Annotated in this window: 45 protein-coding genes and 4 pseudogenes (1 of these 49 cut by a window edge); 28 read left to right on the plus strand and 21 right to left on the minus strand. The window is 69.7% G+C overall.

The window, feature by feature from the left end; translation table 11 throughout:
* A protein-coding gene (locus ACWDRW_RS24755; protein WP_451726220.1) for a helix-turn-helix transcriptional regulator crosses the window boundary here: on the plus strand, window positions 1-78 show its final stretch. The gene continues 270 nt to the left of window position 1, outside the view; the window shows 78 of its 348 coding nt (coding positions 271-348); its start codon lies off the left edge, out of view; the stop codon is at window positions 76-78.
* A gap of 96 nt (window positions 79-174) precedes the next feature.
* Here ACWDRW_RS24755 and ACWDRW_RS24760 read toward each other — a convergent pair whose 3' ends face one another.
* From ACWDRW_RS24760 to ACWDRW_RS24775, 4 genes are all read right to left on the minus strand, one after another.
* Window positions 175-696 carry a universal stress protein gene (locus ACWDRW_RS24760; RefSeq protein WP_451726221.1) on the minus strand — a complete coding sequence of 174 codons (522 nt, stop codon included), beginning with the start codon at window positions 694-696 and terminating at the stop codon, window positions 175-177.
* A gap of 602 nt (window positions 697-1,298) precedes the next feature.
* Window positions 1,299-1,757, minus strand: coding sequence for an MOSC domain-containing protein (locus tag ACWDRW_RS24765; RefSeq protein WP_451726222.1), 459 nt, complete (start codon window positions 1,755-1,757; stop codon window positions 1,299-1,301).
* Between the two features lie 296 nt (window positions 1,758-2,053).
* Window positions 2,054-2,692 (minus strand): response regulator, encoded by a 639-nt coding sequence (locus tag ACWDRW_RS24770; protein WP_451726223.1) that lies wholly within the window; start codon window positions 2,690-2,692, stop codon window positions 2,054-2,056.
* A complete protein-coding gene (locus ACWDRW_RS24775) occupies window positions 2,689-3,909 on the minus strand; it encodes a sensor histidine kinase (protein ID WP_451726224.1) in 1,221 nt (406 codons plus the stop codon). Before ACWDRW_RS24775 ends, ACWDRW_RS24770 begins: the two co-directional genes overlap by 4 nt.
* A gap of 170 nt (window positions 3,910-4,079) precedes the next feature.
* On the opposite strand from ACWDRW_RS24775, the gene ACWDRW_RS24780 reads away from it, so the two are divergent.
* From ACWDRW_RS24780 to ACWDRW_RS24790, 3 genes and pseudogenes are all read left to right on the plus strand, one after another.
* A complete protein-coding gene (locus ACWDRW_RS24780; protein WP_451726225.1) occupies window positions 4,080-5,168 on the plus strand; it encodes an ABC transporter permease in 1,089 nt (362 codons plus the stop codon).
* Entirely contained in the window at window positions 5,165-5,863 is a 699-nt protein-coding gene (locus tag ACWDRW_RS24785; protein WP_451726226.1) for an ABC transporter ATP-binding protein, read from the plus strand. Before ACWDRW_RS24780 ends, ACWDRW_RS24785 begins: the two co-directional genes overlap by 4 nt.
* Window positions 5,864-6,288: 425 nt before the next feature.
* Window positions 6,289-6,387, plus strand: a pseudogene (locus tag ACWDRW_RS24790) (hypothetical protein); the annotation flags it as partial.
* A 356-nt stretch (window positions 6,388-6,743) separates the two neighbouring features.
* Here ACWDRW_RS24790 and ACWDRW_RS24795 read toward each other — a convergent pair.
* Together ACWDRW_RS24795 and ACWDRW_RS24800 are read right to left on the minus strand one after the other, a co-directional pair.
* Window positions 6,744-6,974 (minus strand): tautomerase family protein, encoded by a 231-nt coding sequence (locus ACWDRW_RS24795; RefSeq protein ID WP_451726227.1) that lies wholly within the window; start codon window positions 6,972-6,974, stop codon window positions 6,744-6,746.
* A 211-nt stretch (window positions 6,975-7,185) separates the two neighbouring features.
* Window positions 7,186-7,557, minus strand: coding sequence for an SDR family NAD(P)-dependent oxidoreductase (locus ACWDRW_RS24800; RefSeq protein ID WP_451726228.1), 372 nt, complete (start codon window positions 7,555-7,557; stop codon window positions 7,186-7,188).
* A 542-nt stretch (window positions 7,558-8,099) separates the two neighbouring features.
* On the opposite strand from ACWDRW_RS24800, the gene ACWDRW_RS24805 reads away from it, so the two are divergent.
* The 5 genes from ACWDRW_RS24805 to ACWDRW_RS24825 all read left to right on the plus strand — a co-directional run bounded on the left by ACWDRW_RS24805 (window position 8,100) and on the right by ACWDRW_RS24825 (window position 13,206).
* Window positions 8,100-8,987, plus strand: coding sequence for a helix-turn-helix transcriptional regulator (locus tag ACWDRW_RS24805; protein ID WP_451726229.1), 888 nt, complete (start codon window positions 8,100-8,102; stop codon window positions 8,985-8,987).
* A gap of 586 nt (window positions 8,988-9,573) precedes the next feature.
* Window positions 9,574-11,082 carry an APC family permease gene (locus ACWDRW_RS24810; protein ID WP_451726230.1) on the plus strand — a complete coding sequence of 503 codons (1,509 nt, stop codon included), beginning with the start codon at window positions 9,574-9,576 and terminating at the stop codon, window positions 11,080-11,082.
* A gap of 5 nt (window positions 11,083-11,087) precedes the next feature.
* Window positions 11,088-11,522 (plus strand): universal stress protein, encoded by a 435-nt coding sequence (locus tag ACWDRW_RS24815; protein ID WP_451726231.1) that lies wholly within the window; start codon window positions 11,088-11,090, stop codon window positions 11,520-11,522.
* A 419-nt stretch (window positions 11,523-11,941) separates the two neighbouring features.
* Window positions 11,942-12,133, plus strand: coding sequence for a hypothetical protein (locus ACWDRW_RS24820; protein WP_451726232.1), 192 nt, complete (start codon window positions 11,942-11,944; stop codon window positions 12,131-12,133).
* Window positions 12,134-12,264: 131 nt separating this feature from the next.
* Window positions 12,265-13,206: a diacylglycerol/lipid kinase family protein gene (locus ACWDRW_RS24825; protein WP_451726233.1), complete on the plus strand. Its 942-nt coding sequence runs from the start codon at window positions 12,265-12,267 to the stop codon at window positions 13,204-13,206.
* A 142-nt stretch (window positions 13,207-13,348) separates the two neighbouring features.
* Here ACWDRW_RS24825 and ACWDRW_RS24830 read toward each other — a convergent pair whose 3' ends face one another.
* From ACWDRW_RS24830 to ACWDRW_RS24840, 3 genes and pseudogenes are all read right to left on the minus strand, one after another.
* Window positions 13,349-14,584, minus strand: a complete 1,236-nt coding sequence (locus tag ACWDRW_RS24830; RefSeq protein WP_451726234.1) for a PP2C family protein-serine/threonine phosphatase — start codon at window positions 14,582-14,584, stop codon at window positions 13,349-13,351.
* Between the two features lie 718 nt (window positions 14,585-15,302).
* Window positions 15,303-15,617: pseudogene (locus ACWDRW_RS24835) on the minus strand (transposase); the annotation flags it as partial.
* Between the two features lie 110 nt (window positions 15,618-15,727).
* On the minus strand, window positions 15,728-16,198 hold the full coding sequence (locus ACWDRW_RS24840) for an ATP-binding protein (RefSeq protein WP_451726235.1): 471 nt from the start codon (window positions 16,196-16,198) through the stop codon (window positions 15,728-15,730).
* Between the two features lie 142 nt (window positions 16,199-16,340).
* On the opposite strand from ACWDRW_RS24840, the gene ACWDRW_RS24845 reads away from it, so the two are divergent.
* The 3 genes and pseudogenes from ACWDRW_RS24845 to ACWDRW_RS24855 all read left to right on the plus strand — a co-directional run.
* Complete coding sequence (locus ACWDRW_RS24845) at window positions 16,341-17,108, plus strand: IclR family transcriptional regulator (protein WP_451726236.1); 768 nt, start codon at window positions 16,341-16,343, stop codon at window positions 17,106-17,108.
* 41 nt (window positions 17,109-17,149) lie between these two features.
* Complete coding sequence (glpK, locus tag ACWDRW_RS24850) at window positions 17,150-18,664, plus strand: glycerol kinase GlpK (RefSeq protein WP_451726237.1); 1,515 nt, start codon at window positions 17,150-17,152, stop codon at window positions 18,662-18,664.
* 118 nt (window positions 18,665-18,782) lie between these two features.
* Window positions 18,783-19,040: pseudogene (locus tag ACWDRW_RS24855) on the plus strand (IS5/IS1182 family transposase); the annotation flags it as partial.
* A gap of 174 nt (window positions 19,041-19,214) precedes the next feature.
* Here ACWDRW_RS24855 and ACWDRW_RS24860 read toward each other — a convergent pair.
* The 3 genes from ACWDRW_RS24860 to ACWDRW_RS24870 all read right to left on the minus strand — a co-directional run bounded on the left by ACWDRW_RS24860 (window position 19,215) and on the right by ACWDRW_RS24870 (window position 22,172).
* Window positions 19,215-19,796 carry a TetR/AcrR family transcriptional regulator gene (locus ACWDRW_RS24860; protein WP_451726238.1) on the minus strand — a complete coding sequence of 194 codons (582 nt, stop codon included), beginning with the start codon at window positions 19,794-19,796 and terminating at the stop codon, window positions 19,215-19,217.
* 77 nt (window positions 19,797-19,873) lie between these two features.
* The gene (locus ACWDRW_RS24865) at window positions 19,874-20,764 is read right to left on the minus strand and encodes an SDR family NAD(P)-dependent oxidoreductase (RefSeq protein ID WP_451726239.1); all 891 of its coding nucleotides are present in this window, start codon (window positions 20,762-20,764) and stop codon (window positions 19,874-19,876) included.
* An 814-nt stretch (window positions 20,765-21,578) separates the two neighbouring features.
* A complete protein-coding gene (locus ACWDRW_RS24870; RefSeq protein WP_451726240.1) occupies window positions 21,579-22,172 on the minus strand; it encodes a TetR/AcrR family transcriptional regulator in 594 nt (197 codons plus the stop codon).
* A gap of 58 nt (window positions 22,173-22,230) precedes the next feature.
* Here ACWDRW_RS24870 and ACWDRW_RS24875 point away from each other — a divergent pair, with 58 nt between their 5' ends.
* Entirely contained in the window at window positions 22,231-23,181 is a 951-nt protein-coding gene (locus tag ACWDRW_RS24875; RefSeq protein ID WP_451726241.1) for a patatin-like phospholipase family protein, read from the plus strand.
* Entirely contained in the window at window positions 23,178-24,638 is a 1,461-nt protein-coding gene (locus ACWDRW_RS24880) for a flavin-containing monooxygenase (RefSeq protein WP_451726242.1), read from the plus strand. Before ACWDRW_RS24875 ends, ACWDRW_RS24880 begins: the two co-directional genes overlap by 4 nt.
* A gap of 541 nt (window positions 24,639-25,179) precedes the next feature.
* Here the strand turns inward: ACWDRW_RS24880 and ACWDRW_RS24885 are convergent.
* From ACWDRW_RS24885 to ACWDRW_RS24895, 3 genes are all read right to left on the minus strand, one after another.
* Window positions 25,180-25,941, minus strand: coding sequence for a hypothetical protein (locus ACWDRW_RS24885; protein WP_451726243.1), 762 nt, complete (start codon window positions 25,939-25,941; stop codon window positions 25,180-25,182).
* Window positions 25,942-26,411: 470 nt separating this feature from the next.
* Entirely contained in the window at window positions 26,412-26,822 is a 411-nt protein-coding gene (locus ACWDRW_RS24890) for a hypothetical protein (RefSeq protein ID WP_451726244.1), read from the minus strand.
* Window positions 26,823-27,018: 196 nt separating this feature from the next.
* On the minus strand, window positions 27,019-28,020 hold the full coding sequence (locus ACWDRW_RS24895) for an ArsR/SmtB family transcription factor (RefSeq protein WP_451726245.1): 1,002 nt from the start codon (window positions 28,018-28,020) through the stop codon (window positions 27,019-27,021).
* A gap of 579 nt (window positions 28,021-28,599) precedes the next feature.
* Here ACWDRW_RS24895 and ACWDRW_RS24900 point away from each other — a divergent pair.
* Window positions 28,600-29,442 (plus strand): hypothetical protein, encoded by an 843-nt coding sequence (locus ACWDRW_RS24900; protein ID WP_451726246.1) that lies wholly within the window; start codon window positions 28,600-28,602, stop codon window positions 29,440-29,442.
* Here the strand turns inward: ACWDRW_RS24900 and ACWDRW_RS24905 are convergent.
* The gene (locus ACWDRW_RS24905) at window positions 29,432-30,223 is read right to left on the minus strand and encodes an MBL fold metallo-hydrolase (RefSeq protein WP_451726247.1); all 792 of its coding nucleotides are present in this window, start codon (window positions 30,221-30,223) and stop codon (window positions 29,432-29,434) included. The two genes, ACWDRW_RS24900 and ACWDRW_RS24905, sit on opposite strands and share 11 nt — an antisense overlap.
* A gap of 311 nt (window positions 30,224-30,534) precedes the next feature.
* Between ACWDRW_RS24905 and ACWDRW_RS24910 the strand changes: the two genes are divergently transcribed.
* A complete protein-coding gene (locus ACWDRW_RS24910; RefSeq protein WP_451726265.1) occupies window positions 30,535-31,596 on the plus strand; it encodes a transposase in 1,062 nt (353 codons plus the stop codon).
* Between the two features lie 36 nt (window positions 31,597-31,632).
* Here ACWDRW_RS24910 and ACWDRW_RS24915 read toward each other — a convergent pair whose 3' ends face one another.
* The 3 genes from ACWDRW_RS24915 to ACWDRW_RS24925 are packed head-to-tail and all read right to left on the minus strand — an operon-like array spanning window position 31,633 to window position 34,163.
* Window positions 31,633-32,427 carry an alpha/beta hydrolase gene (locus ACWDRW_RS24915; RefSeq protein WP_451726248.1) on the minus strand — a complete coding sequence of 265 codons (795 nt, stop codon included), beginning with the start codon at window positions 32,425-32,427 and terminating at the stop codon, window positions 31,633-31,635.
* Window positions 32,428-32,438: 11 nt separating this feature from the next.
* Window positions 32,439-33,278 carry an alpha/beta fold hydrolase gene (locus tag ACWDRW_RS24920; RefSeq protein WP_451726249.1) on the minus strand — a complete coding sequence of 280 codons (840 nt, stop codon included), beginning with the start codon at window positions 33,276-33,278 and terminating at the stop codon, window positions 32,439-32,441.
* A 60-nt stretch (window positions 33,279-33,338) separates the two neighbouring features.
* On the minus strand, window positions 33,339-34,163 hold the full coding sequence (locus tag ACWDRW_RS24925; RefSeq protein WP_451726250.1) for an alpha/beta fold hydrolase: 825 nt from the start codon (window positions 34,161-34,163) through the stop codon (window positions 33,339-33,341).
* Between the two features lie 231 nt (window positions 34,164-34,394).
* On the opposite strand from ACWDRW_RS24925, the gene ACWDRW_RS24930 reads away from it, so the two are divergent.
* Complete coding sequence (locus ACWDRW_RS24930) at window positions 34,395-35,450, plus strand: helix-turn-helix domain-containing protein (RefSeq protein WP_451726251.1); 1,056 nt, start codon at window positions 34,395-34,397, stop codon at window positions 35,448-35,450.
* A 252-nt stretch (window positions 35,451-35,702) separates the two neighbouring features.
* Here the strand turns inward: ACWDRW_RS24930 and ACWDRW_RS24935 are convergent.
* Window positions 35,703-36,008 (minus strand): annotated as a pseudogene (locus tag ACWDRW_RS24935) (IS701 family transposase); the annotation flags it as partial.
* On the opposite strand from ACWDRW_RS24935, the gene ACWDRW_RS24940 reads away from it, so the two are divergent.
* The 9 genes from ACWDRW_RS24940 to ACWDRW_RS24980 all read left to right on the plus strand — a co-directional run bounded on the left by ACWDRW_RS24940 (window position 35,929) and on the right by ACWDRW_RS24980 (window position 48,059).
* A complete protein-coding gene (locus ACWDRW_RS24940) occupies window positions 35,929-36,174 on the plus strand; it encodes a hypothetical protein (RefSeq protein ID WP_451726266.1) in 246 nt (81 codons plus the stop codon). The pseudogene ACWDRW_RS24935 and the gene ACWDRW_RS24940 overlap by 80 nt on opposite strands.
* Before the next feature lie 87 nt (window positions 36,175-36,261).
* On the plus strand, window positions 36,262-37,176 hold the full coding sequence (locus ACWDRW_RS24945; protein ID WP_451726252.1) for an alpha/beta hydrolase family protein: 915 nt from the start codon (window positions 36,262-36,264) through the stop codon (window positions 37,174-37,176).
* A gap of 1,418 nt (window positions 37,177-38,594) precedes the next feature.
* A complete protein-coding gene (locus ACWDRW_RS24950) occupies window positions 38,595-39,953 on the plus strand; it encodes an ABC transporter substrate-binding protein (protein WP_451726253.1) in 1,359 nt (452 codons plus the stop codon).
* 63 nt (window positions 39,954-40,016) lie between these two features.
* Window positions 40,017-40,928, plus strand: coding sequence for a carbohydrate ABC transporter permease (locus ACWDRW_RS24955; RefSeq protein ID WP_451726254.1), 912 nt, complete (start codon window positions 40,017-40,019; stop codon window positions 40,926-40,928).
* Window positions 40,925-41,824: a carbohydrate ABC transporter permease gene (locus tag ACWDRW_RS24960; RefSeq protein WP_451726255.1), complete on the plus strand. Its 900-nt coding sequence runs from the start codon at window positions 40,925-40,927 to the stop codon at window positions 41,822-41,824. Before ACWDRW_RS24955 ends, ACWDRW_RS24960 begins: the two co-directional genes overlap by 4 nt.
* On the plus strand, window positions 41,821-43,854 hold the full coding sequence (locus ACWDRW_RS24965) for a beta-galactosidase (RefSeq protein WP_451726256.1): 2,034 nt from the start codon (window positions 41,821-41,823) through the stop codon (window positions 43,852-43,854). Before ACWDRW_RS24960 ends, ACWDRW_RS24965 begins: the two co-directional genes overlap by 4 nt.
* Before the next feature lie 41 nt (window positions 43,855-43,895).
* Entirely contained in the window at window positions 43,896-46,058 is a 2,163-nt protein-coding gene (locus ACWDRW_RS24970) for an alpha-galactosidase (RefSeq protein ID WP_451726257.1), read from the plus strand.
* Between the two features lie 102 nt (window positions 46,059-46,160).
* Window positions 46,161-47,153 carry a LacI family DNA-binding transcriptional regulator gene (locus tag ACWDRW_RS24975; protein ID WP_451726258.1) on the plus strand — a complete coding sequence of 331 codons (993 nt, stop codon included), beginning with the start codon at window positions 46,161-46,163 and terminating at the stop codon, window positions 47,151-47,153.
* A gap of 603 nt (window positions 47,154-47,756) precedes the next feature.
* The gene (locus tag ACWDRW_RS24980) at window positions 47,757-48,059 is read left to right on the plus strand and encodes a hypothetical protein (protein ID WP_451726259.1); all 303 of its coding nucleotides are present in this window, start codon (window positions 47,757-47,759) and stop codon (window positions 48,057-48,059) included.
* 416 nt (window positions 48,060-48,475) lie between these two features.
* Here the strand turns inward: ACWDRW_RS24980 and ACWDRW_RS24985 are convergent, their stop codons facing one another.
* Entirely contained in the window at window positions 48,476-48,943 is a 468-nt protein-coding gene (locus ACWDRW_RS24985; RefSeq protein ID WP_451726260.1) for a hypothetical protein, read from the minus strand.
* 1,179 nt (window positions 48,944-50,122) lie between these two features.
* On the opposite strand from ACWDRW_RS24985, the gene ACWDRW_RS24990 reads away from it, so the two are divergent.
* Both ACWDRW_RS24990 and ACWDRW_RS24995 read left to right on the plus strand, forming a co-directional pair.
* Window positions 50,123-50,314, plus strand: a complete 192-nt coding sequence (locus ACWDRW_RS24990; RefSeq protein WP_451726261.1) for a hypothetical protein — start codon at window positions 50,123-50,125, stop codon at window positions 50,312-50,314.
* Window positions 50,307-51,185, plus strand: a complete 879-nt coding sequence (locus ACWDRW_RS24995; RefSeq protein ID WP_451726262.1) for a sigma-70 family RNA polymerase sigma factor — start codon at window positions 50,307-50,309, stop codon at window positions 51,183-51,185. Before ACWDRW_RS24990 ends, ACWDRW_RS24995 begins: the two co-directional genes overlap by 8 nt.
* Window positions 51,186-51,333 lie beyond the last annotated feature (148 nt).

Here is a 51,333-nt window from a genome sequence, read left to right on the forward strand (position 1 = left end):
GACCTTCTGGGCACCTTCCTGCACCGCGAGGACATTCCCGCCGCCGCCGGCACGGGAGCCGAGCATGCCGCCTCGTAAAGCCATCCGCCCGGAAGTGCGGCCCGGAGCTGGGGTGTACGCACATCCTCTCCCCGTCGGGCGATCCGGGACCGACGTCTGACCGGCCGCTGGGCGTCAGGCGGGAGGGCAGGGCGCGGCCAGCGGCACCCAGGGCACTGGTGAGGCCGCGTGCACCAACGGTCCGCCGCGGATCGCGGCCGCCTGCATCACCGTGCACGCATCCAGCCCAGACGGCCCGCTGCGCGAGACAACCAGCACCGAACAGCCGTGGGCGACGGCCACGTCCAGCAGGCCCTTCGCCTCACCCAGGCGCCCGCCCCGGCTCGTCGGGCGGTGGTAGACGGCCGGCTCATAGGTGAGACCGGCGCGGGCCAGGCGCGACAGCGCCCGCCCCAGCACCGCACGGGCCGCCATGCCGTCCGGGCGAGGCGCCAACCGCGGCGGCAGTGGGGGCAGTACGGCGATCAGCAGCAACGGTGCACCCCGGGCGGCGGCGAGCCGCACTGCGACGTCGACCACGGCGGTGTCGTCCAGGCGGTCGGTCAGCGCCGCAGCCACCGGGAACCGCGGGCGCGGGCGGGGGGACGGGGCTGTGTCATCTGCGGCCGGCGCGAGGGGTGGGCGCAGAGCCTTCATGGCGGTCGCTCCTTCCGGGAGCGAGGAGAAGGGGCACCTCCAGCGTCGCTTTCGCCCTCAATGTACGTCAATACTTACGCGAAAGATTTTTCGCGTAAGTGGCATCGCATATCTCGATCGGCGGTGCTCGGCCCAGGCGCTTTTGGCGTCGGCGTCGGTGAAGAATCCGCTCGATCCTGGTCGTTCAATGACGCCCGTGAAGAGGCGAGGATCAGCGGCGGGGCAGCCGTGCAAGTCGCCCGGCCGTTGGTCACCCGGCCCGCGCGCTGCTGCTCGCCGAAGAGCCCACGGGGCGCGCCCGACACCGCCGCGGGCCAGAACGTCAGCGAACTGCAGATGGATCTGCACCGCGCCGGACACACCGTCGTGCTGGCGACACATGACCTGACGCTGGCGGAGGCGCGCGAACCGCACTGTGCACCCGGTCGACCGCCGCGGCGCCTTCGACTCCAACGCGCCCGCCGTCCGATGAGCATGTGCGGTACCGGCACGCTGGGCCGGTGTGCGCTATGAAACGCATAGCGAGCGGGAGTTCGGCCTGTACCTTGGCAGATCGCCGTCCCCGTCGGTCCGTACCCATTGACCAGCCACTCCCCGGGCGGTCAAACAAGAGCGACAGCGTCGCCGACACTCACCGGGCCGGGCACGACCACTGACGCCAGGGCGTCCAGCCGGGCGTCGTGCCCCTTCGCGATCGCTAGCAGCACCAGCGGTGAATGAGGCAGACCCGGCTGGGCCTGATTGGTCATGACACACCGTTCGCTGGAGCGCACGAACTCCACGCGCAGGGCATGCCCGAACCATGCCTTGCGTCCGAACCACTCGTCCTCGACGAAGGGGCGCGTACCGGGAGGCGTTCGCACCAGGAGATTCGGGCGGAAGCGCCGCTCGTCGACCGGAACACCGGCCACGGCCGCGCGCACCCAGTCGAGGGTGGCCGTAGTCAGGACGCTGAGGGGGAGCTGGTCGAAGTGGGAGACAGCTTGCTCGCGGGCCAGTTCGACGTCGTCCAGGCTGAGGTATCGACGTAGGTGGGCCGTCGGGGTATCCGGCGGAATCAACGGGTGTTCTTCCCCGAGCCGAAATTCCCTCGCCGTCGCGCACCGCGAACAGGCGGTCCCCGACGAGACCGCGAGGCTCGACGTCCGCTTGCCGCAGCTGTTCGCCCCCCTGTCGACTTGATCGGGTACCGCCATATGCGCTCGACTGTGCCCATCCCGTTCGTCATTGAGCAGACATGGCAGGAGCTTCCCTGCCCGATTCCGGGCGCAGAATGGGGTATTGGCACTCCGAGGCAATGCGATCGGGGCGTGATCACATCCCGGCCTGATGCTGAGCCGATCTTGGGGGTAGGGGGTCAGCGGCGGATGAGGCCGAGGTCGATGGCTGTGGCGACGGCCGCGGTGCGGGAGTCGACGCCGAGTTTGCCGTAGATGCGCGTGAGGTGGGACTTGACGGTGCCTTCGGTCAGGTGGAGGCGCGCGCCGATGGCTTGGTTGGACAGGCCGTCAGCGACCAGGGCGAGGACTTCGCTCTCGCGGCGGGTCAGGGCGGCACCGGGGGCGCGGAGGCGGTTCATCAACCGGTCCGCGACGGCGGGCGCGAGTGTGGTGCGTCCGGCGGCGGCGGTGCGTACGGCGGCGGCCAGATCCTCGGGCGGGGCGTCTTTGAGGAGGTAGCCGGTGGCGCCGGCTTCGATGGCGGGCAGGGTGTCGGCGTCCGAGTCGTAGGTGGTGACGATCAGCACGCGGGGGGCTTCCGGCCGGGAGGTGATCTGGGCGGTGGCTTCGGCGCCGCCCATGCCTTTGCCGAACTGCAGATCCATCAACACGACGTCGATGTCGCCTTCGGCGGCCCGGGCGACGGCGTCCTCGGCGGTGGCGGCTTCGGCCACGACGAGGAGGCCCGGTTCGGTTTCCAGAACGGCGCGCAGTCCGGCCCGTACGACGGGGTGGTCGTCGGCCAGGAGTAGACGGACGGGGGCGTCGTCGGTCACGTTCGGGCCTCACGCTGGGTCTGGGCCGGCGGGGTGAAAGGTAGTTGGGCGGCCAGGGCGGTGCCGTGGCCGGGGGCGGATTCGATGGTGAGGGTGCCGCCCAGGGCGTCCACGCGGGCGCGCATGGCGGCCAGCCCGAAGCCGCCTGCCTCGGGGTCGGGGGCGGGCAACTGGTCGGGGTCGAAGCCGTGTCCGTCGTCGACCACCTCTAGGGCGACTCGGTCGCCGAGGTAGCTGAGGGTGACTTCGGCGGTGGTGGCCTCGGCGTGGTGGACGGTGTTGGCCAGGGCTGACTGGGCGATCCGCAGCAGGGCGACCTCGTGTGCGATGGCGAGCGGGGCGGGGTCGCCGGTGAGGTGGAAGCGTGTGGGGAGGCGGTGGCGGGAAGCGGTGGTGGTGCACAGGCGTTTCAGGGCGCCGGCCAGGGTGGTGCCGTCCAACGTGGGTGGGGTGAGTGCGGCGACGAAGCGGCGGGCTTCGGCGAGGTTGTCGACGGCGGCCTGCCGCGCCTGGTCGACGTAGCGGGCCGCGTTCTCAGGGGCCTGGGGCAAGGCTCGTTCGGCGGCACGCAGCAGCAGTTGGATGCTGGAGAGGCTCTGGGCGAGGGTGTCGTGGATCTCGCGGGCCAGGCGGTCGCGTTCGGCCAGCACACCCGCGGTGTGCTCGGCGGCAGCCAGATCGGCGCGTGTGGCGGTGAGTTCTTCGATCAGTCTGCGGCGGTGTTCGCTCTCTCGGTACAGGGCCTGGTATCCCCACACCACGGCCACTGCCACAGCGGCGCCGAGCGCGGGGCCGATGGCCATGGCGGGGCCGAAGGTGTGCTGGTGGGCGGCGAAGCCGATGATCGCCGCGGCGGCCGTCGCGGCCACCGCCGCCAGGCCGGCGCGGCGGGGCAGCAGGTGCAGCTGGAGGAAGTAGAGCGGGAAGGCGACCCACACGGCGTCGGGGGAGAGGGCGAGCAGCACCAGCCAGCAGGCGCCCACGACGGCCAGCCAGAGCCCGGCGGCCCGCCGTGAGCGGCGTACGCGCGGCAGCATGGGCCCGACCGCGTACGCCAGACCGCACGCGGCGGAGGCGGCGACGATCCATCCGGCGTGGGGCCGGTCGTCGGTCACGGCCCGGCCGGCGGCCAGTGCGAGCAGGCCGATGACCAGCAGATGCAGGCACCAGGCCAGGGTCCGGGTGGTCGGGGTCAGGGTGGGGGCAGCGGTGTTCACAGTGTGTTCCAGACTACGGAGGCCGCGGCCGAGGGGCCTCTATCGAAAGTAGGAACCCGCGTGCCGCCTTTCGGCCCGCGAAGTGCCGTCCTGGGCCAGATGCGCCCACAGGGAGTCGGCGGCGACGGTGGGGACGTACCCCTTCCCGGTGGAAAGGACAGGCCAAGGCCGTGTTTGTCGCCTGCAGAGATCTGAAGTTCGCCAAGGGGCGCTTCGCCCTGATGGGGACCGTCATCGTGCTGATCACCCTGCTGGTCGGGCTCCTGTCCGGGCTGACGGCCGGACTGGGCCGGCAGAACATCTCCGCGATCACGTCCCTGCCCGCCGACAAGATCGCCTTCCAGGCGCCCAGCGGCGGTCAGAGTCTGTCGTACGTCAACTCCACCGTCACCGAGCGGCAGTGGCAGCAATGGTCCAAGGCGCCCGGGGTCGAGAACGCCGAACCGCTGGGGATCACCACCACCAAGGCCGCCGCCGGGAACAAGAGCACCGGGGTCTCCGCGTTCGGTGTCCAGCCCGGCTCCCGCCTCGCCCCCGACAGCAGCAGGATCACCGGCAGCGCGGTGGTGCTGTCCACCCAAGCCGCCGACGACCTCGGCCTGCACCCTGGTGACTCCTTCACCCTGGCCGGGCAGCACCTGACGGTGGCCGCCGTCGAGGGCGACGCCTCCTTCAGCCACACCCCGGTCGTCTGGACCAGCCTCGATGTCTGGCAGAAGACCGCACCGCCCACCGGCAGTACAGACGGCCCGACCGCCACCGTCATCGCCCTGGACACCACCCCCAGGGCGAATACGGCGGGCATCGACCACCAGGCCGGCACCAGGACGGTCACCAAGGACGACTCGCTGTCCGCGATCGGCTCCTACACCTCCGAGAACGGCTCCCTGCAGCTGATGCGCGGCTTCCTGTTCGCGATCTCCGCCCTCGTCATCGGCGCCTTCTTCACCGTCTGGACCATCCAGCGCAGCGGCGACGTCGCCGTCCTCAAGGCTCTGGGCGCCTCCACCGCGAACCTGCTGAAGGACGCGCTCGGCCAGGCCGTCGTCCTGCTCGTCGGCGGCACTCTGCTCGGCACCGGCATCGCCGCCGCCCTGGGAGCACTCGTGGCCGACTCCGCCGTGCCCTTCCTCCTCACCCCCGCCACCGTCCTGCTCCCCGCCGCCGTGATGGTGCTCCTCGGCGTGCTCGGAGCAGCCCTGTCCATCCGCCGCATCACCTCCGTCGACCCGCTGACCGCGCTGGGGAGCGCCCGATGAGCCTGACTCTGACCGACATCACCCTCACCTACCCCGACGGCGACACCCGCCTGACCGCCCTCGACCAGGTCAGCCTGGAGGTGCCCAAGGGCAGCCTGACCGCCGTGGTCGGCCCCTCCGGCTCCGGCAAGTCCAGCCTCCTCGCGGTCGCCGCCACCCTGATCACACCCGACTCCGGCACCGTCACCCTCGACGGCCTGGCCACTACTGGCATGACCCGCGGCGAGCTCACGGAACTGCGCCGCCGCAAGATCGGCATCGTCTTCCAGCAGCCCAACCTGCTGCCCTCCCTCACCGCCGTCGAACAGCTCCAGGTCATGGCACAGATCGACGGCCGCAAGCCACGCACCGCCCACCTCCGCGCGATGGAACTCCTGGATGCGGTCGGTCTGGCCGACCGGGCCGGTCGACGACCCCACCAGCTCTCCGGCGGCCAGCGCCAGCGCGTCAATATCGCCCGCGCCCTGATGAACGACCCCACCGTCCTCCTGGTCGACGAACCCACCAGCGCCCTCGACCACGAACGCGGCGCCGCCGTCATCGACCTGATCACCCGTCTGACCCACCAGCAGGCAACCGCAACCGTACTGGTCACCCACGACAGCACCCACCTCGCCGCCGTCGACCAGACCGCCGAAGTCCACGACGGACGCCTGCGCGTCACCGCCGCGCATCGCTGGCACGCGGGTCTGTAGGGGAGCGGTTCAACTCCCGATCTTCAAAGGACAGTTGGTGATGCCTGACGAGACGAGTGACGCCGAGGCCAGGAAGGCTGTGAGGGGGCCGGACGCCGTGGACGGCCCTCGCTGACGGACAACAGCGCCTGGCACGTGGCCTGCCGTATCTGTTTGGTCGAGCGGCGTGCCCGGACTGCGGCACTGGCTTCGAGGTGGTTGACCGGGTCCCCGCGCGCTGGATGCCTGACACGGCGGCAACAATGTGATGATCCGCTGGCATATCGAGAAGAGGAGTGTCTGCGTCTCCTTCGAGCGGGAGATCTGTTCGTCGTCAGTGGTCGCCGCGGTGATCGAAGGGTTTGCTGCGGCACTGCACGGACGCTGGGATCGAGCTGACGCGGCCGGTCCGATGTGGGCTGATCGAGCAGCGGCGGTACGACGAGATGGTTTCGTGTGCCACTGCGCTCCGGCCCGGGGCGGCAGAGGCGGAGCAGGTGCTGCGGCACTCCACCCGCGACGGCCCCAGGCACCCCACCCAGGCCGCGCTCGCAGAGCTCGCGCGTACGGCGCGCACAGTCTTCCCGTGCGACTACCTGGCCAGCGCACTCCAGGTCCTGGAGTACGGGAACAGCGCCAGCACCGCGCTGCTCTGGTGCAACGTCAACAAGCACGGCAGCATCCGCATGGACTTGGACAAGCAAATCGAGTGGGGGTTGGCCGCCGTCGTGCCTGTCCCCGCGCCCGGGCGGACACCGCAGGGGGTGCGGGGACAGGACACGATGAAGGGCTTGGCCGCTGGTCTGACCGACCGCCGGATGAACGAGACAGTGTGGCGGACGCTCGATTTCGCGGCCCTCGGTTTCGAGGTGCTGTTGTGGCCGGTGGATGGCCGGTGCGGTCAGGCGTCGCTGGTGTTGGCCGGTGTCGCCTCGCTGAGCATGGCGAGGGTCAGCACGTTGCCGGAGATGCCCCAGCCGCCGTCGGTGACCTCTTCGATCAGAACCATGGTGTTGGTGCGGGCGCGCTCGCCGTAGATCTCGACATACAGCTCGGTGGTGCGGGTGACGATCTCCTCCTTCTGCTTCGGGGTGAGGGTCTTCTCGGGGACCTTGAAGTTGGCGAAAGGCATGGCTGGTTGTTCCTTCTCTGTGGGGTGTGACAGGGATGTGCCTGGGGTGAGCAGGCCGTCGTCCAGTCCGGTGCGGCGGAACAAGTCGGCGCGGAAGCGGTCGGCGACCGCGCGGACGACGTCGATGCCGTCTCGTCTGGGGTCTGTGTGGGTGCGCAGAGGCCGGGTGCCGCTTCATCGCGAACAGTCGCGACGGCTTCAGCGACCTCGGTCACCTCGGCGTTCGAAGGGATGAGCGCGCCAGGCGCTTGTCCAGATCACCCACAGGGGTCGGAGACGCTGGTCGTAGGCCTCCGCGCAGGGGATGTCGGCGGGGGCTCCGGCGTTGGCGAAGTGGTTGGCGCCCGGTGGCGAACGCACCGGGCACCTCGATCGCGGTGTCGATGCCGAACGGGATCACCTCGGCGGCGTAGCTGACGGATGTGGCGTCCATCGCGGCCTTGGCGGCGAAGTACAGGACGAGGAAGGGCGGGCAGCCGCCGCGGGTGCTGGAACTGCCGATCCACACCAGCAGCCCCGAGCCCTGCGCACGCCACTTCGGCAGGGCGGCGCGGTTGACGCGCTGGGTGCCCAGAACATTCACGTCGTACAGGTCTGCGAACGGCTCGAACGGTGAACGCCTTGGCGGCGCCCAGGACCATGTGCCCGGCGCTGTGCACGTCGACCCGGTGGTTGATGTCGTAGCGCTCGAGGCCGGCCGCCGCGGTCGCGTTGCGGGCCGCGATCTGGCGGATGCCCGCGTGCACGGTGTGTCCGGCGAGGGCCAGAGCGCGCACGGACAGTGGTGCCCCGAGGACGCCTGGATGGCCCGGTGATGAGGATGCCCCTCCTTGTGCGTCGTTCCTCACGACAGGGCCTTTCGCTGACCGGTGGGGTGGCTGCGGGCGGTTCAGACGATTCCGCCGTTGGCGGTGAGCCGCAGGGCTGGGCCGGGGCGGTTGTCCCGGCCCAGGTGGGGATAGGCATGACTGACTCCTGTGGTGGATGCGATCAGGCCGCGCTCTCGCCGTCGCCCTGCTGCGTCCTCAAACGATCGGTCGGCCCCCCAACCCCTAGCCAGGGCTGCGTTTACCCAGGGGATGCCACCCCCTGGCTACGGTCTGGCACGCGCGCGACCATGAAGAGGTGAACCTTCCAGAACTCGGCGCCTTCCTCAGGACACGCCGCGACCGCATCCGCCCCGACGAGGTCGGTCTTCCGCAAGGCCCCCGCCGACGCGTCCCCGGGCTGCGCCGCGAGGAAGTCGCCCAGCTGGCAGGGCTGTCAGCCGACTACTACACCGAGCTGGAACGCGGCAGCGCCAAGAACGGCGTGCAGCCCTCCAGCCAGACCCTGGCCGCCCTCGCCCGAGCCCTGCGCCTGAACGGCGACGAGCGCGACCACCTGTTTCACCTTGCCGAACGGCCGGTCCCTCCGTCAGCACACGGACCGTCGGCACACGTGCAGCCCGCGCTTCTCGGACTCCTGGACCGGCTGTCCGACACCCCCGCGCGCGTCATCACCGATCTGCACGAAACCCTGGTGGAGAACGACCTGGCCCGGAACCTGCTCGGCAAGTCCCCGGCACACCGCGGCCCGGCGGCGAGCTTCGTGTACCGCTGGTTCACCGACCCGCAGGCGCGCGAGAGGTACCCGTCCGAGGACCACCCGCACCACTCGCGGGTGTTCGTGGCCGACCTGCAGGCAGCGGCCGCCCGGCGCGGCCGGGACGCGGAGGTCACGAAGATGGTCGCCGTGCTGCGCCGCCGCAGCCAGGAGTTCACCGCCCTCTGGGACACCCACGACGTCGCGGTGCGCCGCATGGACCACAAGAAGATCGTCCACCCCACGCTCGGCATCATCGAACTCGACTGCTACAACCTGCTCAGTGAGGACGGACGCCAACGCCTGTTGTGGTTCACCGCACCGCCCGGAAGCCCGGGAGCCGAGCAGCTGGAACTGCTGTCGGTCCTGGGAACCCAGGATCTGAGCGTCACCGAGGACACGACACGGGACAGGTTGCCCGCAGCATGATCCGGATCGCGGCGCTGACCCGGCCGTGGAAGGAGAACGCCTTCCCGGCAAGGCGTGGCAGCGCCTGCTCCCGCAGAGAATCAGAAGCCCAGCCGGCGTCCTCCAGGTGGGCGAAATGTTCGAGGACTGCTGTGGGTTGCGGGCGGCGTAGCCCGCAGCAGGTCCTGGGCACGCCAGGCCGCTGCGTTCATCCGAGGGTCGCGAGTGTCCCAACGTCGGGGTCTGGTACATCGCGTCTCCGGGGTCGAACGGGCGGGGCTTTCGGATGAGATGCAGGGGCGGGGCGCGGCGGTGGACACCGGGTCGAGCCGCTGGTCCAGGTCCCGGTGGCAGGTGCCGTACGGATTGACGCTCCACCAGAACAGTGCGGTCAGACCGGAGTGTGGCGGGGGTTGCGGGGTTCGGCCCCTGTGCACAGCCACCCCGTCCCCTTGCCTCGGTCTGCTGACCGGATGGGGCTCGCGGTGGGGTGTGCGCGGGCAGACGGGCTGGAGTGCCCGGATAGCGTAGAAAGTCCCTTGGCTCCCTGTTGAGCCCCCATGGTGTTTGGATTCCACCCGCGAGCTGCCGGAGCGAAGGACCGTAGATGACCGATGCCACCGCTGAAGCCCGCCCGCCCGAGGGCGAAGGGCTGAAACCGAACGCGATCACGTTCGTCGACGCACTCGTCATCGGGCTGAACTCCACGTCTCCGGCGTATTCGTTGGCGGCTGTTATCGGTCCGGTCGTCGCGCTGGTCGGCATCTATGCGCCCGGGGTGTTGGTGGCGTCGTTTGTGCCGATGCTGCTGATCGCTTCGGCGTTCTACTTCCTCAACAGGGTTGATCAGGATTGCGGGACGACGTTCTCGTGGGTGACCCGGGCGATGGGCCCGTGGGCGGGCTGGCTGGGTGGCTGGGCGATCGCGATGACCGGTGTCCTGGTGGTCGGTTCGCTGGCGGACGTTGCGGTGACGTTCGCCCTGCTCGCCTTCGGCCTGGACAGCTGGGTCGACAACGATTTCCTACGGCAGTTGCTGACGGTGCTGCTCATCGTCTTCATGACCGCTGTCTGCGTGATCGGCACGGAACTGTCGGCCAGGGTGCAGAACTTCCTCATCCTCGCCCAGGTCGTCTGCCTGCTCGCTTTCGCGGTGGTCGCGCTGTACCGCGTCTACGCCGATACCGGCACGCTCGACTCCATCGATCCGTCACTCACCTGGCTGGGCCCCTTCGGCCCCGGCGGTGCAGCGCTGACCGGTGCGCTGCTGCTGGGGGTGTTCAGCTACTGGGGCTGGGAGTCGGCGGTCAACCTCACCGAAGAGGTCGAGGACTCGGCGACCGCCCCCGGCAGAGCGGGCGTCTGGTCCACAGTCATCCTGTTGGTGACGTACGTGTCAGTCGCCTACGCGGTCGTCGCTTATGCCGGCACCGCCTACCTCACCGAGAACGCCGACGAGGAGGAGTACATCTTCGCGCTGCTCGCGGGGGAGGTGATGGGCGGCTGGGACTGGGTCGTCCTGCTGGCCGTGTCCACGTCCGCGGTGGCCTCGACCCAGACGACGATCATCCCGGCGTCGCGGACCGCGCTGTCCATGGCCCGCCGGCGCGCGCTGCCCCGGCATTTCGGGCACATCAGCCACCGCTTCCGCACCCCCGACGTGAGTACCTGGTGGGTCGCGGGCATCGCCATCGCCTGGTACGTCGTGGTCAACCTCATCAGCGAGAACGCCCTGTTCGACTCGCTCACCGCGCTGTCGCTGCTGATCGCCTTCTACTACGCCCTGACCGGCCTGGCCTGCGCGGTCTACTACCGCCGTCATCTCCTCGAGAGCGTCCGCTTCCTCCTGCTCGTGGGGCTGGGTCCACTGATCGGGGCGGGGCTTTTGGCCTGGCTGCTGGTGGAGTCGGTGGCCGATCTTTCCGACCCGGAGAACTCCTACAGCGGCGTCTCCTGGTTCGGTCTGGGCCCGCCGCTGGTCATCGGGATCGGTATCGCGCTGGTGGGGGTGGTCATCATGCTCGTCCTACGCGTGGTGGCACCGGCTTTCTGGTCGGAACGCCCGAGCGTGCCCGACCCCGACCTCGTCCACGGCGTCAACGGCAAGGAGCACTGAGGAAGATGGCGATCGTTATCGGATACGACGGGTCGCCGGGCGCGCAGCGTGCGCTGCGGGTCGCGATCGAGATGGCGAACGTCTACAGCGAACCCCTCGTTCTCGTCTACGCCGCGGCGGCCCCCGGGGGCATGGGCGAGGAGTACCGGGCCCATCGCGAGGCACTGCACCAGACCGGGCGGGTCGCCCTCGACTACGCGGTGGCGGCGGCGGACACTGCGGGCGTCTCCACTCTGGTCGACCTGGTCGACGAGAAGCCGGCCCAGGCCCTGCTGGATGCCGCCGTACGCCACGAGGCCCGGCTCATCGTGGTCGGCACCTATGGCGAGAGCCCGATGCGCGGTGCCCTCCTCGGCTCGACCCCGCACAAACTCCTGCACCTGTCCCCCGTACCGGTGCTCTGCGTCCCGGGTCGGCACGAGGGGGGCGAGGAGGAGTGATGTGTAGCGCGGTCACCGACCGGTCTGCGCCGGATGCATTGGCCCGGCGAGGGGACGATGGAGCTGTAGGCCCGACCGTGCTGTTTCGGAAGGAGCCAGCGCCATGACGAAACCCTCTGATTCCTCTGGCACCGGCCCTGCGCCCAGCACCGAGCCCTCCCACGCCCCCAGGAGCGGGGGCTGGGCACGGTGGCGAACATGGGCCGGCAGATCCCGCTCACCACGGGCCTGGTCACGGTCGGCCCGGGAGTGGTGGTTTTTGCCTGGCCGGAGGAGACGCTGCGGGTGGTTTCTGCTCGTGCTGTGGATCGGCTTCAGCCGGCTGCTGCGCGGCATCTTGGTGACGGCTGCGGCGGCCTCCGCCGACACCCGGGCGCGGCTGGCAGCTGTTCTACGGGATCCGCAGCACGCTGGCGGGCATGGTGCTGATCGTCTCGCCGTTCACCTCGATCGTCGCGCTCGCCCTGGCGGTGGGCGTCACAGCGGTGGTCTTGGGGATGATCGAGGTCTTCCAGGCGATCAGGATGCGCGTCGAAGTCGGCCGCCTCGCCCCGAGCGCCACTGCCGCGCAGCTGCGGTCCCTGTGCCACCAACCGCACCCGCAGCACTGATCACCGCGAAGCCCGCAGCGCACAATGCGCCGCTGCCCGGCCTGCGCGGGGTGGGCTGCCGCAGCGTTCATTCCTACGTCGGCCGGGCGGCCGCAGACCGGCCCTTCGAGTAGCCAGAGAGGGGTGTGATCATGGCCTTTGCCCGCACCAGTGCCCGGGCGGTGATCGTGGCGAACCCGCGTTCGGGAGGCGGCAAGCTTGCTCGTTACGGCCTCCTGCAGCGGGCCGAGGACCTGGGTGCCCAGGTCTGGACGACCAGCGCGCAAAGGGACGCGGCGTCGCTTGCGAGGACGGCCGTGGAAGAGGGTGCGCCGGTGCTGGGGGTGGCGGGCGGTGACGGCACGGTGTCGGCGGTCGCGGCGGTGGCCGCCGACGCGGGTCGGCCGCTGGTCGTGGTCCCGGCGGGCACCCGTAACCACTTCGCCCGGGACCTGGGCTTGGATCTGAAGGACCCAGGGCGGGCGCTGGACGCTCTGGCCGACGGTGAGCCCGCGCAGGTGGATCTGGGGAGACTCGGCTCGCGCGTCTTCGTCAACAACGTCTCCTTCGGCGTGTATGCCGATGCGCTGCTGGAGCCCGGGTACCGGCAGGACAAGCCGCGCGCCTTCACCGCGGTGGCGCCCGGCTATGTCAAGGGCGAACAGGGGGTCCGGGCCCGCCTGGACTCACCCTTTGGGAGCGTTGAGTTCCCGCAGGTGGTGCTGATCTCCAACAACCCGTACCACCTGGCCACACCGCTCTGGCTGGGGCGTCGTTTCTCGCTCACCACGGGAGAGCTGGGCGTGATCGTCCTCAAACGCCCGGCACCAGGGCCCCCGGATCTCCTGCGGCGTCTGCGCGGCGAACTGCGCCGGCCCGCGCGCGGTGACGGTCCGGCGAGTGAAGGTGTCCTCGTCTGGTCGGCTCCCGGCATCACGCTGCACGGTGATGCGGGGCACCTGGATGCGGGCATCGACGGCGAAGCGGTGCGCCTGCCGCTGCCCGTGGTGTGCGCCGTCCGGCCGGGCGCCCTGCGGGTCCTGCTGCCCAAGGACCGGCCCGGGATCCCGCCGGAGCCCTTGATGCGCCGCTGACGCGGCCGCCCCTGCGGAGTGAGCCCGCCGCCGCAGTGTGATGCCGTCGGGGCCCAGGCGGCGGACGCCTTCGCCAGCCCTGTGCGCCGGTTGCTGACTCGGGCGGAGTGTCTGCGGGCGCTGTCGGGAAGGCGCGCGGGGTTCAGAGGCGGATGATGACGAATGCGATGTCGTCGCCGGCGCCCCCGGCGACGTCGAGGCGGGCCAGTAGTCCGTCGGCCAGCAGGTCGGGGGCGAGAGCGCGGTCCTGGGCCAAGGCGCTGGTCAGGCGGTCCAGGCCGGTTTCGATGTCCTCGCCGCGGCGTTCGATGAGGCCGTCGGTGTACAGCACGAGGGTGTCTCCCGGGGTGTAGGGGAGGCCGGCCTGGGGGCGGGGGACATGGTGCTCGCGTGCGCCGAGCGGCGGATCAGTGGCCTGGTCCAGCAGAGCGCAGGTCCCGTCGCCGTGGACCAGGACGGGAGGCGGGTGCCCTGCGCTGCTGTAGATGATCAGCTGGCTGCGGGTGTCGATGAGGACCTTGACCGCGGTGGCGGCCAGGGCGCCGTCCACGCAGCGGGCGTACAGGCCGAGGACCTCCAGGGCCTGGGCGGGGCTGGGAATGGCGCGGATGACCGCGCTCAAAGCACTGCGGAGCATGCCCATCACGGCGGCGGCACGCAGGCCGTGACCCACGACATCCCCGACCGCCACGGCATAGCGGTCGGGGGGCAGGTCGACGACGTCGTACCAGTCGCCGCACACGTTCAGTGACGCAGTCGCGGGCAGATAGCGCACGGCGATGTTGCTGTGCCGGTCCAGGTCCGGGGCCGAGAGCATGGCCTCCTGCAAGGTGACGGCGACCTGCCGCTCGCGGGCGTGGGCCTGGCGCAACTCGGTGTTCAGCCGGTGCAGCTCACCGGCCCGCGCGTACAGCTCGGCGGCTATGCTCTTCGTCCGCCCGGCCGCCCCCTCGCCGAGCTGACGGGCCTGGGGTGAGTGGACGAAGGCCGTGACGTCCTGTAGCTGCTGGACGATCCAATGCACGGTGCCGTCAGGTCCGCACAGCGGGGTGTGGATCACGGACCACCATCGCTCCTCGAACCCGCCCGGCTGGCCGGGTGCGGGGACGTCGTACCGCTCCAGCACCGCGGTTTCCGGCGTCCCGGTGTTCACAAGCTGCTGCAGTGAGGCCTTGAGATCGCGTTCCGCCTCGGCGCGGAAGCCGGGATTCTCCGGCAGGGCATCGAAAAAGTACTTCCCGACCAACTCGTCCCGGGTCCGGCCTGCGGCCCGCAGGCACGCCGGGTTGGCGTAGCGGATCACCAGGTCCGCATCCAGCACCAGGTACGGGCTTGGCGTGGCGTCGAGAAACGCCGTGAAATCGATGTCTGCTGTCATCACGCGCTCTTTCGTGGCCGCGAGCGCGACTGCCCGTACTTCCAATCTACGGGCCATTGAGCACTCGGGTCTCATTCGTGTCGTCCATAGGGCATCCCTAGGGCGTCGCACGTTGGCCCGTGCCCTGGCGGCCGTGGCTCCGATCGCGCGTGTAGCCGCGGATGCGGTCCGCGGTCGGCATCCGGGTCTGCGGGAGTGGTGTGAGGCGACGTCCCCGCGGTAGGCGATGGCGGTCCCGTCGCACCTCAGGGTCGTGGCGGGCTGCGGGTCCGTCCAGGCTCGCATCTTGCTGCCCCGGATCCCCAAAGAGGCGTGGGAGCGGCGTAGTTGTGGTCAGGGCTCCACGGGGTGCGCGGCGCTATCACTGGGTGACCATCGAATGGGGGTGCGGCAGGGTCGGTGGGCGTCACCGGCTTGCGGCTGGCCCTGGAGCCCGGATCCGGCCGACCGGCGAAGGACGCCCAGACAGCTCGGTGATCCCGCGGGCGATGGTGGCCGCGCTGATGCCAGAAGCGACGGCCACGAGCGTGATCCCGCCGTGGCCAAGCGCGGCTGCCTCGCTGGCCAGGTAGATCCGCCGACGCCGTTCAGCGGGAGCAAGAAACTGATCGAACTTCGCTCGTAGTGCCATAACCGAGGCCCGAGCGCACGCACCCGCAGTCACACCTCATTCTCCCGCCAACACCCAGCATCGAGCAGTAATCGACATACACGCCTCGGCAGTTCCGGAGTACTGGCGCTGGACCCCGGCGGAGGTGGTGCCCTTCTTGATGAACGCGGTGTTGTCGATGATCACGACGCCGTCGGCCTCGCCGAGTTTGCCGGCGACGTCTTCCTGCAGGTCGTCGCGGATGTCATCGGGCTCCCACTTCGCTCCGGCGAGGAGGTGCCGCAGGCCGTCGCGCGTGCGGTGGCCGGCCTGTTCGGCCAGCGGCCAGCCGTTCTCGCGGGCGACCGGAGCGAGCAGTCCGCGCACGTGGTCCCGCATGCGGCGGCGGAGCTCGACTCGGCCGAAGCGGTGACCGACGGTCAGGAAGCGGTCGTCCGGTTCGAGGTCCCGCCACCCGGCGGAAAGACCAGGTCAGGCAGCGAAATGCTGCTGGGGCATGAGGCTTCAGCCTGGTAGCGAGGGCCGACCTGCCGTCACGCCCCGGTGACGCCTTCCACGGTTCCGCCCGACCCGCCGAACCCCACGAAAACCTCTGCCCACCGGCTGGTCCCGCCGGAGTGCGCTCGCACGCCGCACCGAACCGACAGCGTGGTGACGATGCCAAGACCTCGGCCGTGCTCGTCCGGGTCACAGGCAGCCGTCGGCACGATTGCCGGAGCCGCAGGTCCGGTGTCGGTCACCTCGACGCGTACGACACCGTGCTGATCCCCCGAGCCCCGCGTCAGCTTCAGCGTCGCCGGCGGCAGGGCGTGCACGATCGCATTGGTGAGCAGTTCCGAGACCACCAGGAGCACGTCTTCGAGGACGTCGCCCGTCAGCGTCCAGTCGGTGAGGACCGCGCGTACATGTCGACGTAGCGATGAGACCGCCTCCGCGGCGTGCGGCACCGGAAGGATGTGTTCCACCTCCCCGCGAGGCGCGGTGCCGAGCTGCGCCATGATCATGGGCCCTCCTCAGGCAAGCGGCCCGGCCGGGAGCCGGGCGTGATGACACGCTAAGGAGGGAAATAGGGGCCGGTCAACGAACAGCGGTCGGCATTACCGAACGCGGGTCTAAATTGAGGTGAAATCGGACTACTATCGCTTCATGACCGGCCCCGTCCAGTCCATAGAACGGGCGGCAGCGATCTTGCGTCTGCTCGCCGGCGGTTCCCGGCGGCTGGGCCTCGGTGAGGTGGCGTCGTCCCTCGGGCTGGCCAAGGGAACAGCCCACGGGATTCTGCGCACGCTGCAACACGTGGACTTCGTGGAGCAGGACCCAGCGACCGGGAAGTACCAGCTCGGCGGCGCGCTGCTGCACCTCGGCACCAGCTACCTCGATGTCAATGAACTGCGTTCGCGCTCCCTCAACTGGGCCGACGCCCTGGCCGGCCGCAGCGGGGAGACCGTCCGCCTGGGCACGCCGCTGGAGGGCAGAGTGCTCGTCATCCACCACGTGTTCCGGCCGGACGACACCCTCCAGACTCTGGACGTGGGCGCGCTGCTGCCGCTGCACGCCTCCTCGCTCGGCAAGGTCCTGCTGGCCTTCGGCACCGCGCCGGTCGACCCTCTGCTGGAGACCGAACTGGAGGCTTACACCCGGCACACCCTGGTCCTCCCGGACGACCTCAACCGGGCGCTCGACGAAATCCGGGACCTCGGCTGGGGCGCCGAGGTGCAGGAGATGAGCATGGGCGAAGCCGGGGTCGCCGCACCGATCCGGGGGCAGGGCGGTCTCGTGGTGGGCGCGATCGGCGTCTCCGGCCCCGTCGAGCGGATCTGCGACACCAAAGGCCGACCTCAACCGGCCCTGATCACCTTGCTGCGGGAAGCGGCACGGGCGATCTCCAGAGACCTGGGCGCGGCCCGCTGGTAGGTCCCAGCGCCTGAGTGACCCATCGGAAAGCAGGCCCGATCATGGTTGAACGGTATGTGATGTCCATCGACCAGGGCACCACGTCCACACGATGCATTCTGTTCGACCACAGCGGACGGCTGGTGTCGGTCGCCCAGCGGGAGCATCGGCAGTACTTCCCCCGGCCCGGGTGGGTCGAGCACGACGCCGTCGAGATCTGGCGCAATCTCCAGCGCATCGTGCCCGAGGCACTGTCCAACGCCGGCCTCGACCCCGGACAGATCTCCGCCGTCGGCATCGCCAACCAGCGGGAGACGACCGTGCTGTGGGACCGGCGGACCGGCGTTCCGCTGGGCAGGGCGATCGTCTGGCAGGACACCCGCACCGCGCCGCTCGTGGAGGACCTGAGGATCGAGCCCGGGAACGAGTTCTTCCTCGAACGCTGCAGTCTGCCTCCCTCGACCTACTTCTCCGCCCCCCGTATCCGCTGGCTGTTCGACCACGTACCCGGGCTGGAGCAGCGCGCCCGGGACGGCGAGGTGTTGTTCGGCACGATGGAGAGCTGGCTGATCTGGAATCTCACCGGCGGTACGGACGGTGGCCTGCACATCACCGACGCCACCAATGCCAGCCGTACGATGCTCATCGACATCCGCACGTTGACCTGGGATGACTTGTTGATGGAGTTCTTCGGGGTCCCGCGAGCGATGCTGCCGGAGATCCGCTCCTCGGCCGAGAGCTACGGCGAGGCCCGCACTGTGCTGCCGGGCGTGCGCATCGCGGCGGCCCTGGGCGACCAGCAGGCGGCTCTGTTCGGACAGACCTGTTTCTCTCCCGGTGAGGCGAAATGCACGTACGGGACCGGCAGCTTCCTGATGATGAACACCGGTACCGACCTCGTACGGTCCCGGCACGGGCTGCTCACCACCGTCGCGTACAAGATCGCCAAGCAGCCCACGGTCTACGCCCTGGAGGGCCCGATCGCCGTCACCGGTTCGCTGGTCCAGTGGTTCCGTGACCGTCTGGGCCTGATCAACAGCGCACCCGAGATCGAAACCCTGGCGCGCACTGTCGAGGACAACGGCGGCTGCTACATCGTCCCCGCCTTCTCCGGCCTGTTCGCACCCCACTGGCGCAGCGACGCCCGAGGCGTCATCGTCGGGCTCACCTCCTACATCACCAAGGGGCATTTGGCCCGAGCCGTCCTGGAGGCCACTGCCTGGCAGACACGCGAGGTCATCGACGCCATGAACGCCGACTCCGCGCTCGCCCTGAAGGAGCTCAAGGTGGACGGAGGCATGACGTCCGACCACCTGCTCATGCAGCTCCTGGCCGACGTGCTCGATGTGCCCGTGGTCCGGCCCCTGGTCGCCGAGACGGTGTCCCTGGGCGCGGCCTACGCCGCCGGCCTCGCCGTGGGCTACTGGCCGGATCTGGCCATCCTGCGCCGTAACTGGCACCGGGCCGCCCAGTGGCTGCCGGACATGGATCCCGAACGGCGGGACTGGGAGTACGACTGCTGGCAGCGAGCCGTGCAGCGGTCCCTTGGGTGGATCCGACCGCCGAGCCCTTCGTGACGTCTCCCACCTTCCGCGGCCGGCCCCTGCCCAGCCCGCCCATGTGCCACCTGCGAACGTCGTGCCAGTGCGGTGATGACGATCGCGGCGGAGTCGGCTCCAAGTGACGCTTCCACCTCACGACTGCAAGGCATGGGAGGAGCCCGTCGCCAAGGCCGCCGTCGGCAAGACCATCACGATCGCCGACAGTGGCTACCCGGGAACCGGACTGGTCGTCCCGCATCGCCGCAAGCGCGGCCAGAGTGGCCTTCCGGACCGGAAGCAGGTACATAGCAAGTCCCACAAGCAGGTCCAGGCCGCCCGCATGAAGACCTGGAAGATCCTCCGCGACAGCCGTCTGAGGGGCGACGGCGTCCACCACGCCATGCGCCGTTAGCGCACGGATGCACAACCCACGTAATTCCTCAGCTTCAGCCGGTTTCGCGTCACGGAATTCCCCATCCCTGCCGTCGCGATTCCCCAGGGGGAGGGCGGTCGTGGACGTGTGCCGGAGGAGCTCGGCGTTGCTGCTGGGCGCAGGCATTACCCCGGTTGCGGCAGAGGGGAGATCTCACACCGTTGTTGGTGTGGCTCGCAGGCCGCCGAGCAATGCGGCCAGGTAGCGGTGCGCGTTGTCGATCCGGTCTGCGGGATCGCCGCCGCGTACGTCTACGGCGTGGGCGATGCCGCACATGAGCGGGACCAGATCGGCTGCGGCCAGGTCGGGACAGACCGCCCCGGCCGCGCGGGCCCGGTCGAGGAGTGCGGTGCCTGTCGACCACAGAGACTCCTTGAGTTCCGTGGTGCGCGGCAGGGCGTCCACGGAGGCGGCGGCGACCGGCGCCAGGGAGGCGTCGGTGACCTGCGCCTCGACGGTTAGGGTCAGGAAGGTCTCCAGCGCCCGCCAGGCGTCGGTGTCGGCCAGCGCCTGCCTGCCGTGGGCGGTCAGGGCCTCCAGGCGGGGGGTGGCGACGGCCTCCAGGAGCGCCTCGGGCGTGGCGAAGTGGCGGTAGACGGTTCCGACTCCGAGTCCGGTGCGGCGGGCGACGTCGTTGAGCTGCAACGGCGTGCCCTGGTCGACCAGCTCGCGGGCGACGGCCACGATCCGGTCCCAATTGCGGGCCGCGTCCTTGCGCAGTGGTGTCGTCGTCATGGGGACATGCTAATCGGATGGCTCATCCGGATGGTCGCGCCGTCCGTGGCTGGCCATGCCGGGCCGGGCCTGGCGGGTTAGGGCGCCACGAGGGGCGCGTGCTGCCGGCTGAGTCGCCGCACGGCATCGGCGACGCGAGGGTCGGTGGCCGCGCGCAATGGCGCTGCCGGGCGTGCCGTGGCGCCGATGACGATGCCGGTCCGGCCCGCCAGGGACTCGTCGGTGGCGGCGGTGATGGAGGACTTCGCGGCCTCGGATGCGGGGCCCGCGGTGGAGCGTTCGAATTTGCGGCGCACCAGCGGCCACAGCAACCTCAGGGCCGGTGAGACGATCTTCGGGTCGGTCATGGTGCCGTTGGTCATGTCGGTTGCAGCGCCTCCGGGGTCGGCGGCGAAGACGGAGACGCCGGTGCCGTCGAGCCGCGCCGCCAGGTCGAGGGTGTAGGCGAGGTTCGCGAGCTTGGCGCGGCCGTACCAGTGGAAGCCGTAGTAGCCGCCGGGCGGCTCGACGGCATCGAACACCCGCTTGGCGACACCGACCGCAGCCGAGGTCACGTTCACGATCCTGCTCGGCGCACCGGCCGTGAGCGTGGGCAGCAGCAGTTCCGTCAGCAGGTACGGCGAAAGGTGGTTGACGACGAACGACGCCTCCACGCCGTCCAGTTCCTGTCGATCCGCGAACATCGCCCCGACGTTGTTCACCAGTACGGTCAGCGGTTCGCCGGAGGCGGCATGCTCGTCGGCTATCTGTCCGGCGAGCACGCGCACGCCGTCGAGCGAGCCGAGGTCGGCGGGCACGAACCGGCCAGGGCAAGCCGGGTTCACCGCGTCGATCCGCTCGACCGCCCGGGCACCCCGAACGGGGTTGCGGCCGACCACGGTGACCGAGAATCCGGCGGCAGCCAGTCCCAGAGCTGTCTCCAAGCCGATGCCGGCGGTCCCGGCCGTGACCACAGCTGTCTTCCCCATGCGCTCCTCCACCCTAGTGATTCGGATAGGTCATCCGGTTAATGGCCACGGTAACACAAGCGGATGACTCATCCGCTTGTGGAGGCGGATGGGGCAGCATTGTTCAGGCGGTAGGCGCTGGCGTGGCTGGACGGCGAGCGATTGGGCCTGGTGGCCGCGGTGCGGTAGGCCCAGGAAGAGCGGTACGCGCGGAGGCCGTGGCGCTTGCCCAATGCCTCGCGCAGTGACTGTCCTGGCGGCGGTACTTCGCCGAATGGATCCGCGTGAGCGCGATCGCCAGGGACGCGGCCCGCGGCGCGGGAGACATGCTCTCGGAGGCGGTCGCCTGGTGGCACAGCCCGCCGCGGGCCCAGGCGTCCTGAAGAAGGCCGAGCGCGGTCTCGGTCGGCGTCCGCGCAACTCCGGCCACTCGGTGCGGAGTTGCGCACCGTCCGGGGTGGGGAATCACCCGCAGCCAAGGCGCCATGGGGGCTTCAACCGTGCGGTGGAAGGTATGTTCTTGGCTGCGCCTGTGCTGACGGAGTGGCCCCGGTGTGCGTTACACCTCACCTCGTTCCGCCGGGCTGTGCTGCAGGAACTCCCAGGCGTCGCGCGATGTGCGCTATTGCTGCTGGGTCACCTGGCTGTTGAGGCGTACGTCGAGGGCTCCGGGAACGGGACTCTTTTGTGCCCGGATCCGCTGGCGCACGCCACAGTCAGCTCCGTGAGCGGTGCGCCGCCCCCGCGCCTCGGCAATACGGATCTGCCTCGCCGGTCTCCGATCCGCCCTTCCTAACCGGGTGCCCGCACGCTCGGCGCAGGGGCATCGGCACCCTCAGAGGCGCCCGCTCATCACGCTGCGCAGCAGGTCAACGATGGGCTGCACAGGGACGGTTGGGTCGAAGGCGCGCTGGACGCCCAGCCCGATGCCGAGACTGAGCAGGGTCAGGGCGGCGGTGTCGGTGGGCAGGGCAGGGGTGATGCCGAGTTCGTCCGCCTGTGCCCGGATCAGGTCCGCGAGCGCGTCGGTGACGGTGCGTCGACGTTGGGCGAGTTGCTCGCACACCTGCGTGTCGTGGCGGTTGGCGGTGGCGAACTCCACTTCCAGCGAGGTCCACGAGCTGTCGCCGATGGTCTCGTCGGCCCAGCGGGCGAATCCCGCGATCCGGTCCTCGAAGCGCGGCGCGGTGCCCATCGCGGCGGTCAGCTGAGTCACCTGTTCTGCGGCGATGCGGTCGAGCACGGCCAGGCACAGCTCGTTCTTGGTCGCGAAGTTGGAGTACACCGCCCCCTTCGAGTAGCCCGCCGCCTCTGCGACTCGCTCCATGGACGTCGCTGTGAAGCCGTCGCTCAGGAAGAGCGTGTACGCGGTGTCGAGGACGTGCTCGCGGGTGCGGGCCTGGCTTTCGGCCCGGGTCAGTCTTGCCACCCCCGGAGGATACCGCTAGCTTTCGGATTCCCTCGGAATCCGAATACTGGGAGAATCCATGACGGGGAGTCAACGACGCGGATTGGTCGTCGGATGCGGCGGAACCCTCGGCTTCGCATGGGCCGTTGCGGCGCTGGCCGCGGTCGAAGAGCAGCTCGGCTGGGACGCCCGCACGGCAGAGGTGCTGGTCGGGACGTCGACCGGGGCGGAGGTCGTATCCGCGCTCGGATCCGGCCGGTCGGTCCGCGACCTGCTCGCGGCACTGCAGGACCGCCCCGACGCGGACCCGCTGCTCGTCCAGCACATCGGCGCGCACCCGGGCGCCCTGCCACCGGTTCCGTGGCCAGGACTGCCGGGCGCCGGCCTGACGGCGGCGGCCGCCCGGGGCCGTGTGCCGCTGGGGTCGGGGCTGCTCGGTCTCCTGCCGCGCGGCCGGGGGGATGCGGGGTGGCTGCGGGGCTTCGGCGCCGCGCTGGCCGACGGCCGCACGTGGCTCGACTCGTCACGTACGTGGCTGGTGGCGACCGAGACCCGCACAGGCAGCCGGGTCGCGTTCGGCTCGCCCGACGCCCCCGTCGCCGACATCGGCAGCGCGATCGCCGCCTCGTGGGCGATTCCGGGCTGGTTCCCTCCCGTACGGATCGATGGGCGCGCCTACCTCGACGGCGGGACGGTGTCGCCGACGTCGGCCGACCTCGTGGCCCCGCTCGGCCTGGACGAGGTGGTGATCATCGCCCCGATGACGACGTCCGGTGGCGCCCCAGCCACCGGGCTCAGCCGCCTGGAACGCGTCGTCAGGCGCTGGATGACCCGCACCCTCGACGCGGAGGAACACCTGCTGCGGGCGGCAGGGACCCGCGTCGTGCGGATCGAGCCCGGCGCCGAGGAACTGGCCGTCATGGGCTTCAACTTCATGGACCTCGCCCGCCGCCCGGCCACCCTCGACATCTCTCTGCGTACCGCCCCCGACCGTGTCAAGCGAGCCCTCGACAGGAGCACCACGGCATGAGCGCAGATTTCGACGTCATCGTCATCGGCGCCGGCATCTCCGGGGTCGGCGCGGGGGTCCGGTTACGTGAGGCCCGGATCCGGGACTTCCTGATCATCGAGGCCGCCGACGACTTCGGCGGCACGTGGCGGGCCAACACCTATCCGGGCTGCCAGTGCGATGTGCCGTCCCGGCTCTACAGCTACTCGTTCGCGCCGAACCCGGACTGGACGAGGGTGTACGCGCATCAGCCGGAGATCCTCGCCTACGTGAAAGGGATCGCCGAACGGCACCGCCTGCGCGAGCACACCCGGTTCGGGGTGCGCATGACCGAGGCCCACTGGCAGCCCGATGCGGCGCGGTGGCGGATCCAGAGCAATGCCGGCGAGTTCACCGCCCGGTTCCTGATCGCCGGCGCCGGGCCGTGGAACGAGCCCCTCATCCCCGCTGTCCCGGGCCTCGCGGAGTTTCCCGGCGAGGTGTTCCACTCCGCGCGCTGGAACCACGACTACGACCTGAGCGGCAAGCGGGTCGCGGTGCTCGGCACCGGGGCATCGGCCGTGCAGTTCGTCCCGGCCATCGCCCCGCAGGTCGACCGGCTGCACCTGTTCCAGCGCACCGCCCAGTGGGTGCTGCCCAAGCCGGACCACCGCATACCGAAGGCAGAGCGGTGGATGATGCGACAGGTGCCCGGCGCCCGGGCCGCGATGGCCACCCTGGAATACCGGGCCATGGAGCTCCTGGGCCGCGGATTTCGCAGGCCCTCGCTGCTGCGCGCCGTGCAGGCCGTGGCACACGCACACCTGCGCGCCACCGTCCGCGACCGCGAACTGCGCCGCAAGCTGACCCCCGACTACACCATCGGCTGCAAGCGCATCCTGTTCTCCAACCACTACTACCCGGCCCTGACCCGCCCGAATGTGGACCTGCACGCCTGCGCCGTCCGCACGATCGACGGCGGCACCGTGCTCGGCGCCGACGGCAGCAGCGCCGAAGTGGACGCGATCATCCTGGGCACGGGCTTTCACATCCTCGACATGCCCCTGGCGAACCTCCTCCACGACGGAGCCGGACGCTCCCTCGCCGACCACTGGCAGGGCTCACCCGAGGCGTACCTCGGCACCGTCACCGCCGGGTTCCCCAACGCGTTCATGCTTCTCGGTCCCGGCCTGGGCACTGGACACAGCTCCGCGTTCAGCATTCTCGAAGCCCAGCTCGATCTCGCCGTCGGCGCGATCTGTTCAACACGCGCCCAGGGGTGGGCTTCGGTCGAGGTACGCCGCGATGTGCAGACCGCCTACAACACCGAGCTGCAGGCCGCCCTCGCGGGCACCGTCTACAACTCCGGTGGATGCCGCAGCTACTACCTCGACGCCAACGGCCGCAACAGCTTCAGCTGGCCCTGGTCCACCGACCGGCTCCGCACACAGGTGGCACGCTTCGACCCCCGCGACTACAGCGTCATCCCCCGTCCCTGACTCGTTCCATTGATCCCTGACGCGTGGTTCGCGGTGGTAGCGCGCAAGGTGTTTGAGCGATCCGCTGGTTAGCGACAGCAGCCGCAGGTGGCGGTCGATGCGGCGAAGCAGCGGAGCGGGGGTGAGCCTGGCCGTCGGCGGCGAGGGGATGGGCCATGCGCGCAGGGCGTGGAGGGGGCACAGTCCTGGAAGACGCCCGCGTCACGCCCCTGCCGCAAGGCGGTTGTCGGCCACCGCGACTTGGTACCCGCCAGGGTGGACCTTGTCTGACATCCACCGGGCCGGTGCACGAGCTCACCGGAGCCGAACACCTCCGCCTGCGGGCCGCACGCGACACGATCGCCGACGCCCCGACCCGCCCCCTCACGTCCCATTGCGCTGGGTCCGGCAAGCACTATTGACCGAGTGAATTGGGCCGACCGGCCGGATGGTCGGGGTGAGTGCCGCCGCCTTCTGGGACCTGATGCAGACCAGGAGCGGGCAACGAGTTCTGGGTCATCCCCGACGGTGCCTTCGAACCCGACGACGAGTCAGGCGCGGACTACCTCGCCTGACCGAACCCTTCGGGCAGGACGCCCATCCCGGCCGGTGTCCGGGTCGCGCAGCCGTCCGGCAACTGCCGGCACAGCAGATGCGCGTCGCGCATCCCGGTCAGATACGAGGCTTCCGCGATGTCCTGGACCTTGGAGCGGGTCTCCGCCTTGGTGTCGGAGATCGTCCACAGAAGGCCGCCCCAGACACACGCCGCCGCCAGCACGATCCCGACGAGCCAGCGCCGGACGGCCCTGGTCGCCCACGGCTCGACCCGGAGTTCGCCGCTCAGCGAATGGCGCGGCGTCACCACCGGGTCGGGGCCGTCCAGCAGCAACTTGTAGGTGATCCGCTGACCCTTGTGGATCACGTGCGGCCGGACGTACAGGGTGTCGTGGGTGAAGTCCGCGGGCGGGACCCGTCGGTGGTCCCCGGTTCCCTCGTCCAGCTTGGCGACGATGCGTGACCCGAGCGCGAACTCGACGGGCCTGTCGTTGAAATGGGCCGCCTCGAACTCGCAGTGCCCCACGTTGTTCAGCTTGAGGGTCATGGTGTGCGGGTTCCTGAGCTGTTCCCTTCCCCGGTACACGGACACGTCGCTCACCCCGCCCGTCAGGAGCGGGGTGATCTCGAAGGAGTACTCGGCCCTGCGCCGTGGCACGTTGGCTCGGTACCCCCAGTAGATCGCGGCGATCCCCACCACCACAGCGGCGATCGCCCCGACCGCCCCCGCCGCATCGGTCACGTCACTGGCCCAAGTCACGCTGGTCATGGTGGGTTTATAGCAGCGGCCGATGACCAGGTCGCCCGTTTCTGGGGTAATAGGTCCCCTTGGGCATCCCTGCGGTGCCAGGATGCTGGTCATGGAGAACGGGATGCCCGACAGTGACCTTGAGGCGCGTGCGGGGCGCTCCGCGGACGGTGTCGCGATCGCCGCCGTCAATCGCATTCGACGGTGGCTGGAGCAGGGGGCTGTGATCGTCGCCGAGGACGCGTCGGGTGTCCTGGATACGGCGGCGTCGAGTACACGTTCTTCGAGCAGGGTTTCCTGACCATGGTGATGGTCGCGCCGGGCGCTCGTCGGCGATGTATCGGCGCGTCTGCTCCGAGCCCTCGAAGCCGCCTGCGCTGCAGAGTGCTTCGTCCGGCGACGGGATCAGCTTCCGGGGCGGCGCGTGCCGTTCCGCCCCGGGGCCGGGTATGTGTGTCGGCGCAAGGTCACTTATCGAGTGGTCGGAGTGGTCAGGGCCGGTAGAACGCCTCGCAATCGAGTGGGAACGCGCTGGCGTCGTCAAGGCAGACGACGACGGACGCGGCCCCGCCGGGCACATCTGCGGGGACTGGCGGGAAGTCGTTGAGCGAGTACGTCACGTCGCACTTGGTACTGGTGCTCCTGGCGCCGAGGAGGTCACCTGAGGCGTCGTAGGTGCCGACCCACGCCCTGCGGCAGCCGACGGCCCGGAGTGCTCCGTCGATCCCGACCGACCGGTTGTACCAGGTCAGAGTGCCGCTGACGTAGCTGGCGCCATACGAGACGCCGGTGATGGGCGTGGTCGGGTAGGCCGTTGTCTGCGCGCCCGCGGTCGGCGCTCCCAGTACGGTGGCCGCGGTCAGAACGGCGGCGCCGACGGCGGTGGCGAGTGGGGTCTTCAAGTGGTCCTCCAGAACGGGACGCGTCGGTTGTCGCCTCACATCCTGGGCAGGTCGACCTTCCGCTGCCCATCCTTTAAGCCACCGCTTAAAAGGGCTGCCAGGGCGGTGGATGTGGCAATACCTCACACCCTTCGGTGTGCTTGTTCGGTGGTGGGTGACAGGGGTGGCGCCGTTCGTTCGCGGCATCCTCGCGCTGTCACGGTCGCGTCGAGGCACCGGTCCACAGCAGAGCCGTCCCGAGCGGGGTGATGAGGTGGAGTACGGAGCCGCCGCGGCGGCTGGTGGTAATGAGACCCGTGTCGCGCAGTACGGTCGCGTGCTGGCTGGCTGCGGCGGCCGTGACGTTGAGGCGGCGGGCGAGTTCGCTCGTCGTGCAGCCTTCCGCCGTCACTCGCAGGGCGGCGGCTCGGGTGCGGCCGAGCAGGGACTCCAGGCTCCGGACGGTCGCTCCGTCCGATTCCGCCGCTCCGGTGCCGGTCAGTGGCCGGCGGAGGGCCGGGATGGTCAGGCGGGGTGGCTGAGCGGTGTCGAGCGGGTCCCACAGGAAACTCACCGGGTGTTTCGAGAAGACCGTGGGCGTGATGATGAGTCCCCGCCCCTGCAGGTGCACATCGACTCGGCGCGGGTAGGGGGCTTCGAGCACCGGCGGACGCCAGCGGACCAGTGGTGCACAGATCGAGCGCAGCAGGAGATCGACGCCTCCCTCCAGCACCAGGTTCGCGCCACGGGTGGACAGCGCGACCAGTTCGGACCGTCCTCTGTCCCAGTAGGGCTCCACGGTCAGTCGGTGGCAGGCGCGCAGCGCCTTGGCCAACTCCCGCAGCGCGTCTCGGTCGCCCTCCGCCACCCGTTTGGCCCACGGCAGTTGTCCGGGACGGTAGTCAAGGCACTCGATCTCGCGGCGCAGCTGGGACACCGGGGCGTGCAGCAGATTGTCCACGGCGTGGTCCAGAGAGGGCACGTCGCCCGTCAGGGCCAGCAGATCAAGTCCGGGACCGCGCGTCGGAATGAGGGACGTCAAGGGGCGGGTGTCGGCCCCCGTCCTGCCCGCGACCGCCGAGCGCCAGGTCTGGAGGTGCGTAGGCACCCGGTTGCCTCTCAGCAGCTCTAGGCTGTAGTAGACCTCGGCCGCGACGCCGATGGTCGCGGCCACCCGGGTCCTGGCGAGGTCTGCCGCGGTGAAGTGAACACGTAACACCTGCCGGTCTCCTGCCGCCGAGGGGGAGTGCGTGGACGCTCCCTCAGCCTGCCCCGCCGCGTACCGCCCATTCGGGCGTCGAGGCGCAGGACCCGTTCATCGGCCTCATGTTCGAGCCGGTGAACGCCAGCGGCCGCATCGGCTGATGTTGGGGGCGTGCACTTCGGCTTCGAGTGCGACAGGCCGACCAAGCGTCGCCGCAGGCAGGGGGTGGCGGCGAGTTCAACGAGGGCATGGAGGGACGTTGACCTGGAGAAACAGGAAGGCAAGGTGTACTGCGCGTCGTCCTGGACACGTTCTCGCGACGCGTGGTGGGCTGGTCGATCGACGCCTCGCCCACTGCGGCCCTGACCACCAACGCCCTGGCCATGGCTATCGGCAACTTCCCGCGGCCGTGCGGCACCATCATCCCTTCCGGCCACGGAGTGCAGTTCGGGTCCTGGGCGTTCACCCAGCGCGCTGAAGTCGCTCTGTTCCTGCCTGTACCGCACGCGGTGCTGTTTCGAGGGGGTGAGAGCCTTGCCGGCTCCAATCAGGCGCTGCTTCCCGTGACTGCTGTCCGCGATGGCCCACTGCGGAGTGGTCCTGTCGCAGTGTCAGGTCGCCGACAGAAGCAACGAAATCCCCTCCTTCGCACCGCTGTTGAGCGGTGCCGACCTCGGCCATGCCGTGATCACGGCGGACGGCCTGGACACCCAGCACGGCCACGGCACCTGGCTGCGCTCGCGAGGAGCCCCCTGCATCGCCGTCGTGAGGAACCACCCCGGCCTGTTCGACCACGTCCGCACCCTGCCCTGGCGTGAGATCACGCTCGATCACTACGAGCGCACCCGGGCCCACCACCGCGACGAGATCCGTCGGCTGAAGACCGCCGCGTTCGCCCACCTCGGCTACCCCGACGCCCGGCAGGCCCTCCAAGCCGTGGGCTGGGGACGAGACTTCGGCTCGGGCAACCTGTCCATCGAACGTGTCTACCTGATCTCCAGCCTGCCGCCCGGCTCGGCCACCGGCGCTCAGCTCGCGTCCTGGATCAGAGGGCAGGGGGGGAAGAAGCTCCTCCACCACGTCCGTGACCGGACCTTTCGCGAGGACGACTCCAGAATCCGTACCGCTCAACTTCCGCGGACGTTGGCCAGTCTCCGTAATCTGGCTATCGGCCTGCACAGACAAAACGGCCAGAAGAACATCGCAGCCGCCCTCCGGCACACGGCCGCGACTACCGCCAGCCCCTGGCCTACTCGGCCTCACCTGATGGAACCGGACAAGATCACTTCACGCCGAGGCCTGGAGTGCTGGCGGTACGAATTCACCGTTCCTGCTTGTGATTTTCTCGTGATCTGCCGACGGCGGGCAAGTTCGTCGTGGTGTCGTTGCGGGTGCGGGGGTTCGTCGGGTTGTGGCACGACACGGATCAGGCACTGATGTCCGTGGCGGATCCGGTGGGTAGCCAGCGGAAGCGGTTGCGGATGTCGGCGGGCGCGCGGGCGAGTTCGTGCTCGATGGCGTCGCGGCCTTCATGGAAGTGGTGCCAGCCCTCGTAGTGGACGGGGATGGCGGTGCGGGGTAGCAGCAGACGGCACAGGTGCACGCCCTGCGCGGCGGTCATCGTGTAGCGGACCGGTCCGGTGATCGGGAAGCGCACGCCGCCAACGTGCAGCAGCGCGGTGCCCACGGTCAGGCGCCGGGCTACCTCCCGTACGCCGCGGTACAGAACAGTGTCTCCGGATATCCACAGTACGCCGTGCTGCTGGCCTTCCCAGGCGAGAGCGAAGCCGGTGACCTGCCCGGTCAGAGGCCGGGACAGGGGCGGGCCGTGGCGGGCCGGAGTGGCGGTGACGGTGAGGGTGGGGCGATGTGGGCCGTGCAGGCGGTGCACGGTCCACGGGGCGAGGCCGTGGGCTCCCCGGCCGAGGCGGCGGGCGCCGGCCGGGGTGGTCAGGACGTTCTGGGCGGTGCGCAGGACATGGCGTCCGGTGCGGTCCAGGTTGTCGCCGTGCTGGTCGTGGCTGAGCAAGACGGCGTCGATCGGGGGCAGGTCGGAGATGGCGAGGGCAGGCCCGGCGGACTTGTGGGAGGCGGTGCCCCAGCCGAAGGTGTAGCGCTGTCCGGGCGGGTCAAAAGTGGGATCGGTCAACAGCCGCCAGCCACCCGTCTCGATGAGGGTGGTCGGGCCGCCGATGTGGGTGATACGCAGGTCGCTCATGCGAAGGCTCCCTTGCCCGGGATCGGGCGGGAGGGTGCCCGCCCGGGCCCAGTGTGTGCCGCGGGCGGGGTCAGTAGTCCGGTCGCCTGACGGCGACATTCTGTGTGCGTGAAGATCGGTGCGTGGTCGTCCGGCGGATCGTCGTCTCGCCCTGGGGCGTTCCGAGCCCGTCGGTCAGTAGGACGCTAGGGGCCACCGACAGGCACCCTGCGGATGTGTTGCTCCGAGCACGTGAATCAGACTTCCGCCTGCCGGACCCCTGCCGGACGATCGCGCGCTCGCGGCCGACGACCGAAGGGGATGCCGACGGGATGGAAGTGATCCACGAGCGCTGCGCGGGGATCGACTTCAGCAAGGTCGACGTGAAGGTCTGCATCCGCGTCCCGAGCAGTGCCGGCAACCGGCGCCGCAGTGAGGTGCGGACGTTCTCCGCGATGACGTTCGTTCTGCCGACGATGCGGGACTGGCTGCTCGCCGAGCCCGTCAGCGTGGTCCGTACCGGGGCCACCTGCGTGTACTGGAAGGCCGTGTTCTATCTGATGGAGCACGAGTTGGTGTGCTGGCTGCTCAACGCCCGCCCCATGAAGTCGGTGCACGGCCGCAAGTCGGCCACCGTCTCCAACAGCCTGGGCGTCTCCGGCCGGGCCATGCGCGAAGCCCTTATGGCCGGTGAACGCGGCCCCCACGCACTCGCGGACCTGGCCAAGGGCAGCATGCGCCGCACGACCGACGCCCTCGTCGAGGAGGTCCTGACCGGCAACTTGACCGCCCATCACGCCTTCCTGGCCCGGGCGATGCTGGACCGCATCGACGCCTGCACCGTCACCGAGGCCCGTCTGAGCGAACATATCGAGGTGATGCTGCAGCAGCCCGTTCGCCGCCGGATCGAACTGCTCGTGACCATCCCCGGCGTCGAGGCCCGCGCGGCACAAGTGATCCTCGCGGAGAGCGGTGACGACATCGGCCGTTTCCCCCGCGCGGCCGACCTGGCCTTTCGGGCCGGCGTCTGTCCGGACTATCACCAGTCCGGCGGCCGGACGGGCAGCGGCAAGACCCGGCACGGCGACCCCTGCTTGAAGGCAGCCCTCGGCCAGGCCGCCGTCTCCGCGCCGCGCACCAAGGACACCTATCTCGCCGCCCGCTGCCGGCGCATCGTCGCCCGCCGCGGGAGCGAGAAACGCGCGCTGGTCGCGCTGGAACACTCGATCCTGATCGTGGTCTGGCACGTGTTCACCCACGACACCGAACACGCCGATGTGACCGGCCAGTACTTCATCGAACGCACTGGCCGGGCCAGGCGGCCCCGACGCCTGGTGAGCCAGCTCAGCCAACTCGGCGATCAAGCGACACTCCAAGCAGAAGCTGCTGCCTGACCAGCGGCTGCAGACACGGGACGGGGGATTCTCGCATCAGGCGTGGGCGAGGGCCCAGTCCAGGGCGTAGTCGGCAACCTCTTCCCAGCCGTCCTGGGCGGGCATCAGATGGGAGCGGCCGGGGAACACCGTGACTTCGGTGACGGTGCCCTCGGCCTTGTAGTGCTTGGCGTTGGACTGCTGCACCTTGGGCGGCATGAGGTGGTCGCTGTCACCCGAACAGAACAGCAACGGCGCCCTGCCGGTGTTGTGGTAGTCGACGTGGGTGTCGGTGGGGCCGGGGTGGATGTTGGCCAGGGCACTGCCCCAGACGATGCTGCCGGGGGCGGGGATGTGGTAGCGCTCGTAGGTGGCGCGGGCCTGGTCTTCGGGGAAGGTGTTGGTGAAGGCGTAGCGCCAGTGGTTGTAGTCGAAGCCGACGGCGCGGTGGCGGTTGGCCGGATTCTTCAGCACCGGGAAGGTGGAGCGGATCTGGGACAGCGGTACGACGGCCACGCCTTCGGTGGGCGCGGAGTTGATCGCCACTCCGGCGGCGCCCAGGCCGTGGTCGAGCAGGATCTGGGTGAACGCGCCGCCGGCGGAGTGCCCCATGATGATCGGCGGCCGGTCCAGCTCGGTGATGACCTTCTCCAGGCTGGCGACGATGGCGGGGACGGTCACGGTCTCGATCGGGGTCGGGTCTGCGTTGAGGGACTCGACCTCCGCCTCGAAGCCGGGGTAGGGCGGGGCGATGACCCTGAAGCCCTTGTCCTGGTAGTGGGCGATCCAGCCTTCCCAGGCGCGCGGTGTCACCCAGAAGCCGTGGACTAGAACGATGGTGTCGGGTTGCATCGGTGTGCTCCTCAGCGAGTGGCCTGGTGGGCAGCGAGGATCTGGCGGACCACGATGTCGGGGCGGGACATCATCACGACGTGGGAGGCGCCCTTGACCTCGACGGTGCGGCTGTGGGCGCGCTCGGCCATGTAGCGCTGCACGGCGGCCGGGATGACGTTGTCCGCGGTGGGGATGACATACCAGGACGGCAGGTTCTTCCAGGCCGGTGTGCCGCTGGGGCCGGCCAAACCGCCCACGCTGCCGGGACGTTGCGCGGCCGCCATCAGCCGGGTCTGGGAGGAGGGCAGGTCGGCGGCGAATACCTCGCGGAACTTCGCCGGGTCGATGTAACCGTCCGTGCCGGTGCTGCCGTCCTCCAGCGGGTAGTCGCGGGTGATCAGGGCGTCCGGAAGCTTGCTGCCGGGGAACTTGCCGGCCAGTTGCAGCGCGCTCTCGCCCTGGTCGGGCGCGAACGCGGCGACGTAGACGAGGGCCTTGACGTTTGCGTGGCCGCGGGCGGCATTGGTGATGACCTCGCCGCCGTAGGAGTGGCCGACCAGGATGACCGGGCCGTCGATGCTGTCGAGGATGCTGGAGACGTAGGCCGAGTCGCCGCTCAGGTCGCGCAACGGGTTGGCGGCGGCGATGACCGGGTAGCCGGCCTTCTGCAGGGTGGCGGTGGTCTGGTACCAGCCGGAGGCGTCGGCGAATACGCCGTGGACGAGGACGACGGTCGGCTTGGGGCCGCTCGTGTGCGCCGTGGTGGCGGAGACGGGGGCGACCGCGCCGCCCACGCCGGCCACGAGTGCGGCGGCGAGCAGGCACGCGCTGACGGTACGGCGGCGAGGCCGCGGATCACTGAAGCTCATGCGGTGGCTCCTGTGCTCGGGCGTGCCCGGAGGGTGGCCGGGGACGCGGACGTTGTTCCGTCAGGAATTGAGGAACTCCAGCAGGTCGGCGTTGAGCTGCTCTTTGTGGGTGTCGGTGATGCCGTGTGGGGCGCCGGGGTAGACCTTCAGCGTCGCGTTCTTGATGCGGGCAGCGGACGCCTTGCCTCCGACCTCGAAGGGCACGACCTGGTCGTCGTCGCCGTGGATGACCAGCGTGGGTACGTCGATGGCATCGAGGTCGGTGCGGAAGTCGGTGGCGGAGAAGGCCGCGATGCACTCGTAGGCGCCCCGGTGCCCAGCCTGCAGGCCCTGGCGCCAGAACGCCTCCCGGATGCCGGGGGAGACCTCGGCGCCGGTCCGGTTGTTGCCGAAGAACGGCCCGTCGGCCAGGTCGTGGTAGAGCTGGGAGCGGTCGGCGAGGGAGTCGGCGCGGAGGGCGTCGAAGGTCTCGATCGGGACGCCGCCGGGGTTGTCGTCGGTCTTGAGCATGAATGGCGGGACTGCGGAGACGAGCACGATCTGGGCGAGCCGGGCGGTGCCGTGGCGGCCGACGTAGCGGGCGACCTCGCCGCCGCCGGTGGAGAAGCCGACCAGGGTGGCGTCACGCAGGTCGAGGGTGTCGATGAGGGTGGCCAGGTCGTCGGCGTAGGTGTTCATCTCGTTGCCGTTCCACGTCTGGGTGGAGCGGCCGTGGCCGCGCCGGTCGTGCGCGATGACGCGGTAGCCGTGGGTGGCCAGGAACAGCTGCTGGGCCTCCCAGCTGTCGGAGTTCAGCGGCCAGCCATGGCTGAGGACGACAGGACGGCCCGTTCCCCAGTCTTTGTAGTAGATCTGGGCGTCGTCGAATGCGGTGACGAAGGGCATGGGCTTCTCCCAACCGGTGACCGGGGCGCCGCAGAACCCGCCCTTTCCGCCTCACCCCGTAGTTGTGAAGGACGTGTGCGGGAGCTTGGCACGGGCATCGACAGGCGGCTTTACCCTGCCTGCCAGAGCCTGTCCCCTGCGTGCCAAGGCCAGGCCGCACCCACATGCGCATCTGCTGCGCCGCGCGTCACGGGAGACGCGTGCACATGCCTGTGTTGCGTACACGCATCTTTGCCCGCAAAGCTTTACACGGCGGACACTTACGTCCTAGGCGGCGACCTGGCGCTGCCCGGCGCGGGAGGCATCGTGCTCGTCCTCGACACAGACGATCTCTCAGTCGGTGACCGGATCGCGGCCTTCGAGGCGGTGGCCGCCGGTGAAGGCGGCGTCTCCTCCGTCCACGAGGAGGAGACCGAGGATGCGGTCTGGAAACGAGTCGAACTCTGGCACCTCGGCCCGGTGACGCTCTTCCACACCCAGGGCACAGGGATGCGCATCTCCCGCTCGCTCCGCCAGGCCCGGCGCGATGCGATGGATACCGTCGCGATCAACATTCACCGCCAGGGAGCCGGCGGTTTCGCCTGGGCCGACCATCGCCAGCGCATCGGCCCGAACAGCGCGACCATGCACCACATGCCCGCCGGGTACGAGTACTGGTGGTCCGGCCTCGGCAGCACGCTGGCCCTGATGTTCAGCACCGAACGCCTCAGCCTGCCCGAGGAGACGATCCGCACATCCATCCCGACGCTCGAGCACAGCCCCCTCGGACGGCTGCTCATCCACCACGTGCTCGGCGTCCACCGCATCGCCGACCAGATCAACAGGGGGCCCGAAGCCGACGCCCTGGCCTCCGCCACCATGGAACTCGTTCGAGCCTGGGTGGTGTCGGTCGCCGGCGACGACCCCACCCGCCGGGCCGTCGCAAGGGAAACCCTCCTCACCCGAGTTTTGGCCTACGCCCGTGCCCATCTGAGGGAACCCGACCTCACGCCCCAGCGGATCGCCTGGGCGCACAACACCTCCGTGCGGACGCTGTACCGCTTGTGTGACGACGGCGGAGTCAGTCTCGAGAAGTGGATCATCCGTCGCCGTCTCGAGGGTGCCCGCGCCGACCTCGCGGCCCCCGCACACGCGCACCGCACGATCGACACCATCGCCCGCAGCTGGGGCTTCACCAACCCCGCCTTCTTCTCCCGCCGCTTCCGACAGACCTACGGCACCACCCCCAGCCAATGGCGAAAGCTCTCCGAGCAGGGCCGACTCCTGTCCCCGCCGGACGATCTCTGACCACATCCCAGGGCATGCCATGAAGCGGACGAATCCACTGCATGCCATGCCCCTGGCTCGGCCCTCCTGGGTCTGCGACCCTGTTCACCTTGAGCTGGGCGCACCGGTCTTGGATACCGACACAGTCCGCCGAGCCCGCGAGGGAACGTCGGCAGACGCACCGAGGTGAACGCGTCCTCGCGACGGATGATGTCGCGGGTGAGCCTGCGCCGGCCGATGCGCTGCCGCATCTGCGTACTGTGCCGGATCCGGCTCGGGTCGGCGATGTACACGGCCTACTGGCCGCGGTCTGACCCAGTGGCGGCGGTCGGGCCGGTGCCAGGGCCCGACCTCGAGGCGTGCCCAGTCGTACATCCGCAGGCCATGCGCCCCTGTGCCGCAGGAGCGGCGCTTCCATTTATGCCGGGCAAGACCGTTGAAGAGGTCGTGGACGGGATGGTCGATCGCCCAGCGGGCGACCACGGTGTCGTGGCGGGTGGTGGCCACGACGTGGAAGACGTCTGTCCGCTCCGGTTCCGACCGCCAGCCTTTGCTGAACCCGGAGGCGGGCGCGGCGGACGTCGTCGCCGTGCGGGCCTGCCTCGCCGTACCCGTCGTGCCGCCCCTGCCTCGCAAGCGCCAGACCGTCGCCGACCTAGCACAGCGATGGGTGGCACGTGACGTCGTGCAGATCCTGCCGGACCGCGAAAGCGCAGGCAAACGCTACTCCGTGTCAATTATTTGATGGCCCGTCAGTTCTTCCCCCTATGTTGTCATGCACGCGTCATGGTGCTTCATTCGGGGAACACCCCCCAACCCGAGGAGGCTCGCGATGACTCGTCCCGCATTGCGCTCCATCGTTTACTGCATGCTGCTCCTGGCCTTGGCCCTGAGCGCCATCCGCCCGGCACACGCCACCACCGCCGACCCCGCCGCTCCTGGCCCGCATGCCGTCGCCTACAGGGACGTCACGGTCTCCGCCGCCGGTCGCTCCTACTCCGCCCGCGTCTGGTATCCGGGCACCACCGGCGGTGCTGACGCGCCTGTCGCCGCTGGCCGGCATCCCGCACTCTCCTTCGGCCATGGCTTCCTGCAGAACATCTCCAAGTACGAATCCCTCCTTCGCCACTGGGCCTCCTGGGGCCTGATCGCCGTGGCCCCCAAGACACAGGGAGGGCTGCTGCCCAGCCACTCGGCGTTCGCTGACGATCTCAACGCGGGACTCACCTGGCTGACCGCGCAGAGCGCAACGCCAGGCACCCACTTCGCCAACGCCGTGGATACCGGCCATCTCGCGGTGTCGGGCCACTCGATGGGCGGAGGAGCGGCTCTCCTCGCCGCCTCACGCAACCCCTCCATCACGACCGTGACCACCCTGGCGGCGGCGGAAACCAACCCCTCGGCCGTGGCGGCCTCCTCGGCGCTGACTGTTCCCGTCCAGTACGTGGCCGGTAGCCGGGACAGCGTCGCCGGAGTCGAGCAGCACCAGCGCAGGATGTACACGTCCAAGCCGTCCGCCACCCAGCTGCGCATCATCGCCGGCGGCTTCCACTGCGGCTTCACCGACAGCGGTGGCCTCGGATGCGACAGTGGCGCCATCTCGCGGGCGGAACAGCAACGTCTCACGCGCGCCATAACCACGGCGTGGCTCCTCTACACGCTCGATGTCGACCCCTCGCTGCGCGATCTCGTCTGGGGGGACGCCGCCCAGAACATGCCCGGCGTCAGCTACGAGGCCAAACCCTGACGGGTTGACGCCGCACCACCGTCCCCGGCCGTCGCGCTGTAGTCAACGGGAGAATCAGACATGCTCGATTCCCCTCCGCTTCGACGGTAGTGCGAGGGTGAACGGCATCCCCCTGAACTGCCCAGACGTAGGCGGCAGGTGAGGCGTCAGGGCCCGCACCGGGGGAGGTAAACGATTTCGCTCCGAAGGAACTCCAAGAGGGCCAGGGACCGGAGGAGACCCCGGCCGTGACGTGCCTTGGGCGACGTGTGCCCGGCGGCGGGGAGCGATGCTCCGCGTTCCCCGCCGACCATCGCTGCCGTGGCGGTGAGTGCGCTGAACGGGGTCGGTGCGCATCGGTCGTCGTCGACGCCACGAGCGAGATCGCGACCAGCCTGCGGAGCGCCACGTTCGGACGGTGCCGATGTGTTCGACGTGCCCGTCCTGGGCGAAGTGTGCTTGCACGGCGGGAGTGTCGAGGAGCCGGGCCGCGTAGCCGGGTCCGGCGCGCACCCCGACGTCTTGGTGGTGAAGCGGTTCGCCGCAGGAAGTGCGGATGACTTCGGTCTGGCTGTGGTGGCCGCAGGAGGTGTGGAGCCTGACCACGGGATGCCGTCGTCGTCGGCGAGCCACCGGTCACACCAGGCGTTGATCGCGGCGAATACGCCCGTCCCTGCGGGTGCAGGTACTCGTGACGGGCCGGCTCGCTCCGGCAGGGGTGGCGCAGCAACAGGCGACTCGAATACCCAGGTCACGACTGCTGTCTCGCCGCTATTGCAGATGCACTGCGCGGCCTTTCGGCGACCTGGCTGCCAGCGACTGCAACGAGAGCGGGGCAGGCGGGTCAGCGGCCGTGGAGGCTTCATCGACTCGCTGGGCATCGCGCGCAGCACCTCACCGACCGGCTCCGGGGCCTGGAGAAACGCGGCGACTGCCACGGCCGGCGAGAGCCTTGCACGGTGAGTTGCCGGATCAACCCCCGCTCGGCAATCAGGAGGGAACCCGCACACCGCGTTCCCGGGCGCCCGCCACGCCTGACCCTCCGCCTCCGCCAAGTAGGTCCAGGCGGAGGCGGAGAGTCTGCCCGAGGGGGGATTGGCGCGCAGACCCCGCCAGGACGTTGCCGTGCTGAACGCCCTGTCCCGGCTGGGGAAACCGCGCCCTCGGTGTGCGGCCAGCACTCGCTCCTGGCGCGCTCGCACACCGTAGCGTAATCGATTCCGCGTGACGAGCAGTTCCAGCATCTGCTCGGGCAGGCTCACCAAAATGCCAGGTCAGAAGGGTATTAGTTGCCATGCGGCAGGTTTCGGGGCGGTCACGAAGACGCGGCAAGTGCTGCGAATGGTCCTTGCGCTGTTGACTTTTGTGGATTCTTGTTATCTCGTTTGCCCACTGCTTCGTCGGAGCGGACGGAGCGGACTCGGGACAAGGAGCTACCCATGGCGATGCGTGATCGCATTTCACTGGCCAGACGCTGCATGCTGGGCGCAACGGTCCTGGCCCTGACCGCGGTGACCGCCTGCGGCTCAGGCGGTGGCGACGAGGCGGGCGGAGCGGACGGTCAAGCGTGCAAGCCCGCGTCGGGCAAGGTCACGTTGGACTACTGGTCCTGGGTCCCGGGCATGCAGAAGGCCGTTGACGTCTGGAACGAGGAAAACCCGGACATCCAGGTCAAGCTGAAGACGACCCCCTCGGGCAACGCCGGTACGTACCAGAACATGTCCAACGCCCTCAAGGCCGGAAAGGCCCCCGACCTCGGGCAGGTCGAGTACGACTCCCTGGCGAGCTTCCGGCTCAAGGAGGGCCTGACGGACATCTCCTCCTGCCCCGGTGTCGAGGATGCCGGTGACAAGTTCGTCGACTGGACCTGGTCGCAGGTGGAGTTCGGCGCCGACGGCAAGGACGGCGTGTGGGCGGTGCCCCAGGACACGGGTCCCATGGCCCTGTTCTACCGCAAGGACATATACGACAAGATGGGAATGAAGGCGCCCGCCACCTGGGACGAGTACGCGGAGCAGGCCCGCAAGCTCAAGCAGGAGGGCAAGTACATCACCCACTTCTCCCAGACCGACCCGAACTGGTTCACCGGTCTGCTGTGGCAGAACGAAGCCACCATGTTCGAGCGGGACGGCGACACCTGGAAGGTCACCGTCGACCGGCCCGAGAGCCGTCAGGTCGCCGACTACTGGCAGAAGCTGATCGACGACAAGCTCGTCGCCACGGACCTGCAGGGATTCTCCCCGGCGCTGTACAAGGCATGGAACACCGGCGAGGTGGTCACCTGGGTCAGCGCCGCCTGGGGCTACAGCACCATCCGCGACAACGCCAAGTCCACCGAGGGCAAGTGGGCGGTGGCCCCGATGCCGCAGTGGGAGGAAGGCGGCCGGCAGGCGGGCAACTGGGGTGGTTCCACCACGACGGTGATGGCCGGCACCAGGTACCCGGCCGAGGCCGCCAAGTTCGCCCTGTGGCTGAACACAGACCCTGAGGCGCTGGAGATCCTCAACCGCGAGGGCGGCCTCTACCCGGCGGCCGAGGCCGGCCTGGAACTGCCCGCGCTGCAGCAGCCGGTCGACTTCTACGGCAAGCAGAAGGTCTTCGACGTCTTCGCCGAGGCATCGGCTCAGGTGGACACCGGCTTCACCTGGGGCCCCACGATGACGGACACCTACCGCTTCCTCAGCGACGGCACGGCGAACACCGTCGCCGGCAAGACGACCCTCGGTGACGTGCTCAAGGACACCGGCGCCCAGAGCGTGGAGTCACTGCGCAAGCAGTCGCTCGACGTTGCCGAGTAGTCGGTCCCTTTCTGCCCTCCCCGCCGTCCCCGGACGGCGGGGACAGCACCTCTAAGGCTGCCCGTGACATCCACCACCGCACCCGCACCGGCCCGACGCCGACCCCGCCGGACCCTCGCGCCCTACGCCTTCCTCGCCCCCTTCCTCATCCCGTTTGTGCTGTTCACGCTCGTCCCGGTCGGTTACGCCTTCTGGCAGAGCCTGCACAAGACCGAACGCACGGGCGGCACCTTCGGCAGGACCCAGAGCGTCTTCGCCGGATTCGAGCAGTACGGGCGGGTTCTGCAGCAGGACTACTTCACCGAGAGCCTGCTGCGCGTTCTCGGCTTCGCCCTCGTGCAGATCCCCCTGATGCTGCTGCTGTCCCTGGTCCTCGCACTGCTGCTCGACTCCGCGGTCGCCCGCGCCAAGAAGTTCTTCCGGCTCGTCTACTTCGTGCCGTACGGCATCCCCGGCGTCGTGGCTGCGCTGATGTGGGCGTTTTTGTACGACCCGCGTCTGTCGCCGGTGGTGGACCTGCTGGAGTCGGCCGGCATGCAGGTCGACCTGCTCGGCCCGGACGCGATCCTGTGGTCCATCGCCAACGTCGTCACCTGGACGTACACCGGCTACAACATGCTCATCATCTACGCCGCCCTCCAGGCCGTGCCCGCCGACATCGGCGAGGCGGCCCGGGTGGACGGGGCGAGCGGCTGGACCATCGCCCTGCGCATCAAGATTCCGATCATCCGCCCGGCTCTGATCCTCACCGGGGTCTTCTCCATCATCGGAACCTTCCAGCTCTTCACCGAGCCGCAGGTCTTCCGGGGCATATCCACCAGCGTGACGAGCACCTACACCCCGAACATCGCCGCCTACTCGCTCGCCTCCGGCGACAGTTACAGCGAGGCCGCAGCCCTGTCGGTCGTCCTCGCGCTCGTCACCTTCGTCCTGTCGTTCGCGTTCCTGCGCTTCACCTCCAGGAGGCAGGGATGAGCTTTCTCACCCGCACCGAGGGGGCCCACGCCGCCCCCGCCACCGCCGGCCCACGGCCGCTCACCAGGGTGTCCACCGTCGTCGCCGTGACCTTCATGGCCGGTATCGCCTGCTACATGCTGCTGCCCGTCTACTGGCTGCTGGTGTCGTCGACCAAAAGCCAGGGCGACCTCGTCACCACCCCAGGCTTCCTGCCCGCCGAATGGCACCTCGGCGACAACCTCAGCGCGCTCTTCGCCCAGCAGGACGGCGTCTACGCCCGCTGGCTGCTCAACAGCCTCCTCTACGCGGGAGCCGGAGCAGCGGTGGCCACCCTGCTGGCCGCGGCAGCCGGATACGCGCTCGCCAAGTACACCTTCCGCGGACGCGAGGCGGTCTTCTCCGTTGTCCTCGGCGGCGTCCTCGTCCCGGCCACCGCGCTCGCCCTGCCGCTGTTCCTGATGTTCGCCGAACTCGACGCCACCAACACCTTCTGGTCGGTCTTCCTGCCCAGCATCGTCAGCCCGTTCGGCGTCTACCTCTCCCGGATCTTCGCCGCCGCCTCCGTACCCGACGAGGTGATGGAAGCGGCCCGTATGGACGGTGCGAGCGAGTTCCGCATCTTCCGCACCATCGCGGTGCGCCTGATGGCCCCCGCCCTGGTGACCATCTTCCTGTTCCAGTTCGTCGTCATCTGGAACAACTTCCTGCTGCCTCTGATCATGCTGCAGGACGAGCGTCTCTACCCCGTCACCCTTGGCCTGTTCACCTGGCAGTCGCAGACCAGCCGTCTGCCCGAACTGCAGACCCTCACCATCATCGGCGCCCTGATCTCGGTCGTGCCCATCGTGTTGACCTTCCTCCTCCTACAGCGCTACTGGCGCGCCGGACTTGCCGCTGGAGCCGTGAAATCGTGAACCACCCCCTCTCCGACCTGACCCGCTTTCTGGGCGGAGTCGCCTACGGCGGCGACTACAACCCTGAGCAGTGGCCGCGCGAGGTCTGGCGCGAGGACGTCCGCCTGATGCGCGAAGCGGGCGTCAACCTCGTCACCGTCGGCGTCTTCTCCTGGTCCCGCATCCAGCCGCGGCCCGACACGTACGACTGGAGCCTGCACGACGAGGTGCTCGAGCTCCTGCACGCCGGCGGCATCGCCGTGGACCTCGCCACGCCCACCGCCGCACCGCCTCCGTGGTTCACCCGCCGACACCCCGACGCCCGGCCGGTCACCGCCTCCGGTACCCCCCTGGCCCACGGCAGCAGACAAGTCTTCTGCCCCAGCAGTCCCGCCTACGCGCAGGCCGCGGACGCCCTGGTCACGGAACTCGCCGCACGCTACGGCGACCACCCCGCCGTCGCCCTGTGGCACGTGCACAACGAGTGGGGCAACCACAACGCCCTGTGCTACTGCGACACCAGCGCCGACGCCTTCCGCGTCTGGCTGCAGGAGCGGTACAAGACCCTCGAGGCGGTCAACGACGCCTGGGGTACCGACTTCTGGAGCCAGCGCTATGGCGACTGGGACGAGATCGACCCGCCCCGGGACACCACCGCCTTCCGCAACCCGGGCCAGGAACTGGACTACCGCCGCTTCTCCTCGGACGCCCTGCTCGCCCGGCACCACGCCGAGGCGGCCATCCTGCGCCGGATCTCGCCGCAGGTGCCGCTCACCACGAACGTGATGGGCACGCTGGAGAAGAAGGTCGACGGATACGCCTTCGCCGCCGCGTGTGACCTGGTCTCGGTCGACCACTACCTCCCGGCAGCCGACCCCGACGCCCACATTGATGTGGCGCTCAACGCCGACCTCGCCCGCGGTATGGCCCAGGGTCGGCCCTGGCTGCTGATGGAGCACTCCACCTCCGCCGTCAACTGGCAGGGCGTCAACGTGGCCAAGCAGCCCGGCGAGATGCGCCGCAACAGCCTGACCCACTTGGCGCGAGGCGCGGACGGACTGATGTTCTTCCAGTGGCGGCAGTCCCGCGCAGGCGCCGAGAAGTGGCACTCCGCGATGGTCCCGCACGCCGGCACCGAGGGGAGGGTATGGAAGGAGGTCGCGTCACTGGGAGCCGAGCTCGGAGCGCTGGCGGAAGTCACCGGCAGCCGCGTGCGCGGGGAGGTGGCCATGGTGTTCGACTGGCACTCCTGGTGGGCTCTGGAACTGCAGGCCCGGCCCTCGGACCGGATGCGCTACCTGGACGCGGTGCGCGACTGGTACGAAGCGCTATGGACGCTGAACATCACCTGCGACCTCCTTCCGCCCGGCGCCGACCTCAGCGGCTACCGTGCGGTCCTCGCACCCAGCGTGTACCTGCTGACCGACAACGATGCCGACAACCTCACCCGGTACGTGCACCAGGGCGGGCACCTCGCCGTCGGCTGCTTCAGCGGCGTCGTGGACGAGTACGACCGGGTACGTCTGGGCGGTCACCCCGGCGCGCTGCGCGAGGTGCTCGGTCTGGTCGTGGACGAGTACCTGCCGCTTCGCCCGAACGACGTGGCCTTGCTCGAGGACGCCACCGAGGTCCGGGAGTGGGCCGAGCGGGTCGAACCCCGCGGCTGCACCACTTTGCTGAGCTTCGCGGACACCGCCGAGGGCGGCCCGGCCCGCGGCGGACCTGCCGTCACCCGCCACGCCTTCGGTAGAGGCACCGGGTGGTACACGGCCGCCCGTCTGCCGGTCCCGGCCCTGCGCGAGCTGCTGCGGGCGATGTGCGCGGAAGCCGGCGCGGTCCCCACCGCGACAGCCCCGGCAGGCGTGGAGGCGGTACGCCGGAGGGGAGCGGACCACGCGTACCTCTTCCTGATCAACCACAACCAGCAGACGGCCCGTGTCCCCGTCACCGGTACCGGCCTCGCCGGCGCCGAGATCGCCGAGGGCACGGCGGTGGTGCCGCCCGGGGGAGTGGTGGTGGTCCGCGAGGACTGCCGGCTTCCTGCCGCCTGACCTGCTGTCACGCCCGAGACAACACCCGTAAGGAGCACCCCGTGACGACCGAGCAGGCCACTGCGGGCCCCACGGTGCAGATCGACGAGGCATCCGGCACCGTCCTGCTGCGTACCGCGCACAGCGCCTACGTCCTGAAGGTGGACCGTGACGCGGGAACGGTGCGCAGCGTCCACTGGGGTGCTCCGCTGCCTCTCGCCGACGCTGTGGTGCTGCCCGCCTGGTCAGAGCACGACAACAGCTTCGCCGGACGTTTGGACGGAGCCGAGGAGTACCCGGTCGAGGGCGGTGCCCGCTTCGGCGTGCCCGCACTGGAGGTCCGCTTCGCCGACGGCTCCAGCTCTCTCGAAGCGGTGGTGGAGGATGTGGTCGTGCCGTCGGCCGACCAGGTGGTCATCCGGCTGCGGGACCGCACCCGGCCCCTGGCCTGGCACCTGCACTACCAGGTGCCCGCGGGCGGCGACGTCCTGCTGCGGTGGACGGAGTTCCAGCACACGGGCAGCGACGACGCGGGAGACATTCTGCTGTTGAGGTATTCCTCCGCCCACTGGCCGCTGCCGCAGCGGTCGGACTGGCGCCTCGGGTCCGTGCACGGTGGCTGGGCCGCGGAAGGGCACCTGCAACGGTCCAGGCTGCCGGTCGGCGAGACGGTGATGGGCAGTCGGCGCGGCCACACCGGCCACCACGCCAACCCGTGGGTGGCGCTGGACGCCGGGGACGCGGGTGAGGAGCACGGCGATACCTGGGTCGTCGCACTCGCCACCAGCGGCAGCTGGCGCATCACCGCCCAGCGCACTGCCGCCGGCCGGACGGGCGTGATGGCGGGGGAGGGCCACGAGGGCATCGAACTGCGCCTCACGCCAGGCGACAGCCACCGCACTGCGCCCAGTCTCGCGCTGTACACCGCGCACGGCTTCGGGGCGGCCAGCAGGTCCTTCCACCGGCACCTGCGGACCCACGTCCTGCCGCATCCACAGCAGCTTCGACCGGTCCTCTACAACTCCTGGGAGGCCACCTCGTTCGAGGTGAGCGAAGCGGGCCAGCTGGCCCTGGCCCGCCGTGCCGCCGCCGTGGGTGCCGAACTGTTCGTACTCGACGACGGCTGGTTCCGCGGCCGTGACGACGACACCGCCGGCCTGGGCGACTGGACGCCGCACCCCGATCGCTTCCCGCGCGGCCTGCGCCCGCTCGCCGACGAGGTGCATCGCCTCGGCATGGCCTTCGGCTTGTGGGTGGAGCCCGAAATGGTCAACGCCGACAGCGACCTGTACCGCAGACATCCCGAGTGGGTCCTTCACCTGCCCGACCGCGCCCCCACCGAGCTGCGCAACCAGCTCGTCCTGGACTTTTCCCGCCCGGACGTGACCGAGTGGGCCCTCGCCTGGCTGGGCGAGGTCGTGGCCGAGAACGCGGTCGACTTCCTCAAGTGGGACTTCAACAGATCTTTCACCGAAGCGGGCACACTCGGGGCCGGGCCGGACGCCCGGCGCGTCCACGTGCAGCATGCACGCGGCCTGTACAGGGTGCTGGACCGGCTGCGCACGCAGTTCCCGCGCCTGCGGATCGAGGCCTGCGCCGGCGGCGGCGGCCGGGTCGACCCGGGCATCCTCGCCTACACCGACCAGGTATGGACGTCCGACAACACCGACGCGGTGGACCGCCTGACCCTCCAGCACGGCTTCAGCCAGCTCTACCCTGCCGGCGTCATGTCCGCCTGGGTGACCGACAGCCCCAACCCGCTCACCGGCCGGGTCGTCCCGCTGCGGTTCCGCTTCCACAGCGCCATGGCGGGCGTCCTCGGCATCGGCGGGGACCTGACGCGCTGGAGCGAGGCCGAACTCGCCGAGGCGAGGCACCTGATCCTGATGTACAAGGACATCCGGCCCGTCGTCCAGCACGGTGAGCAGTTCCGCCTCCTGGCCCCCGACGAGGGTCCGCTCACGGCCGTGCAGTACCTCAGTGAGGACGGCCACCGCGCCGTCGTACTGATCTGGCGGCCCACGACCTCCTTCGGACCGTCGTGGCCACCGTTGCGGCTGCGCGGGCTGGACACAGGATCCCGCTACCGGGACGAGGACACCGGAGCCGAATGGTCGGGGGCGACCCTGATGAGCTACGGGCTGCCTCTGCCCGACCTGCCGCCGGGCGACTGCGCGAGCGTGCTGGTCCGCCTGCGCCGCGTGAACGGGCCCCATGCGAGCTGAGGAGGTCACTTCACGGAGGGGCACGATCGCTCCGCCGTAGAGAGCGCTCTCTGCGCAGCGTGGGACGTGAAGTAGGGTGATCCGCAGAAGGGAGCGTGAGCTGTGCGAGAGCGGGTCACCATGGCCGATGTCGCGCGTGCGGCCGGGGTATCGTCCGCCACTGTCTCCTATGTGCTCTCCGGCAAGCGGCCAGTGGCCCCCGAGACCCGGGCCGCGGTGGAAGCGGCCATTGCCGAACTGGACTTCACCGTCAACGCCACGGCCCGCAGCCTGCGCACCGGCCGGTCCAGCCTCGTGGCACTGATCGTGCCCGACATCGCCAACCCCTTCTTCGCGCAACTCGCAGCCACGCTCCAAGAGGAACTGCGCGAACTCGGGCTGCATGTCGTGGTCTGCAACACCCGCGCACGCCGGGACGAGGAGCAAGCCCTCCTGGCAGAGGCTGTCCAGCAGCGGTTCGCCGGCGTCATCATCACCCCCTTTCGCCTCAAACCGAAAGACTTCCAGCCCCTCGCCGACGCCCGCATCCCCGTCGTCGTCAGCGCCGACGTCTCCTTCGGCCCGATCGACCTGGTGACCCCCGACGCGCGGGCAGCCACCCGCCGCGCACTGGAACGGGTCGCCTCGGCCCAACGGCGCCGCATCGCCATGATCGCCGGCCCGCGCGACGCCACCGGCGGCGACCCCCGCCTGGAACACCTCCGGTCCCTGGCCCTGCAGTTCGGCATGTCACTTCCGCACGGACTGGTGGTGCGGGGCGAACACACCCGCGAAGCCGGCGCGGCGGGCTTCGGCGAACTGATGAACCGCCAGTACCGTCCCGACGCGGTGTTCTGCGGCAACGACGTCATCGCCGTCGGCGCGATGGACAAGGCGCACGAACTGGGCATCAGCATCCCCGGCGACGTGGCCCTGATCGGCCACGACGACGCCTCCTTCGCCTCCCTGGTGCGCCCCCAGCTGACCACCATCCGCTACCCCGCCACCGAAGTCGGCCGGGCAGCCGCCCGACTCCTCACCGAGCGCCTCAACGGCCGTACGGTCCCCAAGACGGTGCGCGTCACCGCGGAGTTCGTCGCCCGCGCCTCCGTCTGAAAAGGATGCGCACTCGGCGCCACCGCGGGCGTCACGGCCGTTGCGTGAACGGCGGCCCACTGCTGGCCGAGTGCGACCTGTCCCCCCTCCTCGCCGGGAACCCCAGGCCGTACTGGGTGATCTGGCCGGGTTCGTAGGCCACCCGGTCGGCCGGCCGTCGCGGCGCTGCACGACTACGCCGGCCTGCCGGTCAGCGGCGTACTGCCGCCGGAGGCGACTGAGCACAGCTTGGACGACCTGATCGCGGCCGTCCTGCCCGGCTGCGCGCCACAGTGGGGACGCGCAGGATGACCAGAGGACTCACCATTCAAGAACGGGCTGGGGGCGACTTTTCAGAGACTGGCGACTCCGCCGGCTACGTCGGCTGAAAGAGGCAGCAGACGCACCACAGCGCACTGACAGTCTCGCAGGCTGGCGTGGCTGTTCAACCCGGAGTGACGTGCCTGCCGATGAGTGCGCGCAGCGGGGCCGGTCCGATGCTGAAGGCAGCCGGATACGGCAGGCCGGGGCGGGAGGCCCCGGTGGGCCGGGTTTCGGCTACGTCACCCGGTAGCCGCCTTGACCGGCCGCCCGCTCGTTGAAGTCCGCGAAGTCGCTGACCCAATGCCCAACGTCGTCGGGCGCGTCGTCGAGGGGTCGGCGCACCCGATAGCCCCAGCAAGTGACCCTCCGGCGGCCGCGGGGGTGTGCCGCGCCGGTAACCCGCCGCAACGCCGTGAGCTGATGCGCGAGTGCGGCGCGCTGCACCAGTCGTTCGCCGTGCCGCTGGGGGACGCGGAGCAGACCGACCCGCGCCGCTACCTCCCCGTGCCGAAGAACTTCAGCGACGACGACGCGGAGATACGCGTCGACTTGCCGGTGCATCTGCGGTTCTCCCGCGACGGCTGGCTGACGGGCGACTCATAGGCGTCGACAGGCGGGCGAGGCGGACCTGTTCGATCAGCGGGCTCCGGGTGGCTGACGTTCGTCTACGACTGGATCTCCGTTGCGAGTTCGGGGAGCGGCTCCTGTCCGCGCGCGGACGAAGTGCCGGCCCCGGTTGCCGCCCGCCTCTCGGCCTCGTCTTCGTGGCCGGCGCAGCGGTGCATCGGGCGGTCCGTGCTGCCTGACCGACAGAGACGTCGACGTGAGCGTCGTTGAGCCCGAGCCGACCGCACTGGCCTGGAATTCCATCAGCCGGACGGGATCGTCGCTGTGGCGTGCTTCGTCGACGATGCGGTCCACGCGCAGGCTGCTGGCCGGGCGCGATCGGAGCGATCCGCCCCACGCCTGAACGGCGCGCCTCCGCGCCAGATTGTGGCCGCGCTTGCGGATACCGTCCGCTACGACTTGTGTTCAGGGCACGGCAGTTGTGCGTTGATGTCAGCCCTGGTCATGACCTTCCCCGTGTGAGTCATGAATTCCCCGGCGTCAAGGTGGATGTTCCTCAGCCGCGACAGGTCTATCCAGCCGTCCCGTCCGTCGACGGCCTTGCCATTGACCACCTCGAATACGCTGACGTAGAAACCTTCGGGCAGCGCGCCGCGCAGCGGATGTACCTCTTGGGCGAAGGCCGTGTTGTCTCCGATGGCGAACAGGCCCTGTCCCACATCGGGAGACCGTGGACCGGTCGCTTTCCACAGCGTCGTGAAACCGTCGTCGAGTACGGCGATCTCCGCTCCTGTGACGCGGTCGCCCGGGCAGAGCGGATAGGCCACGACGAGACTGCCGTCGGAGGCACGGGCGTAGCCGAAATCGGGGGGGTTAGGCGGCACCACATGACACGCCGTGATCGCGAACGCGACCAGCATCAGCGCGAACGCAGCTCGGCCTCTTATACACGGTCCGTTCATCGGGCGCACTGCGCCTGAGCACAGGATTGATCCCCAAGCGATCGCTGCCGGGGGTGCACCGTTCTCCACATGAGGTACTCCAACGCTACGCAGACACATGGGAGGCACGAGACCATAGGCACCGCAGTGCTGGACGGGGCCGCCGATGCACCCGACGGTACTACGAACCGGAGAACATGAGCGGACTCACCGTGAAGCGCTCCGAGAAGGCGTTTTCACCTCGGCCTTGAGCACTCCTGCCTACTCCACGCATTCCACCACGCCCTGTAGCGCTGCTGCTTCGGCGGATGCTTCTCCCGCCGCCCTCCCTTTGGCCCCACCCGCGCCGATGGAAAGGCAGGCGGTTCGCGCCCATAGCTCACTGAGCTTCTTCAGCGCTGCCGCTCCAGCGTGAGGATGGCCTTGGCGATTGACGTCATGCGGTCCTGTCCGGACTGCGGTCGCGTGTCCGGACGGGTGCGCAGTCGGTATGTCCCCACGTTGGCCGATGCCGCTGTCGGTGGCCGCCCGGTGCTGATCGGACTGTTGGCGCGGGGGTTGTTCTGCGACAGCCCGAAGTGCTCTCGGCGGACATGCGCCGAGCGGGTCAAGAGGCTGACGGTGCGCTGCCGGCGCCGCAGCTCGCTGCTGCAGCACCTGGTGGAGATGGCCCGTGTGTTGCTCGCAGGCCGCGGCGGCGCCCGGCTCCTGCACATCCTGGAGGTGCCGCTGTCACGGACGAGCGTTCTGTTCCACTCGGTGCGCATGCGGCTGCTGTCGGCCGCGACACCGCGAGTGCTGGGCCGTGGACGACTTCGCCCTGTACGCAGACGTCTACGGCACGCTGCTCGTCGATGCCGACACGCGGCTGCCGATCGACTTGTGGGCTGGTCGCGATGATCAGTAAGTGCACAACTGTCCACGCGGCTGGGCGTGTTGATCGGTACGCGGCTTCGTGCACCAGGCCACAGGCCCCCGGAGACGACGTCGTACGACACCCCCTCGACCGGTTGCGCCTGTCCGGGGGCAGCTGCCAGGGGACACCACCAAGATTTTCTCGGTGGCGTGTAAAGAATCCAGCGGCTGTACGTCTCTCGGCATCTGTACGGCCGCCGCTGCTTCACCGTGAGGCGCTGGGCCGCAGACGAAGGAGTTCCGGTGGAGTTGACGGGTGCTGTTGGCGTGGTGCTGCTCGTGATGGGGTTGTTCGCCCCGGCGCTGAGCAAGTTGGTGACGAGCGTTGCGTTCCGTATCCGCGCGGCGGGCAAGGCCGAGATGATCCGTGCGAAGGCCGGGCAGGCGCAGGCGGGAGGCGAGTGCTGGGAGGGGAAACGGGGACGACATGGCTGACCTGGACGGGCCGCAGCATGGAGAGGCGCTGAAGGACCTGGTGGAAGAGCGGTACCAGCTGATGGTCCGCTTCGCTGCGCGGCAGCTGGACAGCCTCGGAGTGCCGCAGTCGGCAGCAGACCCCCAGGACCTCGTGCAGAACGCGCTCTGCTCCGTGCTCAAGCGCAGCGAGCCGATCACCTTCTTACGCCGCTATGTCTACACCTGCGTCCGACACGAGGCCCTCCGCGCTGCCGAGCGCCACGACACGGGCAGGGGGTACGCGTCGCTCGACGCCGACATACGCGCGGAGGACGAGCCAGCGGCGCCGTCCTTCGAGGAGTCGGCCGCACAGCGGCTCGTCATCAAGGAGGCGCTCGCTCATCTGCCGCTCCAGCAGCGGCGGGCCTTCTTCCTGACCCGGGAACTGGGAATGACCCAGGCGCAGGCCGCCAAGGTGCTGGAAACGGCGGGACCAACGGTGGGCGTCCACGCGAGCCGGGCGATCAAAACCCTGCGGGCGGCACTGGTCACCCTGGGCACGTCGCTGGGTGTGGGGGTTGCGTGGGTCACCGGCCAACTGGCGATCGGCGCGCGGCAGGTCAGCCCGGGCTCAGGGCCGCAGACCGACCTGGTCCCGTACGCCGTCACGGGAGGTCTGCTTGTCGGCCTCATTGCGGCCGCATTGGGGCTGCTGCCTTACCTGCCGGAGATTCGCTACGTCTCGCGCACCGGATCGCGTGTCCTCGGGCAGATTCTCGAAGACGGGAGGGAGCCCGACTTTGGCCACGGGATGGGCGGGCCCGGACACGGGATCACCAAGGCGTGGCTCGAGCGGGAGTACGGTCCGTACCAGCGGCGCAAACCCCCTGACGACCGGTCGGGCCGTTAGCCGGCGGCACCCATCGGCGCCCCCTTCGTGCAGGGCGCCCGATGGGTGCCCGGTCATCGAGTCTCTCCTTCGTGGATACCCCCGGCTTCAGCCGGGGGAGGAAACGAAGCTCCTGCGGAGCAGGGCAGGGAAAGCCGGTTCGCCGCCA

Source organism: Streptomyces sp. NPDC003635 (genome assembly GCF_053587635.1).

Coding starts and splice junctions, on each gene's coding strand:
- ACWDRW_RS24760 (WP_451726221.1), bottom strand. CDS start 696: ATGAAGGCTCTGCGCCCACCCCTCGCGCCGGCCGCAGATGACACAGCC.
- ACWDRW_RS24785 (WP_451726226.1), top strand. CDS start 5,165: ATGAGCCTGACTCTGACCGACATCACCCTCACCTACCCCGACGGCGAC.
- ACWDRW_RS24795 (WP_451726227.1), bottom strand. CDS start 6,974: ATGCCTTTCGCCAACTTCAAGGTCCCCGAGAAGACCCTCACCCCGAAG.
- ACWDRW_RS24810 (WP_451726230.1), top strand. CDS start 9,574: ATGACCGATGCCACCGCTGAAGCCCGCCCGCCCGAGGGCGAAGGGCTG.
- ACWDRW_RS24815 (WP_451726231.1), top strand. CDS start 11,088: ATGGCGATCGTTATCGGATACGACGGGTCGCCGGGCGCGCAGCGTGCG.
- ACWDRW_RS24820 (WP_451726232.1), top strand. CDS start 11,942: ATGGTGCTGATCGTCTCGCCGTTCACCTCGATCGTCGCGCTCGCCCTG.
- ACWDRW_RS24825 (WP_451726233.1), top strand. CDS start 12,265: ATGGCCTTTGCCCGCACCAGTGCCCGGGCGGTGATCGTGGCGAACCCG.
- ACWDRW_RS24830 (WP_451726234.1), bottom strand. CDS start 14,584: ATGACAGCAGACATCGATTTCACGGCGTTTCTCGACGCCACGCCAAGC.
- ACWDRW_RS24840 (WP_451726235.1), bottom strand. CDS start 16,198: ATGATCATGGCGCAGCTCGGCACCGCGCCTCGCGGGGAGGTGGAACAC.
- ACWDRW_RS24845 (WP_451726236.1), top strand. CDS start 16,341: ATGACCGGCCCCGTCCAGTCCATAGAACGGGCGGCAGCGATCTTGCGT.
- glpK (WP_451726237.1), top strand. CDS start 17,150: ATGGTTGAACGGTATGTGATGTCCATCGACCAGGGCACCACGTCCACA.
- ACWDRW_RS24860 (WP_451726238.1), bottom strand. CDS start 19,796: ATGACGACGACACCACTGCGCAAGGACGCGGCCCGCAATTGGGACCGG.
- ACWDRW_RS24865 (WP_451726239.1), bottom strand. CDS start 20,764: ATGGGGAAGACAGCTGTGGTCACGGCCGGGACCGCCGGCATCGGCTTG.
- ACWDRW_RS24875 (WP_451726241.1), top strand. CDS start 22,231: ATGACGGGGAGTCAACGACGCGGATTGGTCGTCGGATGCGGCGGAACC.
- ACWDRW_RS24880 (WP_451726242.1), top strand. CDS start 23,178: ATGAGCGCAGATTTCGACGTCATCGTCATCGGCGCCGGCATCTCCGGG.
- ACWDRW_RS24885 (WP_451726243.1), bottom strand. CDS start 25,941: ATGACCAGCGTGACTTGGGCCAGTGACGTGACCGATGCGGCGGGGGCG.
- ACWDRW_RS24905 (WP_451726247.1), bottom strand. CDS start 30,223: ATGAGCGACCTGCGTATCACCCACATCGGCGGCCCGACCACCCTCATC.
- ACWDRW_RS24910 (WP_451726265.1), top strand. CDS start 30,535: ATGGAAGTGATCCACGAGCGCTGCGCGGGGATCGACTTCAGCAAGGTC.
- ACWDRW_RS24915 (WP_451726248.1), bottom strand. CDS start 32,427: ATGCAACCCGACACCATCGTTCTAGTCCACGGCTTCTGGGTGACACCG.
- ACWDRW_RS24920 (WP_451726249.1), bottom strand. CDS start 33,278: ATGAGCTTCAGTGATCCGCGGCCTCGCCGCCGTACCGTCAGCGCGTGC.
- ACWDRW_RS24925 (WP_451726250.1), bottom strand. CDS start 34,163: ATGCCCTTCGTCACCGCATTCGACGACGCCCAGATCTACTACAAAGAC.
- ACWDRW_RS24945 (WP_451726252.1), top strand. CDS start 36,262: ATGACTCGTCCCGCATTGCGCTCCATCGTTTACTGCATGCTGCTCCTG.
- ACWDRW_RS24950 (WP_451726253.1), top strand. CDS start 38,595: ATGGCGATGCGTGATCGCATTTCACTGGCCAGACGCTGCATGCTGGGC.
- ACWDRW_RS24960 (WP_451726255.1), top strand. CDS start 40,925: ATGAGCTTTCTCACCCGCACCGAGGGGGCCCACGCCGCCCCCGCCACC.
- ACWDRW_RS24980 (WP_451726259.1), top strand. CDS start 47,757: ATGCCCAACGTCGTCGGGCGCGTCGTCGAGGGGTCGGCGCACCCGATA.
- ACWDRW_RS24985 (WP_451726260.1), bottom strand. CDS start 48,943: ATGCTGGTCGCGTTCGCGATCACGGCGTGTCATGTGGTGCCGCCTAAC.
- ACWDRW_RS24995 (WP_451726262.1), top strand. CDS start 50,307: ATGGCTGACCTGGACGGGCCGCAGCATGGAGAGGCGCTGAAGGACCTG.